We start from the raw sequence: 54,511 nt of genomic DNA on the forward strand, positions 1-54,511 counted from the left end.
TCCAGTTGACCCTCGACTAGAAAATCTTTTGAGCCTAAAGAACACTCCGCTGAAGAGTCTAGCGGAAGAACTCGGCGCAGATTTAGATGGTGTGAATAGACGGAAAAACCCACCTATTAGGCAGGCGATAAGAAATTTTGTAGGGGGAGAGAGAGCGGAGGCGTTGTTAAAAGTAGATGGGAACGTAGACAACGAAGACAACCTAAAGGCGATTTGGACGTCGTTAAAGAAGTTACTTCCCATTTATTCGCTGTTCAAGTCCGATAAATCTTTCGATGACAAAGACGGTGACGTTAAAAGCCCACTGCAAGCTGCCATCGACGAAGCACTTGCACTTGATGAGATTAGGCAGTTATTGGATACCGTCGAAGAGAAAGTCAGAGAGTTCTCAACCGAGGTTGCTGAAAGAACAATCGAGAAGCTAAAGAACTTTGACGAATCAATTGCTGAAAGGCTACGTTCGGAGTTTGGCAAAACACCGAGCTACAGTAAGATTTTCGACCTAACCTTGCTGAATGATGTTGGAATCCCTCTGAATAAGAGAGGTAGCGGCATCAGGAGACTCGTTATATTGAGCTTCTTCCAAGCCCAAGCAGAAAAGAGAAAGGCCGAAACGGGTGCACCGGCAATAATTTACGCAATTGAAGAACCCGAAACATCGCAGCATCCAAACCATCAGCGGATGATCATTGATTCACTTGCTGAATTGGCTAACTCCGATAATGTACAGGTGTTGTTTACAACTCACAGTTCAAACTTGGCTAGGGAGATTCCGACCAAGTCGTTGAGATATATCTCTGAGGACGATAGCAACTGTTTGGCAATTGAATTAGGCGCTAACGATGGGGAAGAAAATCCACAGGTAATTGATAAAATTATCGCCGCACTCGGGATTTTGCCGAACCCCGCTGATAGAGTGAAGGTGCTCTTATTTGTTGAAGGTAACCACGATGTAAATGCTCTGAAGCGCTATAGCGCCATTTTGTCGAGGCAGGATCAAGAAATACTTAATTTGAATGAATCTGATTGTGTTGGGTATGTGATCACAGGCGGGTCAGCGTTAAAACACTACCTTGAACAAAAGCATCTTGATGGATTAGGAAAGCCAGAAGTACATGTTTACGATAATGATGTGAGAGAATATCGAGATGCAGTAGAGCGGATCAATGACGATCCGAGCACGGATAAAGTCGCATTTAACACAGGCAAGAATGAGCTAGAAAACTACCTGCATCCCGATGCAATTGAGGAGGCATACGCGGCCCAAGGCAATGCTGGCGTTGCGATTGGTGCAATTTCGGATGAAATGGATATTCCACTAGCAGTAGCTGAGAAATTTAATGAATTGAACGCCAACAACTGGGAAGAAGTTGCGGACGACAAGAAAAAGGAACTAGCTAGCAATAAGAAGAAATTACTAAACACGATTGCAGTAGAGTGCATGACAGTCGAGCGGCTACAGGAGAATGGTGGGTACGACGATATTCATGAATGGTTGTCAAAGGTGAGTCAGTTCGCCGCTCAGTAGGGCCGCATATAACAGAGCGAAAGGACTTAGACCCCTTTTCCTGCCTTTTCCCGAGGCGTATAAGCGAAGAGGTATCTGGCGGCCCGAAATGGGACGACCTTTCAGCTTGAGTCGAACGCGCCTCGCAGCTAGTCAAATGACGCCCGGTACAAAGGGCTCTGACCCGTTTCCTCGTCACAATGACCGAGTAAGAGGACAGCTGGGTGAAACGCCAGATTGAAACCGCTGACTTCGGCGATGACGGCGAGTACGTTGGCCGGCGGGATCAGCAGGCCAAGGAAAGTCTGGCCGTGCTGAGGGATGCTCTCTCGGAAGGGGAGTTCAGCGGACAATTCAAGGCGTTGGATATGCCGTCAATAAAGGCTGCGGGCCGCAAGCGGATGAAATCGGCTGAGTAGCGTGCAAGCGGCGCGTCACGCCGCGAGCGAAAGCACTCCGCATCCATTTCCACCGGCACAGGCGAATGGCGCGCTTTACGCTGAGGGGTGATTCAGGGGCAGCGATATGAGCGCGCTTGCAGGTATTACCACTCAAGATCAGGAAATCCTGACCGGCATGCCCGTATTTGCCGGAACCCGGGAACCCGTGCGATCGCTGTTCGATTACCTGGAGGCCGGAGATGCGCTGGAGGAATTCCTGCATCAATTTCCGTCGGTACAAAAGCAACAGGCAATAGCGGTCCTGGATGCTGCCTACGAATCCGTGGCCGCCGACGCGGGTACTCATTGACCGAAGAAGGGGCTCGGACCTTTTCCGCTATTGCCGAGTCGCGTAACTGGTCATCAGGTTGCGGTAGTTGGGGATGTGCTCGGAGAACAGGGCGCCGAGCCCCTCGATGTCGTTGCGCCAGTCGCGGTGCAGTTCGCCGGCCATGGCGAACCAGTTCATGAGCTGCACGCCGGCCTGCTGCATGCGCAGCCAGGCGGAATGGCGGGTGACGTCGTTGAAGGTGCCGGACGCGTCGGTGATCACGAACACTTCGTAGCCTTCCTCGATCGCCGATAGCGCCGGGAAGGTCACGCACACCTCGGTGACCACGCCGGCGATGATGAGCTGCTTCTTGCCGGTGGCCTTGACCGCGTTGACGAAGTCCTCGTTGTCCCAGGCGTTGATGTTGCCGGGGCGGGCGATGTAAGGGGCGTCCGGGAAGGTTTCGATCAGTTCCGGCACCAGCGGGCCGTTGGGGCCTTCCTCGAAGCTGGTGGTCAGAATGGTGGGCAGGCCGAAGTATTTTCCGCATGCAGCCGTTGCCAGGACGTTGTTCTTGAACTCGCCGGGCGAGAAATCCTGCACCAGCGAGATCAGCCCGGACTGGTAGTAAAAGGGCTCTGACCCCTTTTTCCCCGGTCCAATAATGACAATCGGGGATATTTGCCACCCAACAAATCGTTGGAGAGGGGTTTTTACTACGCTGGCTGCGCCTGCTCCGCAAAAGCCCGTCGACTCAGGCGTTAGCGAGTTGAGGAGACTCTAATTATGCCGGACCAATCTGACAGCAAAGTTGCGGCGGCGCTTGAGCTTCCTGCGCGCTTAGTGCAGACCGGGGGCATCGTGGCGGTATTGCTCGTCGCATATGGGGACCTGTTTCATACACTGCTGGGCGTAATCGCAGGTTTAATCTGGATAAAAGTGACAAGCGAAGAACTACCCCAGGAGCTAGGCGATCTACGTGTCAAGAGGCAGCTTTTTCAGGCAGTGGCAGAGTGGTTGGGTCGAAGTGACGGAGGCGAGGTTTTCGATAACGCGTACTCCGAACACCTATACATGGATGAAGGGATACAGGCGCCACGGTACGATGCTGTCGCCAAAGCAAAAGGCATTGCCAATATTTGGACTGGCCTGCTCTCGCTTATTCTGCAGTGCTACCTCGTTGTCGTGATCGTTCAGGTCGCGCTTAACTATGTGTATGGTTGATTGCGGCTTTGTACAACCTGTGCGGAACTCGGTAACTAATAAATACAGCCGACCGCTTTCGTCGGCGGCTGATTGACTCGTTATCCGGCGGTCGAGAAGCTCACTGCCGGGCCGCGTAACTGGTCATCAGATTGCGGTAGTTGGGGATGTGCTCGGAGAACAGGGCGCCGAGCCCCTCGATGTCGTTGCGCCAGTCGCGGTGCAGTTCGCCGGCCATGGCGAACCAGTTCATGAGTTGCACCCCGGCCTGCTGCATGCGCAGCCAGGCGGAATGCCGGGTGACTTCGTTGAAGGTGCCGGAGGCGTCGGTGATCACGAACACCTCGTAGCCTTCCTCGATGGCCGACAGCGCCGGGAAGGTCACGCACACCTCGGTGACCACGCCGGCGATGATGAGCTGCTTCTTGCCGGTGGCCTTGACCGCGTTGACGAAGTCCTCGTTGTCCCAGGCGTTGATGTTGCCGGGGCGGGCGATGTAGGGGGCGTCCGGGAAGGTCTCGATCAGTTCCGGCACCAGCGGGCCGTTGGGGCCTTCCTCGAAGCTGGTGGTGAGGATGGTGGGCAGGCCGAAGTACTTGCCGCAGGCGGCGGTGGCCAGCACGTTGTTCTTGAACTCGCCGGGCGAGAAATCCTGTACCAACGAGATCAGCCCGGACTGGTGATCCACCAGCAGCATGGCGGCGTCGTTCTTGTCCAGGCGGCGATATTGGTAGTCGGCAGTCATGGGAATCCCCGTCATCGGTAAATGGCAGGGATGACTGTGCCGGCATTGCGCGGTCGCGGGAAGACGGATGACCGCAACGCCGTGTTCGCGATGGGCGAACGCCGGTGTCAGATCGTCTGCAACGTTCGCTGCAGGTACTCGACCAGCGCCCGCACCTTGCGCGCCGGCTGGCGCTGGTAGGGATAGAGGGCGTGGATGCCGTAAGGCTCAGGTTTTGCGTCCGGCAGCACCGCCACCAGGCGGCCGTCGGCCAGGGCATCGGCGAGGATGAAGCGGGGCAGCAGGGCCAGGCCCAGGCCGGCCAGTACCGCGTCGCGCATGGCCTCGCCGTTGTTGACCACCAGCCGGCAGGTCATGGGCACGTGCCGGGCGGGGCCGTCGTCGCCATGGAATCGCCACAGCTCGGTGGCGGCGACATGGGTGTAGCCGATGGCCGGATGCTGCGGCAGTTCGTCCAGGCTGGCGGGCAGGCCGTGGGTGTCGGCGTAGTCGCGGCTGGCGACGATCACCCGCTCGGCGGTGCCGAGCTTCCGCGCCACCAGATTGGAGTCGCGCAGGTGGCCGATGCGGATGGCCAGGTCGAAGCCGCCCACGGCGATGTCGGCAGCGCGGTCGTCCAGGTCCAGGTCGAGTTGCAGGCCGGGGTGATCGCGCAAAAAGGCGAACAGGGCGGGGCCCAGAATCAGGGTGGAAAAGCTCATCGGCGCGGTGATACGCAGGCTGCCGCGCAGGGCCTGTTCGTCGGTGGCCAGGTCCTCGCCCGCGGCGTCCAGTTCCGCCAGGGCCGCGCGGGCCCGGCGGTAGAAGTCGCGGCCGGCGTCGGTGGCGGTCATCCCGCGGGCGGAGCGGTGCAGCAGGCGCACGCCGAAGGCGGTTTCCAGCGCACTCACCCGCTTGCTGACCACCGACTTGGTGCGCTGCAGGCGCCGGGCAGCGGCGGAGATGCTGCCGGTTTCCACCACCCGCAGGAAGGCTTCGATGTCGTCTAGGGCGTACGCCATCGTTGCATCATAACGAACACTGCGTTCGCGGTGACGGCCCTTGCTCGGCGACGGTTCGCCCCGACTATGATGGCTAGAGCGAACGCAGGAGAACGCCATGACCACAATCGCCGAGATCAACGATGTGAGCACGCCGCGCCCGGTGACCCGGGTGATCACCGGTCAGCCGACCACCGAGGGTGGCGGGGTCAATCTGACCCGCGTGCTCGGCCAGCCGGCCCTGTCCGAGCTGGATCCGTTCCTGTTGCTCGACGAATTCCGCTCGGACGATTCGGCCGACTATCTCGCCGGCTTTCCGGAGCACCCGCACCGCGGCTTCGAGACAGTGACCTACATGCTGGCCGGGCGCATGCGCCACGGCGACAACCACGGGCACAGCGGGGTGATCGGCCCCGGCGGGGTGCAGTGGATGACCGCCGGCCGCGGCATCGTGCATTCGGAAATGCCGGAGCAGGACGAGGGCCTGATGTGGGGCTTCCAGCTCTGGGTGAACCTGCCGGCGGCCGACAAGATGGGCGAACCCGGCTATCAGGAGTACGCCGCGGACGCCATTCCGCAGGTCGATCTGCCGGATGGCGGGCAGGTGCGGGTGATCGCCGGGCATTACGGCGATGCCGTGGGGCCGGTAGCCGCGGCGGCGACCGCGCCGGTGTATCTGGACGTCCGGCTGAATGCGGACGACACGTTCACGACCGCCGTGCCGGCCGGCCACAACGCCATGCTGTATGTCTACGACGGTGCGGTGGACGTGGCCGGGCAATCGCTGACCCGCGGCCAGTTGGGGCAACTGGGCCAGGCCGCCGGCAGCGAGGACGGCGTGGCGTTCACCGCCGGCGACGAAGGCGGCCGGGTCCTGCTGATTGCGGGGGCGCCACTCAACGAGCCGGTGGCTCGGTACGGGCCCTTCGTGATGAACCACGCCCACGAGATCCGTCAGGCGGCGCTGGATTTCCAAGCCGGACGGTTCTAGAGTCGATCGGTCGCTTCTCCCCCGGCAACGGGGGAGAAGTATTTTCACTCAATCGGTCAGGCGGATCACTGCCCATGAGCAACATCGAACCCCAATGCCGTCTGTCCGACTCGCGGGACTGCCCCGCGGCCGCGGATGCGCCGGTCAGCGAAATCATTGCGGCGCGCGAGGCGGTGCTGGGCAAGGACATGGTCATCCGGCGTGCGCTGCCCAGCCGGCACCGGCGCATGATCGGGGCCTGGTGTTTTCTCGACCACGCCGGGCCGGCGGATGTGTCGGCCAATCCGGTCGACGTGGGCTCGCATCCGCACATCGGGTTGCAGACCTTCACCTGGCCGGTGTCGGGCCAGTTGCTGCACAAGGATTCATTGGGCAGCAATCAGGTCATCGATCCGGGGCAGGTCAACCTGATGACCGCCGGGCGCGGGATCACGCATTCGGAGGAATCCCCGGAGGGTGGCCCGGCCTGTTTCGAGGGCGCGCAGTTGTGGATTGCGCTGCCGGATGCCCATCGCCATATCGAGCCGGCGTTCGAGAACTATCCGAAGCAGCCGCAGATCGACCGCGACGGCTTCCGCATCACGGTGCTGGCCGGCGAGGCCTTCGGCGAACGGGCCCCGGCGCGCATCTATTCGCCGCTGGTCAGCGTGGACTTCACCACCGACGGCGACGCCGCCACCGACCTGCCGCTGCGCGCCGATTTCGAGTACGGCCTGCTGGTGCTGCAGGGCGAGCTCACGGTCGCCGGTCAGTCGCTGGTGCCGGGGCAGTTGCTGTATCTCGGCCGCGGCCGGGAATCCCTGCCGGTGCGGGCCGATGGCGCCGTCCGCGTGCTGCTGATCGGCGGCGAACCCTTCGGCGAGGAGATTCTGCTGTGGTGGAATTACGTGGCCCGCACGAAAGCCGAGATCGCCGAGGCGGACGCGGACTGGAAGCGTCATGACCCGCGTTTCGGCGCGGTGCCCGGTTATGCGGGTGAGCCGCTGAATTCGCCGGCGTTGCCCTGGCGGTAGGGCGGTTCTGACGGCGGCTTGAAAGCCGCCCTACCGGCGGAATCGACCGGGTGGCCTATTCGGTTTCGACCAGTACGCTCTGGTCCACGCCCTCGGCATCGCGCCCGGCGCGGGTCCAGATCTCCGTGCGGCCCAGCAGCGAGATGCCGATGTAGCCGCGCAGCTTGAGCTTGTCCGGTTCCGGCGTTTCCATCCAGGCGGAATAGGTCTTGCCGTTGTTGGGGTCGTAGGCCTCGCCATCTTCCCAGCGGCCCTCGCCGTTGTACTCGAAGCCCTTGAGAATGCGGATGCCCAGCAGGGACCGGTCGCGCTTCGCCGGGTCCGGGTTGTGCACGTCCTTCTCGGGGCCGTCGCTCTCGCCGCTGCCGGGCGGCTCGCCCACGGTCTTGCCGAAGTACGCACCGTTTTCCCCGAATATCTGGATGTAGCCGTCCTCGGCGGCGGTCAGCCAGACGCCGGTGATGGCGTCCGCCCCGGGCTGGGCGCTGACGGCCGTGGCCAGGGCGACGAGTAGGGTGGCGACAAGTCGTGTTGGCTGTCGGGAAATCAATGCAGTCATGTCCGGGGTGCGGCGGTTTCAATGTCGATGGCGATATTCTAGCCTGCGGCCAGTACCATGCATCATCAAACGCCCGTCAGCAGGAGTGGCCATGTCCAACATCAGCGTCGAAACCCGGGGGCACGTGCTGTGCATCGGCATCAACCGGCCGGACAAGCGCAATGCGTTCGATCTGGCCATGTACCGTGATATGGCAGCCGCCTACGGCCGGCTCAACCGCGAGCCCGAGTTGCGTTGCGGCCTGCTGTTTGCCCACGGCGATCATTTCACCACCGGGCTGGATCTGTCGGAGTGGGCCTCGGAGTTCGCCGCCGGACGGTTCCCGCCGATTGATGACGACGCCATCGAGCCCTTCGGCCTGGACCCCGACAACCGGCTGACCAAGCCGCTGGTGGTGGCCACCCAGGGGATCTGCTTCACCGCCGGTATCGAGTTCATGCTGGCCGGCGACATCCGCGTGGCCGCCGACAACACCCGCTTCGGCCAGATCGAGATCAAGCGCGGCATCTACCCGGTGGGCGGCGGCACCATCCGCTTCATCCAGAGCATCGGCTGGGGCAACGCCATGCGCTACCTGCTGACCGGCGACGAGATCAGCGCCGATGAGGCCCACCGCATGGGGTTGATCCAGGAGCTCACGCCGGTGGGTCAGCAGTTCGACCGCGCCTTCGAGATCGCCCGGCGGGTGGCGGCCCAGGCACCGCTGGGCGTGCAGGCCACGCTCAGGAGTTCGCGGCTGTCCCTGGACGCCGGTGAGCGCGCCGCCATCGAACGGCTGTTGCCCGACCTGATTCCGATCATGGAAAGCGAGGATGCCCGCGAGGGGGTGCAGTCCTTCGTCGAGCGCCGCGAGGCGCGTTTCCAGGGGCGCTGATCCGGCCGGCGTCCCGGGGCCCGGTGCTAGACTCCGGGCAGTGCCACTGCGCCGGACCACGATCATCTGTTCCGGCCCCGATCAAAAGGAAAAGCCATGGCCGACGAGCCGCTGATCGCCGTCTTCGTCGATTTCGAGAACCTGGCCCTGGGCGTCAAGGACGTGCCCGGCGGCGATTTCCAGATGGAACTGGTCACCAAGCGTCTGCTGGAGAAGGGGCGCATCGTGTTCAAGCGGGCCTACTGCGACTGGACCCGGTACAAGAACACCATGCATGCGTTCCACGCCATGGGGGTGGAGATGATCGACATCCCCCAGTCACGCGTGTCCGGCAAGAACAGCGCCGACATCCGCATGGTCGTGGACGCCATCGACATGTGCTACGCCAAGAGTCATATCGACATCTTCGCGCTGGTATCGGGCGATTCCGATTTCTCGCCGCTGGTTTCCAAGCTCAAGGAAAACGACAAGCGGGTGATCGGTTGCGGGGTCAAGTCGTCCACCTCGGACCTGCTGGTGGCCAACTGCGACGAGTTCATCTACTACGACGACCTGGTCCAGACCGCCCGCAAGAGTGGCACGCGCCGGGCCAAGCGCGGCAACAAGCCGACCGACAAGAGCGCCGAGGCCCGCGAGAAGATTCTCGAGATCGTGCAGTCGCTGGAGTCGGATTACGACCCGGTCTGGGGCTCGCAGATCAAGCAGACGATCAAGCGCGTGTACCCCAGCTTCAACGAGACCCACTACGGCTACAAGGGCTTTTCGGAGCTGCTGCAGGACGCGGAGAAGCAGAAGTTGCTGGCGCTGGAATACGACGCCGATCGTGGCAACTACAAGGTCAGGTCGGTTTGAGTGGAATCGGGAATTTGGTGCGTTTGCGGGCTGGCCGCTTGAAAGCGGCCCTACGCAGGAATCGGGTCCCGACCACCCTGCGGTAGGACGCGATTAATCGCGCCGGCTCACCTGTGCCACGAAAAAGGGCCCGCATCGCGGGCCCTTTTCATTGTCGGTAATGACGGCGTGATTAGTTGATCACCCCGCAGGCAATCCGGCCGCCGGCGGCGCCGACAGGCGGGGAGCTGTGGTCGTTACCCTTCTCGTGCACGACCACGGCCTTGCCGCGGATCACGTCCATCGACAGGCCGCTGAGCGTGATCAGCTCGTTGTCGCTGCCGCTGTCGGCCACGTTGAATTCGCCGAGGTTGCCGTGGATATCGTCGTCCCCGTCGCTCGGGAACTTGAGATGCGGGCCGGCCGCCTGGGCGTTGTCGCCGCAGTCGCCGTTGGCGTGCACATGGAAGGCGTGCTTGCCGGCGGCCAGACCGCTGGCCTCGGCATACACCTGAATGTCCTCGCCCATGGCGGTGAATTCCACCTGACCGGACACGCCGCTACCGTCCACTTCCTCGAGCGTGGCGGTGACCTGGTTGCTGTCGGCCGCCGGCTCCTCGGCCATCGCCTCGTCGGCGGCGTCGTCCATGTCGTCCATGGATTCGCCCGCTTCGGTCATGGCTTCATCGGCGGCATCGCCTGCGTCGTCCATGGCCTGCTCGGCCGTTGTCTGGGCGTCTTCCATGGCCTCTTCGGCCTGCTGCTGATCGCCCTCGCTGCAAGCAGTGATGGTGAAGGCGCCCGCGCAGAGGGCGGCGATCATCCAGAAATTACGCATTGTCCTGGCTCCCGATTGGTTCGAGCTTGGCACGGTGCGCGCTGATGCGCGTCACCAGGTCCCCGTGATTTTCGAGGTCCGAGAATAACACTCCGTAGTTGTCCTGCAGCCAGCTACCGAAGGCCTGCGGGTCGTTTTCCCCCATCAGGCGGGCCAGGGCTGCGGTATGTTCGCCACCACCGGTGGCGGCTTCGCGGCGCACGATATGGAACTGGGAATCCACGAACTCGCGGGCCTCGGCATAACTGGTGTTGGGGCCTTCGGTGGTGGCATCCGAGCTCTGCGATGTGGTGTCGCTGACCTGTTCCAGCGCCTTGGCCGCGGTGTTGGTGGTGCTGGTGACGGCACTGCAGCCGGCCACCACCGGCAGCGTGAACAGCAGGGAAAGAAGTACGCGTTGCATCGGCTTTTCCTCGCGTTGGGGAGAGCCCGAGTCTAGCCCTGTTGGGGCCCCGACGTCGAAGGGATTTGACCGGGCGGGAAGGATGCCCGATTTTCGGGACAGGATTTCACTGCCGCCAAGCCATGGACGCTCTGCGAACCCCCGACGAATGCTTTGCCGGTCTGTCCGGTTATCCGTTCCAACCACGCTACGCCACCATCGACGACCTGCGGCTGCACTACCTGGACGAGGGTGATCCCGATGGCCCGGTGGTCCTGCTGCTGCACGGGGAGCCGAGCTGGTCGTATCTCTACCGCACCATGATTCCGCCGCTGGTGGATGCCGGTTGCCGCGTGCTGGCGCCGGATCTGATCGGCTTCGGGCGGTCGGACAAGCCGGCGGCGGTGGCCGACTACAGCTATCAGCGCCATGTCGACTGGATGCTGGACTGGCTGCGGCAGATCGACCCGGACGGGGTGACGCTGTTCTGCCAGGACTGGGGGTCGCTGATCGGCCTGCGGCTGGTGGCGGCCGAGCCGGACCGGTTCGCCCGGGTGTTCGTGGGCAACGGCGGACTGCCCACCGGCGATGAAAGAGTTCCGGCCGCATTCAGGCTCTGGCGGGCCTTCGCGCTGTACAGTCCCATCTTTCCGGTTGCCGGGATCATGCGGGTGGCCACCCGTGCGCCCATGAGCAAGGCCACGGCGCGCGCCTATGCCGCGCCTTTTCCCGACAAGCGTTATCTGGCCGGTGCCCGCGCCTTCCCCGCGCTGGTGCCGATCACGCCGGACGATCCGGCCAGCGAGCCCAACCGCGAGGCCTGGGCGGTACTGAGAGGGTTCGACAAGCCGTTCCACACCTGCTTTTCCGACGGTGATCCCATCACCCGCGGTCTGGACCGTGGCCTGCGCCGACGGGTGCCGGGTGCCGAAGGGGTGGAGCACACCACCATCGAGGGGGCCGGCCACTTCCTGCAGGAGGACAAGGGACGCGAAATCGCCGCCTTCATGCGGCGGCAGATGGGTTGTTGAGCAGTCGTCTCTCGGCTGGAATGGTTACCGAGTCCCGATCTATGGCAGTGCCCTCCAGAGCGTTCTGAACTGCGTCGTCGCGCGCGACCTTGGCGCGAAACAGGCGACCGGCGCCTGGTATTCACCCATGCGTTCCACATCCGCCGAGTAGCCGATCCATGCAGCCGGCGCGTCACGCATGATGTCCGGCGGATTGTTCAGCATGTCCCGATGCAGCCGTTTGCGGCGGTCGACCATGGAGAAGAACGGCTGCACCCGGCCGGCCTTGCGGCCCTCCTTGCCGGCCAGCGTTTCGATCTGATCCAGTGCCCTGAGCGACAAGGGGCTGGGTACGACCGGTACCACCACGGTATCCGCTGCGCGCAGCACGGCGTTGGCCAGGCTCCCGAGTCCCGGCGGGCAATCGAGTACTACCAGCGTGTAGGTTTCGGAGAAGGGCTCGATCAGTTCGGCCAGCCGCTTCTTGCTGCCGCTGGAGGCCCGCAGCAGCGCATCCATGTGGCGGAAACTGGTGTCGCCGGGAATCGCGTGAAGCCGCTCGTGATGGGCGCTGCGCCGCACGAAGCGGCCCAGCGGCCGGTCGCCGTCCACCACCTTGCGGGCGGCCAGCTTGCGGTCCGTGTCCACCTGCAGGTACCAGCTGGCGGCGGCTTGCGGGTCCAGGTCCCAGAGCAGCACGTGTTCGCCGGCCCGGGCTGCCTCCCAGGCCAGATTGACCGCCGCGGCGGTCTTGCCGACGCCGCCCTTGGCGCTGTGCAGGGCCCAGATGTGCATGACCGCAGCCTCGCGCCGGAATGTGACAAGGAGATGACAACCTGATTTCGGCGCCGGCCGGCCTTACTCGCCGGCGGTCAGCTTCAATCCGATCACTGCGATGATCAGCAACGCCAGACAGAGCAGCCGCGCGGTTTCGCGCGGCTCGTCGAACAGCAGCATGCCCAGGATGGTGGTACCCGCCGTGCCGATGCCCACCCACACCGCGTAGGCAGTGCCCAGCGGCAGGGTGCGCACGGCCAGCGACAGCCCGTACAGGCTGGCCACCATCGCCAGGCCGGTGAGCAGACTGGGCAGGGGGCGGGTGAAGCCGTCGGTGTACTTCAGCCCGATCGCCCAGGCAATCTCGAACGCCGCCGCGATGATGAGAATGAACCAAGCCATGATCCGGCAAGGATGACGCCGCGGCCCGGATTTGCAAGCGCGCGATGGCTGGCCAATGATGCCGCCCATGCGCGTGGTCCTGATCAGCGACACCCACGGCTATCTGGATGACCGGATTGCCGCCTTCCTGCCCGGTTGCGACCGGATCGTGCATGCCGGCGATGTGGGCGCCGGGGTGGCCGAGGCACTGGCTGCGCTCGAGCTGCCGGTGACGGTGGTGACGGGTAACAACGATCCGGCGGACGCCGGCTGGCCGGTCTCGGCGGAGCTCGATCTGCCGGGCGGCCGGCTGGTGGTCATCCACGGTCACCAGTGGCCGGCGGCCCGGCGTCATCGCCGGCTGCGCGCGGCCTATCCCGACGCCCGCGCGGTGGTCTGCGGGCACAGCCATCGCCAAGTCGTGGACCGGGACCAGGCCCCCTGGATTCTCAACCCCGGCGCCGCCGGCCGCACCCGGACCTACGGCGGCCCCGGTTACATTGTTCTCGACGCCGACTCGCAGGGCTGGCGGGTCGACGCCCGGCAATTGTCCCGCCGGCCGTGATCCGAGTGACCGGGCTGGTCGGGCTCGCACTCTGGTGCCTGGCCGGCGCCGCCGAGCCGCCGGCCCTGACGCTGGCCGAGGATTACCAGCGAGGACTGGACGTCGCTGATTACTGGGTGAGCGAGAAGCTCGACGGGGTTCGCGGTTACTGGACTGGCGAGCGGCTGATCACCCGCGGCGGGCATCCAGTGAATCCGCCGGCCTGGTTCGTCGCCGATTTCCCGGACGTGCCCCTGGACGGCGAGCTCTGGCTCGGCCGCGGTCGTTTCGCCGAAACCTCGGGCATCGTGCGCACGGATGAGCCCGTGGATGACGAGTGGCGGCGCATGCGCTTCATGGTGTTCGATCTGCCGGCGCATGGTGGGTCGTTCAGTGCGCGGCTCGAGGCACTGCGGCAGCGGCTGGCAGCACTGGACATCGCCTGGCTGCGCCCGGTTGAACAGTTCCGGGTGGCGGATCATGCCGACCTGCAGCGCCGGCTCGAGGCCGTGGTGGATCGCGGCGGGGAAGGGCTGATGCTGCGCCGGGCCGATTCGCTGCATGAAAGCGGTCGCAGCGGCGATCTGCTCAAGGTCAAGACGCATCAGGACGCCGAAGCCCGGGTGATCCGGCACCTGCCGGGCGACGGCAAATATGCGGACATGATGGGCTCGTTGCTGGTGGAAACCCCGGACGGCCGTCGCTTCCGGCTGGGCACCGGTTTCACCGACGAGCAGCGGGCCGACCCACCGCCGGTGGGAAGTTGGGTAACCTATCGGTTCAACGGATTCACCACCAACGGATTGCCACGATTCGCCCGTTTCCTGCGCGTTCGTCCCGGTTACACACCACCCTGATGCGCCGGCTCGCCGCCGCGGGGCTGATACTGCTGGTTGCCGCCTGCAGCAGCACGCCGGATCACCGCGTGCCGGCGGTGCGGGTGTCCGACGCCGGGGTGGCCCTGGACGACACCGCGGCGGTGCGCGAAACCCTGTATGCGCAGCTGGACGATTGGCGCGGCACGCCGTACCGGGTGGGAGGCATGACTCGTGACGGGGTGGACTGCTCCGCCTTCGTGCTGCGGGTGTTCCGTGACGCCTTCGGCATCCGGCTGCCGCGCACCACCGAGTTGCAGGCCTTCGTCGGCGAACCCGTGGAAGACCGGACCGCCGGGGATCTGGTGTTCTTCAAGACCGGCTGGAAGCAGTGGCACGTGGGCATTTACGTGGAGGAGCAGCGATTCGTCCACGCCTCGACCAGCCAGGGGGTGATTCTCAGCGACTTGCGCAACCCCTACTGGGCCGGCCACTACTGGCATACCCGCCGTCTGCGAATGGATTGACCGCCCCCGGCCACGGGGCCGGGGACGATCGGCCATCAATGCGGATGGCGGATCAGTAGGCGCCGGAATCGTCCTTTTCGGTGTCCTCGACGACGTCCTCCTGGTGTTCGGAGGCCGGCATTTCGTCGGTCGAACGCTCGCCCTCGCTGCGTTCGGCCCCTTCGGCCTTGTCGGTGACGCCTTTGGTGGCTTCTGCCTGGTGCTCGCTGGCCGGCATCTCGGTTTGCTTGTCCCTGTCACCGGCCCAGGCTGGGCTCAGAGTCAGGGCGCCGCCGAACAACAGCGTGGCGATGGTGGTCGTGATGGGGTGTTTGTGCATGGACATGTTGGCGAACCTCTCTTCAGAATCGAATGTCGGTTTGCCCTCGTACACAACACACCCTGCGGACGATGCCGGCGTTTTAAAGGGGCGGCATACCGATAACAAATCCGATATGCCGGAAAGCCGGTCGAAGCGGCGGACATGCGTTCGCCCGGCTACACGACGCTAGACGATAGCCAGCGGCTGCTTGCGGGTGGGCGCCGGGAAGCAGGTTTCCAGTGCCGCCATCGTATCCGCGTCCAGTCGCCTGTCAGAGGCGCCGGCGTTGTCGGCCACATGGTCGAGCGTGCCGGCCTTGGGGATGGCCATCACGTCACCGTTGTGCATCACCCAGGCCAGCATCAGCTGCGCGGGACTCATGCCGGCTTCGGCGGCCAGCCGGTGTAGGCGCGCATCCTGCAGCGGGCCGCGGCCCTGGCCCAGCGGGCAGTAGGCCATGACCGGCAGCGCTCGTTCGCGGCACCAGGGCAGCAGGTCGTATTCGATGCCGCGCGAGCCGAGGTGGTAGAGCACCTGGTCGGTGCTGCAGGCCGCACCGCCGGCCAGGTTGAGCCAGTCGCGCATGCCGGCCACGTCGAAGTTGGACACGCCCCAGCGGCGGATCAGCCCGTCGTTCTGCAACCCCTCGAAACCGGCCAGGGTGTCGGCCAGCGGCACGCCGCCCGGCCAGTGCAGCAGGTACAGGTCGATGCAGTCCGTGCCCAGGCGTTGCAGGCTGGCCTCGCAAGCCGCGCGCATGCGCTTCGGATCGGCATTGTGCGGAAATACCTTGGAGACCAGGAACACCTCGTCACGGCGGCCGGCGATGGCCCTGCCGGTGACACGCTCGGCGCCGCCGCTGCCGTACATTTCGGCGGTGTCGATCAGGGTCAGGCCGTGATCGATGCCGGCCTGCAGGGCGTGGATCTCGGCGTCCCGGGCGGCGGCGTTCTCGCCCATGTGCCAGGTGCCCTGGCCGAGCGCCGGGACGGCGGTTCCGTCCGGCAGGGTGACGGTTGCGGTCATGAATGGCCCTGTTCGGTTGCGCGCGGTTGCTCGGGACGGGTGGCCAGATACAGGCCGACGCCGGTCAGGGTGACAGCTACCACCGGCGGTACCCACCAGACCGGTGCGGTCAGCCAGACGATGACCCAGCTCAGTGCCATCAGGGACAGCGACATCAGCTTGGCGCGACGTGACATCACCCGGTGATCCTGCCACGCCACCAGCGCCGGCCCATAGGTGGGATGTTCGCGCAGACGCCGGCGCAGCTCCGGTGAGCTCTTGCCCGCGGCCCAGGCGGCCACGATCAGGAACGGGGTGGTGGGCAGCACCGGCAGTACCGCGCCGACCGCACCCAGGGCGACGAACAGCATCGCCACGCCCCGCCAGATCCGGCGCGTCAGCGCGGATGACGCGCCGCCGTCATCGCTCACGGCCGGCTCGCCCACGCCGGGACCTGTCCGAATACCACTCCGAACACCAGCGGCAGCAGGCTGTAGACCAGCGCCGTGATCAGCACCAGGAAACCGATGTTCAGCCACAGCCCGGTGCGCGCCATTTGCGGCAGCGAGACGTGCCCGCTGCCGAAAGCGATGGCGTTGGGTGGCGTGGCCACCGGCAGCATGAATGCGCAGGAGGCCGCCAGCGCCGCCGGTACCGCCAGGGTCAGCGGGTTTTCGCCCAGGCCGATGGCCAGTGCCGCCAGCACCGGCAGGAAGGCCGCGGTGGTGGCGGTGTTGCTGGTCAGTTCGGTGAGCAGCAGGATGGTGGCGCACGCCGCCAGCATCACCAGCACCAGCGGCAGTTGATCCAGACCGCCCAGCAGATGGCCGATGTAGTCCGCCAGCCCGGTGTCCTGCACTCCGGCGGCCAGCGACAGGCCGCCGCCGAACAGCAGCAGCACGCCCCAGGGCAGGTCGGCGGCGACTTCCCAGTCCAGTACCGGCTGCCACGGCTGCCGCTGCGCCGGTAGCACGAACAGCAGCAGCGCCCCGGCCATGGCGATGCCGGCATCGGACAGGCCCGGCACGTAGGCCGTCAGCAGCGGCGCCGCAATCCAGGCCGCCGCTACCAGGCCGAACACCACGGCCACGGTGATTTCCGGGCCGCTGACCGGGCCCAGTTCGCGCCGCCGGGCGGCGATGGCGTCGGCGCCGCCGGCCAGCGTCAGGCCGCGCAGCGGGTAGCAGCGGATCAGCACCGCGAACACCAGCGGCAGCCCCAGGCCCACCAGCGGCAGGCCGAAGGCCAGCCACTGGGCGAAGCCGATCTCCACCCCCTGGGTTTCGCGCAGGAACCCGGCGAGCAGGGCGTTGGGCGGGGTGCCGATCAGCGTGCCCAGGCCGCCGACGTTGGCGCCGTAGGCGATCGCCAGCACCAGCGCGGTGGCAAAGGCGCGCCCGCGGGCCTCGCCGGCAGCCGCCAGCCCGGTTACGCTGACCGCAATGGGCAGCATCATCATGGCGGTGGCGGTGTTGCTCACCCACATGGACAGAAAGCCGGTGGCCAGCACGAATCCCAGCACGATGCGCCGCGGTCCGCTGCCCACCGCGGCCACGATGGCCAGTGCCAGCCGCCGGTGCAGGCCGTGGCGCTGCATGGCCAGCGCCAGCAGGAAGCCGCCAAGGAACAGGAAGATGATGGGGTTGGCGTAGGGCCGGGCGGTGGCGTCGATGTCGGCCACGCCCAGCAGCGGGAAGGCGGCCAGCGGCACCAGCGCGGTGGCCGGAATCGGAATCGCCTCGGTGATCCACCAGGTGGCCATCACCAGGCCGACCACCGCGCAGTGCCAGCCGGCGGCCGACAGGCCCGCGGGCGCCGGCAGTGCCAGCAGTACGGCGGCTCCGACCAGACCGCCGACCAGACCGGCGAGGCTCAGGCGACGCGTGGTGGCGGGTTCGGATCGGTCCGGAGGCGACGCCGACATGGCGGTGATCCGGTCGTCAGCGCCCGACCGTGGCCGACTTTCCCACGCGCTGCCGGTTGGCCGCCAGGGTGTCCAGCAGGAAGGCGTAGATCAGGGCGGTCTCGTCCAGCGCCTCGAAGCGGCCGGGCCGGCCGCCATGGCCCGCAGCCATATGTGTCTTGAGCAGCAGGGTGTTGTCGTCGGTCTTGGTGGCGCGCAGTTTCGCCACCCACTTGGCCGGCTCCCAGTAGGTCACGCGCGGGTCGGAGACCCCGGCGATGGCCAGGATCGGCGGATAGGCCTGGGCGGTGACGTTCTGGTAGGGGCAGTAGCCGCGAATGGTGGCGAAGGCGTCCGGGTCCTCGATCGGATTGCCCCATTCCGGCCACTCCGGCGGGGTCAGGGGCAGGCTGGGATCGAGCATGGTATTGAGCACGTCCACGAATGGCACGTCCGCCACCGCCGCGCCCAGCAGGTCGGGCCGGCGGTTGAGCACCGCGCCCACCAGCATGCCGCCGGCGGAGCCGCCCAGCGCGGCGATGCGCCCGGCGCGGGTGTAGTCCTGCGCGATAAGGTATTCGGCGGCGGCGGCGTAGTCGTCGAAGGTGTTGGTCTTGTGGGCCGCCTTGCCCTGCCGGTACCAGGCATAGCCCTTTTCCATGCCGCCGCGGATGTGGGCGGTGGCGTAGACGAAGCCGCGGTCGACCAGCGACAGCCGGTTGCCGGAGAACGCCGCCGATTCGGAGACGCCGTAGGCGCCGTAGCCGTAGAGCAGGCAGGGCGCACTGCCGTCGATGGCGGTGTCGCGGTGATGCAGGATGGTCACCGGCACCGTCTCGCCGTCGGCGGTGGGCGCGGCCAGGCGGCGCACCACGTAGGCCTCGGCATCGTGGCCGCTGGGAATTTCGCGGCGCTTGCGCAGCACGCGCTCGCGGCTGGCCATGTCGTAGTCCCAGGTCTCCGGCGGACGGGCCGGGGAGGTGTAGACGAAGCGCAGGTCGTCGGTGTCGTATTCCAGCCCGGTGGCCATGCCCAGGGCGTAGGCGGCCTCGTCGAAGGCGATGGCGTGTTCGTCGCCGCTGGTCTTGGCGGTGATCACGATGCGCGGCAGCGCGTCCACCCGTTCCAGCCGTACCCGGTGGCGGGCGAACTCCACGTTGTCCAGGATCAGCCGACCCGGCTGGTGCGCGACCAGATCGGTCCAGTTGGCCCGGCCCGGATCGGCCAGCGGCGCGGTGACCAGCTTGAAGTCCTCGGCGTCGTCGGCGTTGGTGACGATCACCAGCCGGCCGGCCTCGCGGTCGTGATCGACGTCGTATTCCACCCCCGGATCGCGCGGCGCGACCACCCGTGGCGCGGCGGTCGGATCGCGGGCGTCGATCAGCCGGACCTCGCTGGTCTCGTGATCGTGGGCGTCGATGAGCAGGAAGTCCCCGCTCTGGGTTTCGCCCAGGCCGACGAAGAACCCGGCATCGGCCTCCTCGTAGACCAGCGTGGCGGATTCGGGCGGCTCGCCCAGGGCCAGCCGCCAGATGCGGCAGGGCCGGTGGTTGTCGTCCAGGGTGGTGTAGAACAGCCAGTTGGAGTCCGCCGACCACAGCACGTTGCCGGCGGTTTCCGGCACCGGCGGCTGGATTTCCTCGCCGGTGGCGAGGTCGCGCACGTGCAGGTTGAACACCTCGGCGCCGGACTCGTCCACGGTAAACGCCAGCTTCGCGTGGTCGTTGCTGTGGGCCACCGTGCCGATGTTGAAATAGTCGCGACCGGCGGCTTCGGCGTCGCCGTCCAGCAGTATCTGTTCGCCGTCGTCGGCGTCGCGCGGGCGGCGGCAGAACACCGCGTGCTCGCCGCCCTCACGGAAACGGCTGTAATAGGCCCAGTCGCCGTCGGGCACCGGCACGCTGGCGTCGTCCTCGAGAATGCGGCCGCGCATCTCGGCCACCAGTGCCTTCTGCAGGTCCTGCAGCTGCCCGGTGGCGGCCTCGGTGTAGGCGTTCTCGGCTTCCAGATAGGCACGGATTTCGGGCGCCAGCTTGCCGGGATCGCGCATGGCCTCGCGCCAGTTGTCGTCGCGCAGCCAGGCGTAGGGGTCTTCCAGCGTGACGCCGTGCAGCGTGCGTTGCGTGGGACGGGGCTCGGCCAGCGTCGGCTGCGGATGATTGGCGGAATCCGGGGTCATGCGCGGTGGGGCGGCAATGGAATGCGGCCGGCAGTCTTGCCGAATCCCGGGGTGAGGTCAAAGCGGCGGCGGCCTGCAGATGGCGTCCGGCCGGGTGCCGCGCTAGTCTCGGCGGCCACGACCACACGCGACCAGGCAAGCGATGACCAAGACCCGCAATCCCATTGGCTGGGGCTATCTCGAGGACCGGCTGGAGGACAAGCAGCGCGAGCGGATACTGCCGGCGATCCAGATGTTTCTCGGCGGCGAGCTGGCCGAACACCGCCCGCCGCCGGATGACGCGGATGTCGCCATTCTTCGGGCAAAGCTCACCCCGCCCGACTCGTTGCGGGAAGTGATGGCCACCGACCACGCGTCGGCACTGCTCCATGCCGCCGGGCGCAGTTTTCGCGATCTGGCCACACTGCGGTCCGGTGAACCGGTGCCGGCTCCGGATCTGGTGGCGACCCCGCGTGACGAAAACGAACTGGCGGATGTGCTGGCCTGGGCCTCGGACCAGAGCATCGCGGTGATTCCCTTCGGCGGCGGCTCCAGCGTGGTCGGCGGGGTGAACCCGGAAGGGCTGGAGGATCGCAACGGCGTGGTCAGCCTGGATCTGCAGCAGTTGCACCAGGTGCTCGAGGTCAGCGAACGCGACCGAGTGGTCCATGCCCAGGCCGGCATTCTGGGGCCCGACCTGGATGCCGCGCTCAAGCCCCACGGGCTGGCTGTTCGGCATTATCCGCAGTCCTATTTTCACTCCACTCTCGGTGGTTGGGTGGCCACCCGCGGGGCCGGGCATTTCTCCACCCTGCGGGCCAAGATCGAGGACCGCGTCCAGGCCCTGTCGGTGATGCTGCCCGACGGCCGCGTGATGGAAACCCGGCCCCTGCCGGCCTCCAGCATCGGTCCCGACCCGAACCGTTTGTGGTGCGGCAGCGAGGGCGCGCTGGGGGTGATCGTGGATGCCCGGCTGCGGGTGGTGGCGGACCCCGAGCACAAGCTGTCGCGGTCGGTGGCGTTCGAGGATTTCCCCTCGGCACTGGAGGCCACTCGGGCGATTGTCCAGGCCGACCTGTGGCCGTCCCAGATGCGGGTGCTGGACCCGTATGAGCATCTCGTCTCCGGGGCCCTGTCGGGCCGGCCGGGGCAGGGGGCGCTGATGATCCTGGGCTTCGAGGGCGAGCGCGATCGCACGCATGACCTGGACGATGCCCTGGCCATCGCGCGTGATCACGGCGGCACCCCCAACCCGCCCGCGGACAATGCCGGCAGCGGCGGCTGGCGTGACACCTTCTTCCGGCAGCCCTATCTGCGCGATGCGCTGCTCGACTACGCCCTGATCATGGACACGTTCGAAACCGCCGTGCCCTGGTCGGCACTGCCGACCTTCTACCACGAGGTGCGCCAGGCCACGCTGAATGCCGTCAACGAGGTGGGCGGTACCGGCGGGGTGACCTGTCGGGTCACCCACGCCTACCCGGACGGGGTCTGTCTGTACTTTTCCTTCTACGCGCCCGGCCGGCACGACTCGCTGGTCCAGCAGTGGCGTGAAATCCGCGATGCCGGTGCCGAGGCGGTGAACGCCGGCGGCGGTACCCAGAGCCATCATCACGCCATGGGCCGCGATCACCAGCGCTGGGCCCGCGAGGAGATTCCTGCCGCCTTCCGCAGCGCCGTGCGGGCCGCCCGCCAGGAGCTGGATCCCCGTGGCATCATGAATCCGGGACTCTGGTTCGACACCTGAAGGGGAGATCGCCATGCGGACGACGGCGGGCAACCTGACGATCGAATGCGAGGTGGGCGACATCGCCGCCCAACCCGACATGGACGCGGTGGTCAACGCGGCCAATGCGCAGCTGATGATCGGCGGCGGGGTGGCCGGGGCCATCCATCGCGCCGCGGGCAAGGGGCTGGCCGAGGAGTGTGCGCCGCTGGCGCCGATTGCGCCGGGCGAGGCGGTGATCACCGGTGGCCATGGTCTGCCCAACCCTTACGTCATCCACTGCCTCGGTCCGGTGTACGGCATGGATGAGCCGGCCGATCGGCTACTGGCCGACTGTTACCGCAACGCCCTGCGGCTGGCGGAGGAAAATGGCCTGAAATCCATCGTGTTTCCGGCCATTTCCACCGGCGCCTTCGGCTATCCGCTGCGCCCGGCCACCGAGATTGCCTTTGCCACCGTGCTGGACGCGGCGCCGCGATTGAACAGCCTCCGCCAAGTCCGTTTCTGTCTGTACAGCGACGGCGACTACGACGTCCACGCCGAGGTATTGCGAACGCTCGCCGGCTAGCTGGAATCGACCCGAAGCGCCCTGGCTACTGACTCCGCCACTGCGGCACCGCGAGCAGGATCAGCCGCAACTGCCGGGTGGTGGTGTTGATGATCTCGGCATCGGCGTCAGGATCGTCCTCCGGCGCATTCAGGATCAGATCGGTGGCTTCGGTGACTGCGGCCACGATCAACCCGGCAATCATGCGCAGGTCCGGCGCCGACCAACGATCCAGTACCGGGAAACGCCCCAGATCGGTGGCCAGTTCGCTGACGAACAGCTGGATGCCGTTATGGATGCCGTGCCGCAGCGTGGCCACCCCGCCGAAGCGCTCGCGCATGATGAAGTGGAAGTGCAGACGGTTGGCCTGCACGTAGCGCACGTAGGTGCTCACCGAACTGCGGATGACCTGTTCGTGGGGCACCGGCTGTTCCCGGGCCTCGCGCATCATCCGCCGCAGGGTGCGCAGACTTTCGTCCACCAGTGCCAGGCCCAGCGCTTCCATGCTCTCGAAATGCCGATAGAACGCAGTCGGCACGATGCCCACTGATTGCGTGAGCTTGCGCAGTGACAGGGCGTCGAAGCTGCGCCCACGGGCGATCTGGCGTAGCGCCGCATCCATGAGTGCCTTGCGGGTGGTCTCGCCGCGGCCGGCCCGGCGCGCGGTCATCGGTATCGCCTTGTAACGTGAATGGTTGTTGACACCGCTGGGTGCTGTCATTGCCGAGGAAGGAGTCTGCATTATAAAGCCATCGCCGTGGTTGGTGAATGACAAAGTGAACAGTCGTTTACATCACGCAGGCCGCTCGGTATTGTGGATGCCTGTTCAAACGCGAACGCGACCGCTGATGTTGATCACTACAGTCCCTGCGGCCTACACCGCTGCGGTGACGCACTGGTGCGGCTTGACGCGGTTTGCGCGATCGTTTCGTGCACCTCGTGACGGCTGCGGTGTTATAGCGCTACCCTTTGCTAATGAAACCGTACTCGGCTGACGCCATGCCCGGAAAAATCGAGATTGCCAAGGATGTGATGGAGGTCGCCGTGCAATCCGGCGCGGAGCGGGTCGGGCGCATCGCCGGCGCGGTGACCCGCACGGTGGGCGAGATCACCGGCGAGGTGGGCGGCTGGTTCACCGACATCTTCGAGATCATGGATGCCGCCGACCGGGCCGAGGCCGATCGCGAGGCGGACGAGACCGATCACGATCGGTAGACTGCCGGCATGGCAGGTGCCGATACGATTTTCCGCTTTTCCCATCCCCTGCGCGTGCGGTGGGCCGAATGCGATCTGCAGGGGATCGTGTTCTTCGGTCGCTACTACGAATACTTCGATATCGGCATGACCGAATATCTGCGGGCGCTGGGCGTGGCCTACCCGCGGGATTTCCTGGCTGCCGGCGGGGATCTGTTCATCAAGCACAGTGAGTGCGACCACCAGGGTTCCGCCCGCTTTGATGAAATCATCGACATTGACACCCGCATCGCCCGGCTCGGGCGTTCCTCCATCGTGTTCGAATTCCGCGTGGCCCGCGCTGGCGAAGCTCTGGCCAACGGGCAGATCGTCTACGTGTTCGCTGATCCCGAGGCACGCACGACGCTGGCGCTGCCGGCGGATTTCCGGGCGGCGGTGGAATCCTTCGAGACGTTCGACGACAAGGAGTGACTCGTGTCTGACCGCGTACTACTCATCACCGGCGCCTCCAGCGGCATCGGCGCCGCCACCGCGCGGGCGGCCGTGGCGGCCGGATTCCGGGTGGCGCTGGCCGCCCGGCGCCGGGACAAGCTTGCCGATCTGGCCGCGGAACTGGGTGGTGACGAGCAAGCGCTGGCCATCGACTGCGACGTGACCGACTACCACGCGCAGGAAGCAATGGTGGCGGAGACCGTTGCCCACTTCGGCCGGCTGGATGCAGTGTTCGCCAATGCCGGTCGCGGCGGTGAACCGGGTGGTTTCTCCGGCGCCGATCCCGACGTCTGGCGCGACATGACCCTGATCAACGTGCTCGGCGTGGCCTACACCCTGCGGGCGGCCATGGCCGAACTGAAAAAGACCAAGGGCCATATCCTGCTGACCGGTTCCGCGGCCGGGCGGACGACCATTCCGGGTTCCATGTATTCCGCCACCAAGTGGGCGGTTACCGGCATGGGCTACAACGTGCGCGAGGAGGTCAAGGACGAGGGCATCCGCACCACGCTGATCGAGCCCGGCATGGTGGACACACCGTTCTTCGACGAGCCCAAGCCGGGCGTGCTGCAGGCCGAGGACATCGCCGATGCCGTGGTCTGGGCCCTGACCCGGCCGCGCCGGGTGGACGTGAACGAGATATTCCTGCGGCCGGCGCCGGCCTCGTGACCGTCGCCGAGCGCGGGTCGCGCCGGTTCGATTTCATCCTGTTCGGGGCCACCGGGTTTGCCGGCGGCCTGACTGCCGAGTACCTGGCCACGCAGCCCGAATGCGCCGGGCTGAACTGGGCGCTGGCCGGACGCAATGTCGCCAGACTGGAAGCGGTTCGCCCCCGGCTGGCAACGCTGAACCCGGATCTCGCCGAACTGCCATTGATCGAAATCGATCTGGCCGATGCCGATCGGCTGCAGGCGGTGGTGGCCGATGCCCGGGCCGTGGCCACGACCGTCGGGCCCTACATCCATTACGGCGAGCCCCTGGTGCGGGCAGCAGCCCACTGCGGCACGGATTATCTCGACCTGACCGGCGAGCCGGAATTCGTCGATCGCATGCTGGCCCGCTACGATCGGCCGGCCCGCGACAGCGGCGCCCGCATCGTGCATTGCTGCGGGTTCGATTCCATTCCCCATGACCTGGGCGCGCAGTTCACCGTCGAGCAGTTGCCGACAGACCAGCCGCTTACCGTGGAAGGTTTCGTGCGGGCCGGCGGCCGGCCCTCTGGCGGCACCTGGCATTCCGCCATCCACGCCTTCAGCCGGGCGCGGGACTATGCCGCCCAGCGCCGGCGTCAGCGCGGCGATTCGCCGGGGAGCAACGGTGCCCGGCGCGTGCGGGGTACTCCGCCGGGCGTTCGCTGGGAGTCGCGCCTCAAGGCCTGGGTCTGTCCCTTTCCCAGCATCGATCCGCAGATCGTCAAGCGGTCTGCCCGGGCCCTGGACGAATACGGGCCGGACTTCCGCTACGGCCATTACGTGGCGGTGCGGCGATTGCCGGTGCTGGCCGCGGGCGTGGCCGGCGTGGCGGGCCTGTTCGTGGGCGCCCAGGTACCGCCGGTGCGCAAGGCGCTGCTGGCGATGCGGTCCCCCGGCGAGGGTCCGGACGAGGCCGAGCGCGCCCGGGGCTGGTTCGAGGTACATTTCCTGGGCCGCGCGGCGGATGGTCAATCCGTGCACACCCGGGTCAGCGGCGGCGACCCGGGTTACGACGAAACCGCCCGCATGCTGGGCGAATCGCTCCTTTGCCTGGCCCATGAAGAAGCGGCGGTGCGCCCCGGCATCGGGACCCCGGCAACGGTACTGGGACCGCCACTGCGGCAACGGCTGCAGCGTGCCGGCATGGGGTTTGATGTGGTCGCGACCTGGCGCGATCTGAGCTGACCGGGCGTCACACCCCGACTGAAGAATAAATAAAACATATGCAATAACTAATGAACTTTAATTTTTATTTATACAGATGCTGCGCTAATTTCGCCGTCCACTAGCGGAGGCTCACCTCCCCGGATTCCACAGCGCTGGAGGACGCTCATGAATCAAGCAGCACTGGAAACGATTGCACAGGACCTGGTCGGCGGCGGCCGGGGTATCCTCGCCATCGACGAAAGCACGCCTACCTGCGGCAAGCGTCTGGCGGACGTTGGCGTCGACAACACCGACGACAACCGGCGCGACTACCGCGCCCTGCTGCTCGGCGCCGCGGGCCTGTCGGAGTCCGTCAGCGGCGCGATTCTTTACGACGAGACCATCCGTACTGCGGATGCCGGCGGCACGCCGTTCCCGCAGGTCATGACCGACAACGGCATGATTCCGGGGATCAAGGTGGATACCGGGGCCAAGGATCTGGCCGGCCATCCCGGCGAGAAGGTTACCGAGGGACTTGATGGTCTCCGGGATCGCCTGGCCGAGTATTACGAGATGGGCGCGCGGTTCGCCAAATGGCGGGCCGTGATCACCATTGGCGAGGGCATTCCCAGCGACGGCTGCTATGAGGGTAATGCCCACGCGCTGGCTCGCTATGCCGCGCTGTGCCAGGAAGCCGGCATCGTGCCGATCGTGGAGCCGGAAGTGCTCTATGACGGCGAGCACGACATCGACCGTTGCTATGAGGTCACCTGCGAGACACTGGTCCGGCTGTTCGCCCATCTGCGCAGCCAGCGGGTGCATCTGCCGGGGCTGATCCTCAAGGCCAGCATGGTGCTGGATGCCAAGGACTGCCCCCAGACCTCGGACGTGGCCACGGTGGCCGAGTACACCCTGCGCTGTCTCAAGAACACGGTGCCGGCCACGGTCAGCGGGATCGCGTTCCTGTCCGGCGGCCAGTCGGACGTGCTGGCCACCGAGCACCTCAACGAGATCAACCGGCAGGCCGACGACCACACGCCCTGGCCGATCACCTTCTCCTATGCCCGCGCCCTGCAGGGCCCGGCGCTCAAGCACTGGGCGGGCAAGCCAGAGAACGTGGCCGAGGCCCAGCGGCTGCTGGTGCACCGCGCGGCCATGAACAGTGCGGCCGCCCGCGGCGAATACCGCGCCGACCAGGATCAGGCGGCCTGATCCCCCGGCCATGACGCACGCTGTCCACCAACACGCATCCGTGTCAGCCGCCTGCGGCGACGGCAGGCCAGACATTGCCGGCCTCGGCGATCACGAACTGGCGGAAGGCCTGGGCGATCGGCGACAGCCGCTTGCCCTGGCGATGTACCACGAACCACTGGCGCACGATCGGGAAATGGGCGACGTCCAGCACCACCAGCTGACCGGCCTGCAGTTCCGGCTGCAGGGTGTGGCGGGAGGTCACGCCCAGCCCGAGGCCGGCGGCCACTGCCTGCTTGAGGGCTTCGTTGCTGGTCATCTCCATGCCGATGGTGATTTCCAGCCCGTGTTCGGTGAGGAAGCGCTGCATGGCGGCGCGTGTGCCGGAACCGGTCTCGCGCATGACGAAGCGTTCATCGGTGATCGCATTCAGTCGCAGGCGCCGGTCGCCGGTGGCCAGCGGATGACCCGGGGCGGCAATGACCACCAGCGGGTTGTCCATGAACGGCTCGCCGACCAGCTCGAGTTCAGCCGGCGGCTTGCCCATGATGACCATGTCGGTTTCGTTGTTGCGCAGCTGGCGGATCAGGCTGGTGCGGTTGGTGACGTCGAGGCTGAGCACGGCATTCGGATAGAGACGGCTGAAGGCAGCCAGCAGATGGCTGGCGAAGGAATTGGCGGTGGTGGCTACGGCCACCCGCAAGTGGCCGCGGCTGGCGTCCTTGAGCTGGGCGAACACCTCGCGGGCGTCGTCAAGCTGCTGGGCAATACTCTGGCTGTAGTAACGCAGTTCGGAGCCGGCCTCGGTCAGGAAAAGCTTCTTGCCGATGCGCTCGAACAGCGGCAGGCCGATGGACTCCTCGAGATGCTTGACCTGGATGGAGACCGCCGGCTGGGTCAGGTGCAGTTCGGCCGCGGCCTTGCTGAAACTGGCATGTTCGGCCACGGCGGCGAAGACCTGGAGTTGACGCAGGGTCAGGTGCACAGGCTTGCTCCCTGTTTATTGAGTAAAACTTATCAGATTAAATTTTTGCATTAGGTACATTTATGTCTGATCCGGTTACTCCCGGCAAGTCGCCCCGGCGACGGTCCCGGCGGCAACCAGCAGACCGACACTGGCACGAGAAACAGCATCGGAGGCGACATGTCCGAGACAATACGCGGTAAGGAACGCTACGAATCCGGCGTTATCCCCTACAAGAAGATGGGCTACTGGGAGCCCGACTACGAACCCAAGGATACGGACGTGATCTGCCTGTTCCGGATTACTCCGCAGCCCGGCGTGGATCCGGAGGAGGCCGCTGCGGCAGTGGCCGGCGAGTCTTCCACCGCCACCTGGACGGTGGTGTGGACCGACCGGCTCACGGCCTGCGAGCTGTATCGCGCCAAGGCCTACCGGGTGGACCCGGTGCCCAACAGCGAGGACCAGTTCTTCGCCTACATCGCCTATGACCTGGACCTGTTCGAGGAAGGCTCGATTGCCAACCTCACCGCCTCCATCATCGGCAACGTGTTCGGGTTCAAGGCGGTCAAGGCCCTGCGTCTGGAAGACATGCGCATGCCCGTGGCCTACCTGAAGACCTTTCAGGGCCCGCCCACCGGGATCGTGGTCGAGCGCGAGCGCCTGGACAAGTTCGGCCGCCCGCTGCTGGGCGCCACCACCAAGCCCAAGCTGGGCCTGTCCGGCCGCAACTACGGCCGCGTGGTCTACGAGGCGCTCAAGGGCGGGTTGGACTTCGTCAAGGATGACGAGAACATCAACTCCCAGCCCTTCATGCACTGGCGTGATCGTTTCCTGTACGTGATGGAAGCGGTGAACAAGGCCAGCGCCGCCACCGGTGAGGTCAAGGGCCACTACCTGAACGTCACCGCCGCGACCATGGAGGACATGTATGAGCGGGCCGAATTCGCCAAGGAACTCGGCTCCTGCATCATCATGATCGACCTGGTCATCGGTTACACCGCGATCCAGTCGATGGCCAACTGGGCCCGCAAGAACGACATGATCCTGCATCTGCACCGGGCCGGTCATTCCACCTACACCCGGCAGAAGAACCACGGCGTGAGCTTCCGCGTGATCTCCAAGTGGATGCGCATGGCCGGCGTGGACCACATCCATGCAGGCACCGTGGTCGGCAAGCTGGAGGGCGATCCCAACACCGTGGCCGGCTTCTACGACATCCTGCGCGAGCCCTACAACGAGCAGAATCTGCCGCACGGCATCTTCTTTGATCAGGACTGGGCCTCGCTCAAGAAGGTGATGCCGGTGGCCTCGGGCGGCATCCACGCTGGCCAGATGCACCAGCTGCTGCATTATCTGGGCGAGGATGTGGTCCTGCAGTTCGGCGGCGGCACCATCGGTCATCCGGACGGCATCGCTGCCGGCGCCACCGCCAACCGGGTGGCGCTGGAAGCCATGATCATGGCCCGCAACGAGGGCCGCGATTACATGGAAGAGGGGCCGGACATCCTGCAGAAGGCGGCCAAGGACTGCTCGCCGCTGCGCGCCGCGCTGGACACCTGGAAGGACATCACCTTCGAGTACACGTCCACCGATACGCCGGACTTTGTTCCCACCGCCACCGCCAGCTCCTGAGGAGACGCCGCCATGCGCATTACCCAAGGCACCTTTTCGTTCCTGCCCGAACTGACTGACGAGCAGATCAGCAAGCAGGTGAAGTACTGCATCGACAACGGCTGGTCGGTGGGCATCGAGTACACCGACGACCCGCATCCCCGCAACACCTACTGGGAGCTCTGGGGCCAGCCGATGTTCGACCTCAGCGACCCGGCCGGCGTGATGATGGATCTGGAGGAGTGTCGCAAGACCTACCCCGAGACCTACATCCGTATCGTCGGCTTCGACTCCACCCGCGGGTGGGAGACGCCGCGCCTGTCGTTCATCGTCAACCGCCCCTCGACCGAGCCCGGCTTTGGCGTGGTGCGCCAGGAATGCGAGGGCCGCCAGGTGCGGTACACCGTGCACAGCTACGCCACGGACAAGCCGCACGGTCAGCGCTACACTGGCTGACGATGGTTGATTCCGGTGTTGGCCCGCTGCCCGACGATCGGGTGGCGGGCCCGCCGGGACCAGTCATGCCCGTTTCACACCTGTTGAACGCCGGACCATGAGCGACACCGATACTGCCAACGACACGGAAGAGCCGGCCGAGGCCCCGCAGGTTCTGCCGGATGACGCCGAGATCAACCTGCAGGAAATATACGAGCAGTCCCGGGTACAGGAGGTCTTCGAGGACCTCGACCGGACGCTGGTGGGCCTCAAGCCGGTCAAGACCCGCATCCGCGAGATTGCGGCGCTGCTGGTGGTGGACCGCGTGCGGCGCGATTTCAATCTGGAATCCGGTGCGCCCACCCTGCACATGTCGTTCACCGGCAACCCCGGCACCGGCAAGACCACGGTGGCCGAGCGCATGGCCGAAATCCTGCACCGGCTGGGCTACGTGCGCGAGGGACACCTCGTCTCGGTAACCCGCGATGATCTGGTGGGCCAGTACATCGGCCACACCGCGCCCAAGACCAAGGAAGTGATCAAGAAGGCCATGGGCGGGGTGCTGTTCATCGACGAGGCCTATTACCTGTACCGCCCGGAGAACGAGCGCGATTACGGCCAGGAGGCGATCGAGATCCTGTTGCAGGTGATGGAGAACCGCCGCGACGATCTGGTGGTGATCCTGGCCGGTTACGGCGATCGCATGCAGAAGTTCTTCACCAGCAATCCGGGCTTTCGCTCGCGCATCGCCCACCACATCGACTTTCCGGACTACGAACCGGAAGAGCTGCTGGCCATCGGCGACATCATGCTCGCCGAGCAGAGTTACCACCTCAGCGAGGAGGCGCGCACCGCCTTCAGCGAGTATGTCGAGCGGCGCATGCAGCAGCCGCATTTCTCCAATGCCCGGTCCATTCGCAACGCGCTGGACCGTGCCCGCCTGCGCCAGGCCAACCGGCTGTTCCAGAGCGGCGGTACCATCACCAAGCGTGATCTGGTGACGCTTACCGCTGACGACATCCGCGCCAGCCGGGTATTCGACGAACCTGCCGATTCGCCCTGACCGCCGCGGGGTCGCACTACCCGTTCGGGCGACTTGCGGGTCGCCGCGCTTCGTCACACTCTGTTCGCATGGGCGGCGAAAACGCCCGGCAAGATAACAGCAGGAGGAGACGACAATGGCGGCAGGTGACTACCGCAGAACCTACGAGCATGCCCGAACCGATCCGGAAGGCTTCTGGGCCGAGGCGGCGCAGGCGCTGCACTGGGACCAGCCGTGGGACCGGGTGCTGGATGACAGCAATCCGCCGTTCTACCGCTGGTTCGCCGGCGGCCGGCTCAATACCTGCTACAACTGCGTCGACCGCCATGTCGACGCCGGCCGGGGTGATCAGGCCGCGCTGATCTACGACAGCCCGGCCACCGGCAACCAGCAGACCTTCACCTTCACCCAGCTGCGCGACGAGGTGGCGCGGTTTGCGGGCGTGCTCGCCGATCTGGGCGTGACCGCCGGCGACCGGGTGATCATCTACATGCCGATGATTCCGCAGACCGTGATCGGCATGCTGGCCTGCGCCCGGCTGGGGGCGGTGCATTCCGTGGTGTTCGGGGGTTTCGCCGCCAACGAACTGGCCACCCGCATCGACGACGCCAAACCCAAGGTAGTACTGGCTGCCTCCTGCGGCATCGAGCCCGGCCGGGTGGTGGAATACAAGCCGCTGCTGGACAAGGCGATCGATCTGTCCACCCACAAGCCCGAGTCCTGCGTGATCTACCAGCGGCCGCAGGCCGAAGCCGGACTGGTGGACGGGCGGGACCACGACTGGGCCGCCAGCCTGGGCCGCGCAACCCCGGCCGATTGCGTGCCGGTCGCGGCCACCGATCCGCTCTATATCCTCTATACCTCCGGCACCACCGGTCAGCCCAAGGGCGTGGTGCGCGACAACGGCGGCCACGCCGTGGCCTTGCACTGGTCGATGGCAAACATCTACAACGTGCAGCCGGGCGAGGTGTTCTGGGCCGCCTCTGACGTCGGCTGGGTGGTCGGCCACAGCTACATCGTCTACGCCCCGCTGCTGGCCGGTAACACCACCATCCTCTACGAAGGCAAGCCCGTGGGTACGCCGGACGCCGGCGCCTTCTGGCGGGTGATCGCCGATCACGACGTGAAGGTCCTGTTCACCGCCCCGACCGCCTTTCGCGCGATCAAGAAGGAAGACCCGAAGGGCGAGCACGTCAGCCGCTACGACCTGTCCGGTTTCAGGCATCTATTCCTGGCCGGCGAGCGCTGCGATCCGGACACGCTTTACTGGGCCCGTGACATGCTCGGCGTGCCGGTGATTGACCACTGGTGGCAGACCGAAACCGCCTGGTCGGTGGCCGCCAACTGCATGGGTATCGAGCCGCTGGACATCCCGGCCGGTTCCGCCGGCATGCCGGTGCCCGGCTACGACGTGCAGGTACTCGACCCGCAGGGCAACGAACAACCGCGCGAGGAAATGGGCGACATTGCGGTGAAGCTGCCGCTGCCGCCCGGCTGTCTGCCCACCCTCTGGGGCAATGACGATCGCTTCAAGTCCGCCTATCTGGAACGCTTCCCCGGCTACTACCGCACCGGCGATGCCGGCTACTTCGATGCTGAGGGCCGGGTGTGGGTGATGGCCCGCACCGACGACGTGATCAACGTGGCCGGCCATCGTCTTTCCACCGGCGCGATGGAGGAAGTCCTGGCCGCCCATCCCGACGTGGCCGAGTGCGCCGTGATCGGCGTGGCCGACGCCATGAAGGGTCAGCTGCCGCTGGGCCTGGTGGTGCTAAAGAGCGGGGTGGACCGCAGCAAGGACGAACTGGTGGCGGAACTGGTGGCCAAGATCCGCGAGGAAATCGGCCCGGTGGCCGCATTCCGCCAGTGCGTCATTGTCGACCGTCTGCCGAAAACCCGGTCCGGCAAGGTGGTGCGTGCCACCATGCGCCAGCTCGCCGACGGCGACGAGGTGAAGATCCCCGCGACCATCGATGATCCGGCAATCCTGGACGAGATCGGCCGGGCGCTGAACACGGTGGGGTATCCGGCCGGAAACTGAAACCGGGCCGGCCGGTCCAAGCGTGCAGCGAGTGGTTCAATCCGAGGGGGTACGAATGAAATTAGGCGCAATGGCAGCCACGCTGGCTGCGGCATGGTGCATGACCGGCTGCGCGGGAACGCCGACGGCCGACGATGGCTACCAGCCGACCACGGCGGCAGGGAAACAGCTGGCCCGGGTTGCCAGGGGCGATCACCGGTCCGACGCCAACATCGCCCGCAATCAGTACCGGCATCCGGTGCAGACGTTGCAGTTCTTCGGCGTGGCCCCGGACATGACCGTAGTCGAGATCTGGCCCGGCACCGGCTGGTACACGGAAATCCTCGCCCCCTATCTGCGCGACAGCGGCACCTTCTACGCGGCCGGCTTTTCCCTGCGCTCGGTCACCGTCCCCGAATACCGGGAACGCATCCAGCGCGAGTACGTGGCCAAGCTGCGCGACAACCCCGGAGTCTATGACCGGGTCAAGCCCACCGCCATGGGGCCGCCGGAAGACTGGCGGGTCGCCCCCGAGAACAGCGCCGACCGGGTGCTGACCTTCCGCAACGTGCACAACTGGATTAAGGACGGCTACGCGTCGCTGGTATTCGACGGCATGTATGAAGCGCTCAAGCCCGGCGGCATCCTCGGTGTGGTCGAGCACCGGGCCAAGCCCGGCACCTCGCTGGACGCCATGAAAGCCAGCGGCTACGTCACCGAACAGCACGTCAAGCTGCTGGCTGCCCGCAGCGGCTTCGAGTTCGTGGAGTCCAGCGAGATCAACGCCAACCCGAAGGACACCGCGGATCATCCGGAAGGCGTCTGGACGTTGCCGCCGACATTGCGCCTGGGCGACAAGGACCGCCAGAAATACCTGGAAATCGGCGAGTCCGACCGGATGACGCTGAAGTTCCGCAAGCCGGCGGGTTGAGCGGCCACACGATTGCAGACTTTAGCCGGCGAGTGTTTCTAGTAGGTGCCGGCTGGCCGCATCCGCGGGGAAGAAGGTTTCCACCCGCACTTCCTCCGCCGTGACATCCAGCGGCGTGCCAAAGCTCGACAGCATGGAAAACAGGCTCAGACGGACTTCGCCGATGCCGTATTCCACCGGCAGGATCGGTGCAGGCAGACCGTCCGGATGGTCCAGCGCCTGCCACTCGGTGGGGATGCCGTCGTATTCCAGAATTTCGTCGATCACGGCGTGCAGTTCGGCGTTGGCGGTGGCGTCGGCTTCCCGGCGGCTGCGCCACAGCAGCAGGTGGGCCACTTCCTCCCAGTTGCGAATGAAGGGGCGGGCCCCCTCGGGATGGAAGGTCAGCTTGAGCAGGTTGCGGGGGCCGTTGCCGCAGACCCGGGTCCAGCGGACATCCGGATCGCCGAGCAGCCCCAGCATGCGGGTCATCGCGTGGTTGCTGCGCAGCATGTTCCAGGTCCGGTCTAGCACCAGCGCGGGATTGGGTTCGTGGTGGGTCAGGATCAGGTCCAGCGCCTGATTGACCGCCGCCATGTCGGGATCGCCGAGATCGCGCTGGGCATAGGTCGGGGCGAAACCCGCCGCCACCATCAACTGGTTGCGCTGCCGCAGGGGTAGATCCATGGCCTCGGCCAGTTGCAGCACCATGTCGCGGCTGGGGCGGGACCGGCCGGATTCGACGAAGCTGACGTGTCGCTGGGACACGCCCGCGGCCAGGGCCAGTTCCAGCTGCGACAGTCGCCGCTCGCCGCGCCAGCGTCGCAGGGCCGGCCCGAAGCCACTGTCGCAGCCGGTATCGTGACGAAGGTTCGGATTGGTGCTCGACATGATCGCGCGGCGTCCCGGCAGGTTGGTGGTCTCGGCAAAGATTGCGCTCGCCACGGGATCGAAACAACTACCTCGCAGGTAATTGCGGCGATGATGCGGCCGGTCGATGCTCGGTCCTGCCCATTCACTTGCGGAGAACATCATGGACTGGAAGAAATGGCTTGTGCTGCTGGTACTCGTGGACTTTCTGGCCGTCACCGGCTACGCCCTGCTGCAGGTGGGCTATCTCGGCATCTGGCAGGCCGGGCTGTCGGACTGGGGCAGCATGCAGATACTGGCCGACCTGGTCATCGCCGGCGGGCTGATCTGTGTCTGGATGGTTGCGGATGCCCGGGCGCGGGGTGCCAATCCCTGGCCCTATGTGGCGGTGACGCTGGCCGGCGGCATGATCGGACCGTTGCTTTACCTGCTGCTGCGCCCCGCCCCTGACGATCAGGCCGTCGCAAGGCAGATGGCTGCCGATCGGGTCTGAAGTGGTCGATGCCTCAATGAAAGTCCGCGTCGGGCGATAACTGGCCAGGGGCCGGCGATGGACGCCGGCCCCTTGATCGTGGGGATTGGCGAGGGCACTGCGGATGACGGTATCGGCGCAACTGGCGTCACGGTTGGGGGCACTGGGGAATCTGCCATCGCCCAGTGCGGTGGCGGCCCGCCTCATCGAGCAGGCAGCGGACCCGGATATCGACCTGGCCCGGCTGGCCGAGCTGGTCTCGCGTGACCCGGTGCTCACGGCCCGGTTGTTCCGCACCGCCAATTCGGCGCTGTACCGTCGCAGTGAACCCGTTACCGGCCTGCGACAGGCCCTGGTGTTGCTGGGTACGGATGCCGCGGTCAGTCTGGCGCTGTCGTTCACGCTGGTCGATCAGCTGCGGCGACTGGCCACCGATGCCTTCGATTACGAACGTTTCTGGCGGCGGGCGTTTCTGGCGGCCACCGCCGCGCGGACGCTGGGAGAGGCCGCCGGGCAGCCCCAGGGCGAGTCATTGTTTCTGGTTGGCCTGATCCAGGACATCGGCATGCTGGCGCTGGCCCGCAGCACCCCGGGATTCTATGGCGACCTGCCGTCGCTGGCCGACCACGATCTGGTCTGCGTCTACGAGCTGGATGATCTCGGCTGCGACCATGCGGCGGTGGGTGCCTGGTTGCTCGGCCGTTGGCGCATGCCCGGCCCGTGGACTCAGGCGGTGGCCCATAGCCATCACGTGGCGGTGGGGCGCAGTGACGACCCGGCTGCCGTGTTCAATCGCTGCGTGGCCCTGTCCGGCGGGATCGCCGATGTATGGCTCGGGGGCATGGAGGCGGCGACGCTGCAGCAGGTCATCGCGGATTGCCGGCGATCGCTCGGTTTGTCCCTGGGCGCGGTTGCCGGCGTGATGCAAGAGGTGCATGCGCGGATGGGCGAAGTCGCCAGTCTTTATGATGCGGCCACGCTTCCCTCCGACCAGGCGGATGCCTTGCTTGCGCGCGCCGACGTGCTGCTGGCGGACCGCGGCGAGACGGGGGCAGACGAGCCGATATCGCAAGCCGCTCGAGGGTAACCGCCGGGCGGCGACCCCGACTTCCGGGTGGGCGTCCGACCAAGTGCCCCTGCTATGCTTCCGGCGATAACTTCTGCCGGAGACCGCCATGCACGCCGCAGCCGAAAGCGCCAACCCCGAACTCGACCTGTTCCGGGATACCGTCCGCCGTTACGCCGAGAACGAACTCGCGCCGCAATACGCAGCCTGGGAAGAGGCGGAACACATTCCGCGCGAGATCTGGAACCAGCTGGGCGAGTCCGGCCTGCTGTGTGTGGACATGCCTGAGGAATACGGCGGTGGTGGCGGCGATTTCGCCATGTCCGCGGTAATCGTCGAGGAGCTTTCGCGCCAGGGTCTGACCGGCCTGGCCACCGGCGTGACCGTTCACTCCGATATCGTCGCCCCCTACGTGCTGCACATGGGCACGGAGGAGCAGAAGCAGGCATGGCTGCCGCGACTGGCCAGCGGCGACGCCATCGGGGCGATCGCCATGACCGAGCCCGGCGCCGGCTCCGATCTGCAGGGCATGCGCTCGCAGGCGGTGGCGGACGGCGACGACTGGATCCTGAGCGGTGCCAAGACCTTCATCACCAACGGCGGGCAGGCCGATCTGGTGATCGTGGCGGCGCGTACTGAACCCGGCGGCGGTGCCCGCGGCACCAGCCTGTTCCTGGTGGATACCTCGCTCGACGGCTTCCGGCGCGGCCGCAACCTGGAAAAGATCGGCCAGCACGCGGGCGATACCGCCGAGCTGTTCTTCGATGATCTGCGTCTGTCCGGGAATGCGTTGCTGGGTTCCCGTAACGGCGGCTTCGGTCATCTCATCGACGAGCTGCCGCGCGAGCGCTTGGCCTTGGCGATCGGCGCCATCGGCGCCGCCGAGGGAGCGCTGGCCATCACCATCGATTACGTCAACGAGCGCAAGGCCTTCGGTCAGCCTATCGGCAGCTTCCAGAACACCCGCTTTTCCCTGGCGGAGATGCAGACCGACATCCAGCTCAACCGGGCATTCATGGAAAAGTGCCTGGCGAAGTTCGAGGCCGGCACCATGGATGTCACCGACGCCGCCATGGTCAAGTACGCCGCCACCGAAATGCAGTGCCGGGTGGCCGATGGCTGCCTGCAGCTGTTCGGCGGTTACGGCTACATGCGCGAGTATCCGATTGCCCGCGCCTTCGTGGACGCCCGGGTGCAGCGCATCTATGGCGGCACTTCGGAGATCATGAAGGAGCTGATTGCCCGGTCGCTGGTCGGCAAGTAACCAGCCCGCGGGGCAGACGCGTGGTGGCGCTGTACTCCATTGGCCATTCCGATCGGGATATGGCAACCCTGCTCGCCCTCCTGCGAGAGCACGGCATCCGGCGTCTGGTTGATGTTCGCCGCATCCCGCGTTCCAGGCGACACCCGCATGTAAACCGCGAGGATCTGGCCGACAGCCTCGCCGATGCCGGCATCGGCTACCGGCACGCCCCGGCCTTGGGCGGCATGCGGGAACGCGCGCCGGATTCGGTCAACCAGGGCTGGTCCTCGCCGGGTTTCGCGGCCTACGCCGATCACATGCAGACCGCCGACTTCGACACCGCCCTGCAGGCGCTGCTGGCTGACGCCGCCGATACCGCCACGGTGATGATGTGCGCCGAGGCCGACCCGGGTCAGTGCCATCGCTGGCTGATCGCGGACGCGGCCGACGCCCGCGGCTGTACTGTCCGGCACATTCTGGATGGGGGGCGTACCGACACGCATCGGCCCACCTCGTTCGCCCGGGTGGACGACGGACGGGTGAGCTATCCCTTTGCGCTGACCGGCTGAGCCATCAGGTAATCGTCCATGACGAAGCCGCCGCCGATGTCCTGCACGTGGCAGGCTTCAACGACGAAGCCCAGCCGGCGGTAACTGGCCACCGCCAGATGATTGTCGCGGTTCACCCGCAGCCAGAGCTTTTCGCAGTCCCGCTTTTGGGCATCGAGCAGCGCCGTATTCACCAGTTGCCGGGCCAGACCCCGGCCGCGCTGCGCCCGGTCCACGTACAGCTTGTGCAGCCAGAAGCGGCTGGCGTCGGTTTCGTCCGGCCCGTGGGCCGCGAACGCCACCGCCGGCCCGGCCGGGTGCGTTTGCGCCAGCAGATAGCGCACGCCCGCCGTGATGTCGGCCCGCAGCCGGTCGCGGCCGTAGCCGTGCGCCAGCATGTAGTTGATCTGCTCGCGGGTGATGATGTCGGGGTAGTAGTCGTGCCAGATGCGGTGGGCCAGGGCGGCGATGGTGTCGAGGTCGGCATCGTCGTCAGCGGTACGCAGGGTGATGCCGTTAGTCACGGCGGCCCAGGCGTCGATGCAGCTCGCTTTCGTAGGCCGCGCCGGCGCCGCGCAGACCGCGACCGAGACGGGATTCCCCCAGCCGGGCTTGCAGCAGAACCAGCCGCTTGCGGGCCCGGTCGCGTTCGGCATTTGCCAGGTCGGCCTGGGCCAGCAGGCTTTCCACACTGTGCAGTTCGCGGCGGATTTCCAGTTCCGGCGGCAGAAAGCCGCTGTTCTTCAGCAGGCGGTAGCCGGCCCGCAGGGCCGGGGGTACGTCCCGGTCGTCATCGAGGGCCAGCGGCTGCCCGGCCCCGGGCAGGTCATCGAACATGCCGTCGCGTTCCGCCTGGTTGATGCGCTCCTCGGCGAGGCGGTCGAGTACATCCATGGCCGGTCACGGTATCCTGAGACAAAACCGATGGGGGAACATTGCCCGATGAGCGAAAACGCGTCGAGCCCGGCCGCGACCGGCATCCGCAGCGGCCATGTTGAAGCCAATGGCTGGCAGCTGGCCTGGGAGGAACGCGGCCCGCGGTCCGGCGAGCCGGTGCTGCTGATCATGGGGCTGGGCACCCAGCTGCTGGGCTGGCCGGAGCCGTTCTGCGACGCCCTGGCGGCGGCCGGGTATCGGGTAATCCGCTTCGACAACCGCGATATCGGCCTGTCCGACAAGTGGACGCGGCGGGGTAACCAGACCGATGTGCGCATGGCCTTCCTGCGCTCGAGCTTCGGCTTGCCGGTGCAGGCGCCCTACACCCTGGCCGACATGGCCGCCGACACGGCGGGGCTGATCGACGCGCTGGATCTGGCACCGGCCCATCTGGTGGGTGCCTCCATGGGCGGCATGATCGCCCAGATGGTGGCCGCCGATTATCCGGATCGGGTTCGCAGCCTGACCTCGATCATGTCCACTTCAGGCGCCCGCAGTCTCCCCCGGGGGCGGCTCAGGGTGATGATGCGCATGGGCTCGCGACCGGTCTCGAACGACCGCGCTGTGATCATCGAGCATCTGACCACCACCATGCGCATGATCGGCAGTCCCGGCATGCAGAACAGCCGCGAGCAGTGGGCCGAGCTGATTGGCCGCGGGCTGGACCGCAGCTACCACCCGGCCGGCACCGCGCGTCAGCTGCTCGCGATTCTGGCCTCCGGCAGTCGTGAATCCCTGCTGCGCCGCATCCGCGTGCCCAGTCTGGTGATTCACGGCGATGCCGATCCGCTGGTGCCGCTGGCCCACGGCCGGCACACGGCCGCCTGCATTCCGGATGCCCGCCTGTGGGTGGTGCCGGGGATGGGCCACGACCTGCCGCCGCCCCTGCACGAGGAACTGGCCACGGGCATTGCCGACCATGCCTCCGGCGCCGGCCTCGCTGCTGCCTGACCCAGTGCCATGCTGTTCGAGGTCGTCTGCATCAGCGTCGCCTTTCTGCTGGGTCTGCTGGTCCGCCTGATCGGGTTGCCGCCGCTGGTCGGGTTTCTCGCCGCCGGCTTTGCCATCAACGCCCTGAGCGACACCCTGCACCTGCCCGAGGAGGCCGGGGCGGTGCTGTCGCATCTCAGCCATCTGGGCGTGTTGCTGCTGCTGTTCACACTCGGGCTCAAGCTGCACATGCGCAGTTTGTTGCAGCCGCCGGTGGTGGGCGGGGCCCTGCTGCATTTCGCGGTGTCCTGTCTGCTGTTCGCCCCGGGGCTTTACCTGGTGCTGGACCTGGATGCCCGCACGGCGATGCTGCTGGGCATGGCGCTGGCGTTCTCCAGCACCGTGCTGGCCGCCAAGTTCCTGGAGGCCAAGCACGAACTGCGTGCCTTCCACGGCCGGGTGGCCATCGGCATTCTGATCGTGCAGGACCTGATTGCCCTCGGCGTGCTCAGCGTGTTCGGCGATCACAGCCCATCGGTCTGGGCCCCGGTGGTGCTGTTGCTGCCGCTGCTGCGGCCGGCACTGATGCGCCTGCTGGACTGGATGGGCCACGACGAACTGCTGGTGCTGATGGGTCTGCTGCTGGCGCTGGTGGTGGGAGGCGTGGGTTTCGAACAGCTGGGCCTGAGCCCCGAACTGGGGGCGCTGGTGATGGGTATGCTGCTGGCCGGCCATCCCCGGGCGCAGGAACTGTCCAGGGCGCTGTGGAGCCTCAAGGAAGTCTTTCTGGTGGGCTTCTTCCTGCAGATCGGCATGTCCGGCCTGCCGGACTGGTCGGAGGTGGCCTTCGCCACCACGCTGGTGCTGCTGCTGCCGGTGAAGGCGGGGCTGTTCTTTGCGGTGCTGCTGCTGTTCCGGCTGCGGGCGCGCAACGCGTTTCTCGCCGGGGCGACGCTGACCTGCTACAGCGAGTTCGGCCTGATTGTCGCCGCCGGGCTGATTCCCGAATGGCTGGTGCCGCTGGCCCTGGCGGTGGCGCTGTCCTTCGTGGTGGCGGCGCCTTTCAACCGAATGGCGCATCCGCTGTTCGAGCGGCTGGAAACCCGGCTCAATCGGCTGGAAGGCAGCGCCCGGCATCATCCCGACGAACAGCCCACCACCCTGGGTCATGCCAGTGCCATGGTGCTGGGCATGGGACGGACGGGCACCTCGGCGTACGACGCGCTGACCGAACGCGGTGCCCGGGTCATCGGAATCGACGCCGACCCCGGCAAGGTCGCCGCCCACCGGGGCACCGGCCGCCGGGTGGTATACGCGGATGTCGAGGACTCCACCTTCTGGCACGGGGCGGACCTGTCGCACATCCGCGCGGTGATCCTGGCCACCGGCTCGCGCGAGGCCAGTCTGTTCGCCACCCGCCAGCTGCGGCTGGCCGGGTTCGGCGGTCTGATCATTGCCCACGCCTTCTATCCCGACGAGGCGGAGGCCATTCGCGCGGCCGGGGCTGATCAGGCCTACCAGACCATGGCCGAGGCCGGGGTGGGGCTGGCCGGCCATGCCTGGATGGCGCTCGAGGCTGACAAGCTGGCCTGAAGGCGGGATCAGGCGCCGGTTTCCAGAATCTCGCGGGCCCGTTCGAACATGCCCGGCACGCACAGGGCCATCTGTTCCCACAGCGGGTCCACCCGCTGGCCCTTGCGGTGCAGCCGAACGTTCAGACAGGCGATGGACGCGAACCGGTAGGCCGCCAGCGCCTCGAACCAGGGGGCATCGGGTACTGGTTCGCCGCGGGCGGTCTCGTAGGCCTCGCGGATGTCCTCGGCCGGGGGCGGGCAGACCGCACCGAAATCGGGATGCCACATGGCCGGGTCGGCAATCATCAGCATCCAGCCCAGGTCCAGCGGCTGGGCGCCGATGTGGGCCAGTTCCCAGTCGATCACGCCGCTGACGCGGCCTTGGTCGAACAGGATGTTGCCGGGCTGGTAGTCCCCGTGAACCAGCCCGACCGGGACGGTTGCCGGCACGCTGTCGGCAAGCAGATGCTGCACGCGGGCCGCGGCCTGCGCCCAGGCCGCTTCCGGCGCCTTCTGATAGATCGGTTCCCAGAAGGCGATTTCCGTGGCCAGCGAGCGCGACGCATCCCAGTCCGGCAGGTGACGCTGGCAGTCGAAGGCATGCAGCCGGGCGAGGGTGGCGGCGGCCTCACGGTAGAGGGGGCGCATGGCGTCGACGCTACGATCGAAGGTCGGATCCGGGTCCCAGACCAGGAGGTTGTTCCCTGGCAGTCTTTCCATGATCAGGAAGGGCAGGCCGAACCAGTCCTCGTCGGCCTGCGCCCACGGCACGGCCGGCACGGGCAGGCCCTCCGCATGCAATGCGCGCAGCAAAGAGGCCTGGCGATAGACGTCGGTATTGCCCCGGCGTTTGACGCCAGGCGGCGGCAGGCGCAGCACGTAGCCCTGCCGGTCGCTGTCCTGTTCGACGTCGAACAGGAAGGTCAGGCCGGCATGGCCGTCCGCGGCGCGCAGGTCACGTATCTGCGCGTGCTTGTCCAGTTGCTGCCGGATGAAGCCGGCCAGTTCCTGCTGCAGCCAGTCGAGGTCCATCATCGGGGTGGTCAGGTGGCGGAATGACGAGCGTCATCCTGCCCGAGTCCGCCGGCCTTGACAGCCCGACGGCCGGCGGGAATGCTCGCGGGCCTTTGTGGCGCGTCGGAAAGGAGAACAACATGGGCCCACTCGAGGGGACCACGGTGATCGAACTGGCCGGACTGGGGCCGGCGCCGATGGCTTGCATGATGCTGGCCGACATGGGTGCCCGGGTGATCCGGGTGGAGCGCGGCACACGGCAGGCACCCGGGCAGAGTCACGACGCCAGCCTGCGCGGCAAGCAGTCAATCGCCCTGAATCTCAAGACCGACGCCGGGCTGGCCGCCCTGCTGCGGCTGATTGATGACGCCGACGCGCTGATCGAAGGCTTCCGGCCCGGGGTGGCGGAGCGTCTGGGCGTGGGGCCGGAGGTTTGCCGTGACCGCAACCCCCGGCTGGTCTACGGCCGCATGACCGGCTGGGGCCAGGATGGCCCGTTGGCCCATGCCGCCGGCCACGACATCAACTACATCGCTCTGTCCGGCGCCCTGCATGCGATCGGCGAGCCCGGGGGAAAGCCGGTCATTCCGCTGAATCTGGTCGGCGACATGGGCGGCGGCGGCATGCTGCTGGCCTTCGGCGTGGTCTGCGCCCTGTTCGAGGCGGCCCGTTCCGGCGAGGGCCAGGTGGTGGACGCCGCCATGGTGGATGGAACCGCGCAACAGCTCTGGATGCAGATGGGCATGATGGCGGCCAGCCTGTGGAACCCCCGCAAGCGGGGCGCCAACCTGTTGGACGGCGGGGCGCCGTTCTACCAGGTCTACGAGACCGCCGACGGCGGCTATGTGGCACTCGGTGCACTCGAGCCGCAGTTCTACGCCGAGCTGGTCGAGCGCGCCGAGCTTGATCCCGAGCGTTTCGGCAAACAGATGGACACGGCCGCCTGGCCGGACATGCGGGCCGCGCTGGCCGAGGTCTTCCTGACCCGCACGCGCGATGAGTGGTGCACCATCCTGGAGGGTACCGACGCCTGCTTCGCGCCGGTGCTGGCCATGGACGAAGCGGCCCGGCATCCTCACAACGCCGCCCGCGGCACGTTCATGGAGGTCGACGGCTGGACCCAGCCGGCGCCCGCGCCACGCTTGTCGCGGACCCCGGGCGAGGTTCGCCACGGGCAGCACCGGCCGGGCGCGGACGGCGTCGCGGTGCTGCGCGCGGCCGGCTTCGAGGATGCCGAGATCGACCGTCTGCGGGCCGTGGATGCGCTGCTCGAGGCGGCGCAGGCATCATGACCGCAACTCGGAGGCAGCAGCGATGAGTCAGTCACTACAGGATCAGCTTCTGAAGGCCGGCGCGGTCAAGCCTAAGCAGGCAAAGAAGGCGCGCCGTGAGAAGGCGCAGGAGCAGGCGGCTGCCCGCAAGGGCAATTCGTCGGCGGGCAATGCCTCGCTGCAGACCGAGATTGCCGCGGCGGAGGCCGCCAAACGCGAGCGCGACCGGCAGCTCAACGCCGAACGGAAGGCGCGCCACGAGGCGCAGGAGCAGGACCATGCCATCGGGCAGATCATCGAGCGCAATCGAATCGAAGCCGACGGCGACGTCGCATACAACTACAATCTGGGCAATCGCATTCGGCGCATGGCGGTGAATCAGTCACAGCAGCGCGATCTGGCGGCTGGCAGGCTGGCGATTGTTCGCCATCGGGAGCAGTCTGCCATCGTGCCCGCCGCCGTGGGTCGGCGGTTGATGGAGAAAATCCCGGAGCAGGTCTGGCTGGTGACGGCGGCTGACGAGACGCCCGATCCCGACGATCCCTATGCCGACTACCCGGTGCCGGATGATCTGATGTGGTGAGGCCGGTTCAGGCTGGCTTGTTCCGCCCGTTGGGCAAGCGCACCAACGCCAGCTGGCGCGAGCGGGCCACCAGCTGGTCCTCGGCATCCCAGATTTCCCCGTCTTCCTCGGCATAGCCGCCTGAAATGAAGCGGGTGACGAAGCGGCAGCGCAGCGGGCCGGGGGCCGGCCGTTGCCGGATGTGGGTGGTCATCTCGATGGTCGGCACCCAGCCGACCGGCCCGATCTGCCGGAGCACCGGCGGCGGGAACGCGTCGGCGAATAGCGTCAGCGACAGCACGTCGGGTTCGCGGTAGTCGGCGAACGAGACCCAGCCGGTCAGTTCGCAGGTGTCGTCGTACTGACCATGTAGCCAGGCGGCCGTCTCCGGGGCCAGCCGGATATCCAGATTCTTGAAGATGCGGAAGCCGATATCGGCGTGCACGCAGTCCTCCAGCCGGGGTACGCGCGGCGGACTGCCGGCGATGTGGTCGAGACCGTCGCGGCGGTCCAGGTCGCCGAAGGCGGCGGTCACCCGCAGGCAGTCCTGGCCGTCCTGATGCAGGGTAGCGTCGGCATAGGTCAGTTTCTTGCCCGACTTCAGCGGGGTGACGCGTATGTCTACCTCGCGGCAGGCCACCGGCCGGAAGAAATGCGCCGTGATCGAGAACGGGTCGGGGTGGGGCAGGGCCTGACTCAGCGCCTGCGCGGCTACGGCCATCAGGTAACCGCCGTTGGGGATGTCGCCAATGTTCCAGTTTTGGCTGATGCTGGCGCGAAAGGCATGCGCGTCGAGGCGTTCGAGCGCAAGGTCGTCATCGAATCGAAAGGTCATGATGGCCGGAGTTGATGGGGTCGGGGCGCCGCGGTAGGCCCGAGAAATCTACCATGCCTGCCGGGATCACAGCAGCGAAAGCTGATCCCCCGTGCGTGGCGGCAGGCGAAAGTGCTTGGTCGACAGGGCCGGGCGCGCACCGCGGTTGAGGCCGTGCTTCCGACAGGCGAGGGTGAAACGCTGGGCGATCAGTTCGGCGAACTTGCCGGTACCGGTCAAGCGCTGACCCCAGGCGGCGTCGTAGTCTCGGCCGCCGCGCGACTGCTGGATCAGGCTCATGACATGGGCCGCACGGTCGGGGAAATGGGCGGCCAGCCAGTCCCGGAATATCTGCTTGACCTCCCAGGGCAGCCGCAACAGCACGTAGCCGGCGCCGTGGGCACCATGCTCGGCGGCGGCGCGCAGCACCGCCTCCATCTCGTGGTCGGTGATGGCCGGGATCACTGGGGCGGCCATCACCGCGGTAGGCACTCGAGCGGTACTGAGCTGCCGGATCGTATCCAGCCGCGCCGCCGGGGACGCGGTGCGTGGCTCGAGAATGCGCTTGAGCCCGGAGTCGAGCGTGGTCAGCGTGATGGCCACGGATACCAGGTTCTCGGCCCCCATTGCCTCGAGAATATCCAGATCCCGCAGAATGAGCCGGCTCTTGGTGATCAGGCTCACCGGATGCCGATAGGCCTGCAGCACCTCCAGGATGTCCCGGGTCACCCGCAGCCGGCGTTCCACCGGCTGGTAAGCGTCGGTGTTGATGCCCAGGGAAATCGGCGTGGGCCGGTAACCCGGCTTGCGCAACTCGGCTTCTAGAATGGCCGCAGCATTGTCCTTGTAGAAAATCCGGGTCTCGAAATCCAGGCCCGGCGACAGATCGAGATAGCTGTGGCTGGGGCGGGCAAAACAGAATGGACACCCATGCTCGCAGCCACGATACGGATTGATTGATGCATCGAACGGGATGTCCGGTGACTGGTTGCGGCTGATCAGGCGGCGAGCCGGGTCGGGTCGAACCACCGTGGCGGGGGCTGATGCCTCGGTATCCTCGTCGTCACCCGGCCAGCCGTCGTCGATCGCCTCGCGTTCGTCACGGGCGAAGCGGCCGGCCTGGTTGCCGACCGCCCCGCGGCCCTTCACGGCGCCTGATTTACCCGGCTTGCTCACCCAATAACTGTAAATTAATACAGTTATCAGCGCCAGTTTTCCTGGCGGCCGATCAGCGGTTTCAGCTCACGCGCGGTCGAAGAACCGCAGGATGGCCGCCGCGCCGGTCTGCGGGACTTCGGTCTGCCAGAAGTGGCCGGCGAAGGGCAGCATTTCCGGGTTGTTGTCCGCACCGGGGATGGCCTGCGCCAGTTCCACCGCCCAGGAGGCCAGCAGGAAACGGTCCTCGGCCGCCCAGATCACGTGGGCGGGCTTATCCCAGGCTTTCAGCGTAGCCACGGCATCCTGGGTCCAGTGGTTGGTCTGGGCGGTGGTGTACGCAATCCAGTGGTCGAGCCGCTCGCCACCCTCGTTCAGTGCCGCGTGCCAGTCCCGCAGGAAGACCTCGGGGATACGCCGCCGGAAGGTGGTCTGGGGCCAGGGGAACAACCGCATCAGCACCTGCGGGATGCGGGCGGCAGCCAGCGGCTTGATCGCCCGGCCCATCGCCATCAGTCCGTCGATGATCGGCACCGGCCAGTTGTCGAAGCAGACCACATCGGTGAGCACCACGGCGTCGATGCGTTCGCCGTGGCGCTTGAGCATCTGGCCGCCGTGGGCGCCGCCCTGGTCGTGGAAGACCGCGCGGCAGGTGTCGATGCCGAGTTCGTCCAGCAGAGCTGCCAGCATGTCGGCCTGGCCGGGGCTGGACAGGTCCGCCCCGGCAGACGGCGTCGACTCGCCCAGCCCGAGCAGGTCCGGGACGATGCAGTCGAATTGTTCCCCCAGCGCGCCGAGCAGCGGTTCCCACAAACGGCAGGAGGTGGGAATGCCGTGGACCAGCAGCAGTGGCGGCGCCTTGCCATCGGCCGGGCCGTACCGCAGGTAGGCCACGCGGCCCATGTCGAGGTCGGCAAACTGCCGCTCGAGGGTGCCCGGCGTCGTCGTGTCAGCTTCGGCGCGGAAGCGGCGGGTCGGTTTCTTGGGGTAGGTCAGCATGCGGTGATGCTACGCCGGCATCCGGGTCGGCTCAATACGGGATGCGTTCCCCGTCCCAGGCAAACAGGCCGCCCGAGTCCTCGGGGGTAAGGTTGTTGATGACCTCCAGCAGGCGTGTGGCGGCGAAGGCCGGTGTGAACAACTTGTGGTCCGGCACGTTGCGCTGGAATGGGCGGGAGAGGTCGGTGTCGGTGGTACCCGGATGCAGGCCGACGACGATGGATTCACGGTTGCGGCGGCGCATCTCGATCGCCGCGGTGCGGGTGAACTGGTTCTGGGCGGCCTTGGCGGCGCGGTAGGTGTACCAGCCGCCAAGATGGTTGTCGGCAATCGAACCGACACGGGCGGACAGGCTGGCGAACACCGCTCGCCGCCCGTGGTTGAGCAGTAGCTGGGCATGCTTGAGCAGCAGGATGGGTCCGAAAGCGTTGACCGCGAAGCCGGCGGCCAGCCGCTCGGGCGTGATGTCGGCGAGCCGCTTTTCCGGATGCATGCCGATGTTCCGGTCATGCAGCAGACCGGCGCAGACGATCACCAGATCCAGTGCCGGCACCTGTTCGGCAACGCGTCCCATTGCCTGGCGGATGCCGGCTTCGCCGGTGATGTCCAGCGCCAGCGGCAATACGCGTTTCCCGCCGGTGCGGGCCAGTTCGGCCAGCCCGGGGCTATCGGCATCCCGACTGGTGGCGATCAGCGTCGCCACCCGTGATTCCCGCAGCAATTGCTCGGCCAGCGCCCGGCCGAGCCCGCGGGCGGCGCCCTGCACCAGAACCTGCGCATTGTCGGGGAGCTGATCAAGCGCCATCATGCATCGTCCTGTGGCTGGTGTCGGTGACCTTGGGCTGGCGTAGAGTGTGATCCGGCGTCACGTCGACGTCCTTCTGCGGTCTGTGTCGTTGCAAGTTCATCGTCATCAATCCCTGCTGCGCGTGTTGCGTGTCATCTGGCGGCATGCCCTGCGTTACCGGCGTTTGCTGCCGGTGGCCAGCTTTGCTGCGGGTCTGGCCAGCTTCTTTCTGGTGGAACGCCAGGCCCAGTTGGCCCAGTGGCTGACGGCCTTTCTGCTGCTGGGCTGGATCTGGCTGATCGGCGAGGGGTTGTTCGGCCGGCTGCTGTCGCGCTGGTTGCGGCCGAACTGGTCGGAGGCCGCCACTCGCCTGGCGGCCCAGTCGCTGCATCAGGAAACGCTGTTCTTCACTCTGCCGTTCTTCCTCGCGACCACCACCTGGGCCAGTGGTCAGGTGCTGTTCACCGGCACGCTGATGCTGGCGGCGGTAGCCTCGATCGTGGACCCGATCTACCTGGGCGTGATCGCCTCCCGGCGCTGGCTGTTCCTCGGCTTTCATGCCTTCACCCTGTTCGTGGCCCTGCTCACGGCGCTGCCCATCATGCTGCAGTTGACCACCGGCGAAAGCCTGAGCCTGGCCACGGTGGCGATGATGGTTTTCGCCCTGCCGGGGGTGGCCGGCGTGCTCGACGTACGCCGCACGCGGCGCTGGCTGACCATGGGATTACTCACGCTGGCCCTGGGCGGATTCGCCTGGTCCACCCGCAACTGGATACCGCCAGCCACTCTGCGGGTCACCGACGCGGCCATTACCTTCCGGGTGACCGAACATGAGCGGATACACGGGGAACACCGGCCGCTGATCAACGTCGACCGGTTGAGCGAGGGGCTGTACGCGTTCACCGCCATTCGCGCGCCGCGCGGGCTGCATCAGCCGGTGATCCACGAATGGCAGCACGAGGGGCGGGTGGTCGACCGCATCGAGATCGAGATCGTCGGCGGACGCCAACAGGGTTACCGGGCCTGGAGCCACAAGACCGAGTTCCCGCCTCACCCGTGCGGTGACTGGCGGGTGGTGGTACGCACCGACGATGGTCAGCTTATCGGCGTGATCCGGTTCCGAGTGGTCTGAGGCCTCGGGTCAGCCCAGTTCCATCGCCCGGTGGTAGACCACCTGGAAGCTGAAGGTCTTGGACTTGGTGCGCTTTTCCAGCAGTTCCGCCAGCTTGTCCAGCCGGGCCGGCAGGGCCATCAGCTTGTCCTGGGCTTCGCGCCCGGCGCCGTCGTCGGGCTCGAGCTCGGCAATACCCCAGGCTTCGAGACATTCCTCCACCAGCCTGCGGTAATCGCCCGGGCCGTAGATGCCGGCACGCCGCACCACATCCGCCATCTCGGCATAGCCGTCGATGGTGTGGCCGGGCATGGACAGCCGCGGCAGCACCTTGAGCGCGGCTTCCAGGGCGCGGGTGGAGTCGATTTCCAGCAGGCCGCGGAACACATCGCGGTAGAAGCGGAAATGCCGCGCCTCGTCGCTGGCCACGTGCGCCAGCAGGCGCTGGATCACCGGTTCGTACTGCCCGGCGATGCGGGCGGTATTGGCGTGGGCGGCCTGGGTGGCGCGTTCCTGCAGGCTGGTATAGGCCAGCAGCTGGTAGGGGTCGCCATTCCATTCTGGATCGAAACCGGCCTCAATGTACTGGTACTGCAGCTTCTCGAAGGGGCGCATGTCCAGGATGCGGGCGTCACGCACGTAGTCGTGCAGCACGCAGCCGTGGCGGTCTTCTTCCGCCGTCCACAGGTAGTTCCAGCGTGACCAGGCGTTGTCCTCGCCCAGGTACACAGCTACCAGCCGATGGAAATGCGGCAGGCCTTCCTCGGTGAGCAGGTTCAGGGCCAGCGCCACCCGCACTTCGTCGGGAATCCCGCGGGCGCGATCGGGCAGGGCGGCCATGTCACGGGCCTGCTCGTCGGTCATCTGTTCGCTGGCGGGCAGGAAATCGCTGGGCCACCACAGGCGGCGTTCGCTGATGTGACGCTCCATGAGCTCACCCACCAGCGGCTCGATGGCGGCCAGTGCCTCGGACTTGGCATTGATCGAATTCATATTGGCAGCGGACGTGGCGATGGGTATCTCCTTCCAGGCGCACAGGTCTGGTTGGTTGTCACAACTCGCGGTAGCCGGCGTCGGGCGCCGTCATTCCGCAGAATCTGACGGATACCCGCAAGATTACCATTCCGGGCGTTCGCTGTCGTGACAGTGCCTTGACTGCTCCCTACGCCATCCGGGAGGACGACAGGATCTCGATCCAGTAGCCGTCCGGGTCCCGAATGAAGGCGATGTGATTCATCCGCCCGTCCTCGGGTCGCTTCTGGAAGGTCACGTTGTTGGCGTCGAACCAGGCTACCGCGGCATCCAGGTCGGGCACGTCGAAGGCGATGTGGCCGTACCCCTGGGGTTCGCTGTTGCCGTCGTGGTAGGCCACGTCCGGGTCTGCCTCGGTGCCCCAGTTGTGGGTCAGTTCCAGCACGCCGCGCTGAGCGAAGGTCCAGCGGGCCCGCTCGGTTGCATCTTCCGGGGGCGTTTCGCCGGGTTGCAGCCTGGCTAGGAAGTACAGGCTGAATGCGGCGCCCTCAAAGTCCGCCTGGTGCAGCAGCGTCATGCCCAGCACATCCCGGTAGAAGGCTAGCGATTTTGCCGGGTCCTTGATGCGCAGCATGGTGTGATTGAAGGTGAAGCCGTCGGTTTGGGCCATCGGGTGTCTCCTGTCAGGGGCCGGTGATCCGGTCGCGATCGATCTCGGCGATGCTGCGGCATCCGGCCAGGGCCATGGTGAGCTGGAAGTCGGCGTGAAAGTTGGCCAGCACCTCGCGCACGCCAGCCTCTCCCGCGATGGCCAGACCATAACAGTAGGGTCGGCCGATGCCCACGGCCGTGGCGCCCAGCGCCAGTGCCTTGAAGGCGTCCGCGCCGCCGCGGATGCCGGAGTCCATGATTACCGGCATGCGGCCGTCCACCGCGGTCACGATGCCGGGCAGTTGCTCGATGGTGGCTACCGAGCCGTCCACCTGACGGCCCCCATGGTTGGATACCAGCAGACCGTCAACGCCATAGTCCAGCGACTTGCGGGCGTCCTCCGGATCGAGAATGCCCTTCAGCAGAATAGGCAGCTTGGTGCGTTCGCGCAGGAATGCGAGGTCGTCCCAGGTTAGCGTCGGCCGCGAGTAGGTGGCAATGAAGCGCCGTACCGCAGCCAGGGCCTGGCCGGAGCGCAGGCCGTCGAGCATACCGTCGGGCCACTTTCGCAGCACCTGCATCAGCACCCGCAGGGTGTGCCGGTTGAGCGGCTGTTTGGCGTCGGGGCCGGGCAACGGTTCCGCCAGCTGGCGCCGGAACACCGGGTCTGAGGTGTACTGGGCAATGCCCTTGCCGTGCAGGAAGGGCAGATGGGCCAGTTCGAGATCGCGGGTGCGCCAGCCCAGCAGCGTCGTGTCCAGGGTGACCACGATCGCCTCGCAGCCGCAGGCCTCGGCGCGGGATACGAAGCTTTCTACCATCTCGTCCGACTTGCTCCAGTAGAGCTGGAACCAGCGCGGCGCGTCGCCCATGGCGGCGGCGCAGTCTTCCATCGTGCGGCTGGCCTGGCTGGAAAAGATGTAGGGCATGCCGGTATCCGCCGCCGCGCGGGCCACTGCCACGTCGGCCTCCGGATGTGCCATTTCCAGCACCCCGATCGGGCACAGCAGGAACGGTGTGGGCAGCCGCCGCCCGAACAGTTCCACCGAGGTGTCCTGTTCCGCCACGTCGAACAGCATGCGCGGCTTGATCTGCCAGTGGCCGAACGCCGACAGGTTGCGGGCCATGGTGTCCTCGCGCCCCGCGCCACCGGCGATGTAGGCATAGCCTTCCGCGCTCATGCAGCGGGCGGCTGCGGCTTCCAGGTCGGCCATGCCCACCGGCACGGTCGGCCGGCGTCCTGCCAGACCACCCATGTAGATCGCGCGCTGGCGTTCGACCGGGCCGGTGAGTCGACTGGTTCGGTCCATAATGCTTCGCCGTTCAGCTGGTTATTTGATCGAGATCCCAGGGGTCATGGGCGCAGAACACGCGCACCCCGGCGTTTTCGTCCAGGGCCAGGCCACGCAGCCGCTCGATATTGTCCCGGCAGCGGGGACGGTCCTCGCAGACCATCCGCTGAAAGGCGCGCAACGCCACCGGACAGCTGGCGTGATCGGCCATCTGACCGTGATTGAAGAAGGCATCGCCGGCATGCAGCAGCCAGCCGTCGTCACCCTGCACCGCAATGCCGGCGTGCCCCCGGGTGTGGCCGGCCAGTGGGATCATCAGGATCTCCGGCGGCAGACCGGGCAGGTCGCGCACCGCCGCGAAGCCCTGCCAGGGTTCGCCGTCGGGTTGGTGCAAGGCCCAGTCGGGGCCGTGCGCCCATTGCGCGTCGCGGTAGCGCGTCTTCTCCAGCAGGCTCTTGCCGGCCAGGGTGGCTTCGTACTCGTCGGCCAGTACGTGCACGCGGGCCTCGGGGAAATCGGAAATGCCGCCGGCGTGGTCGATATCCAGATGGGTCAGCAGGATGTGGCGTACATCGGCGGGATCGAAGCCCAGCGCCCGGATCTGCTCATGGGCCGTTTCCGTGCGTTGCAGTGCCGGGCCGGTCATGGTCATGAAGGGCCGGCCCAGTCGCTTGCCGGGCTGCGCGATATCGGCCAGGCCGAAACCGCTTTCTACCAGCACCAGGCCGGCCTCGGCTTCCACCAGCAGGATGTGGCACACCAGTGGGGCCATTGCCGTCGGGGCGCCGGGGCTGCGAAACAGGTTGCCGAGCGGCGGATGCATGGAGCCGCAATTCAGATGATGAATTTTCATGCCGGCATCATCGTCATCGCGCCGGGTTTGCGCAAGCGCCGCGGCCTCGGTGGAGGATGGTGGTAGTTGACGTAATATGACGATCGTGGCGCGAGTGTTGCGCAAAACACGGTGTCGCCACGGAACTGATGCGGCAAGGTTCAGGGTGGATTTTACGATATGAGTGAATGGCTGCAGCCGATCGCGATCTTCCTGACCGCTGCGGTGGTTGCGGTGCCGTTGGCGCAGCGGCTGAAGCTGGGCTCGATCCTCGGTTACCTGATCGCCGGCGCGGTGATCGGCCCTTGGGGGCTGGGGGCGATCGCGGAAGTCGAGGATGTGCTGCACATCGCCGAGTTCGGCGTGGTGCTGTTGCTGTTCGTGATCGGACTGGAAATGCAGCCGCGCCGGCTCTGGGCATTGCGCAAGACGATTGTCGGTCTGGGCGGGATGCAGGTGCTGATCAGCGGTCTGCTGCTGGGGGCCGCGGCGCTGGCGCTGGGCATGCCGCCGGCCGCGGCGGTGGTCGCCGGGGCAGCGCTTGCCCTGTCTTCCACCGCCTTCGGGCTGCAGTTGCTGGCCGAGCGCGGCGAACTCACCGCCCGCCACGGGCGATCCGCCTTCGGCATCCTGCTGTTCCAGGATCTGGCGGTGATCCCCATCCTGGCGCTGCTGCCCCTGCTGGCAGTCGGCGGCGAGGCCATGAGTCTGGGCGGTGCTCTGCTGGACACGGCGAAAGTGGCGGCGGTGCTGGGCGGCATGGTGATCGGCGGTCACTATCTGCTGCGGCCGGTCTTCCGCATCGTGGCGGCCACGCGCATGCCGGAAATCTTCACCGCCTGGGCGCTGCTGGTGGTCATCGGCACCGCGGTGATCATGGAGCAGGTGGACGTGTCGGTGGCACTCGGCGCATTCGTGGCGGGCGTGCTGCTGGCGGATTCGGAATACCGGCCGGAACTGGAAACCAACATCGACCCGTTCAAGGACCTGCTCCTGGGTCTGTTCTTCATTGCGGTGGGGATGTCACTGAATCTGGGCCTGCTGCTGTCCGAACCGTTGCGGCTGGTGTTGCTGACGCTGGCCCTGCTGACCATCAAGGGCCTGGTGCTCTATATCCTGGGTCGGCGTCACGGGCTGGATGCCGCGGCCGCCCGCAATCTTGCGGCGGTGCTGCCGCAGGGAGGGGAATTCGCGTTCGTGATCCTGGCTGCGGCGGTGGCCGCCGGCGTGTTCGAACAGACCGACAGCGATATGGTTGTGGCGGTGGTCACGTTGTCGATGGCGGCCACTCCGCTGCTGGCAGGTGGCGCGGCCTGGCTCAATCGTCGTCTGCAGCCGGCCGGTGGCGACACGCGATCCTTCGACACGCCGGATGAATACGAGCATC

61 protein-coding genes (1 of these 61 cut by a window edge) are annotated in these 54,511 nt (G+C 66.4%); 34 read left to right on the top strand and 27 right to left on the bottom strand.

The genetic code is table 11. The features are described 5' to 3' along the window. The 3 genes from RM532_RS01750 to RM532_RS01760 form a co-directional block, all read left to right on the top strand. Positions 1–1,528: ATP-dependent nuclease (locus tag RM532_RS01750; RefSeq protein ID WP_311651393.1), on the top strand; the 1,528-nt coding region annotated here is incomplete at its 5' end. 203 nt (positions 1,529–1,731) lie between these two features. After that, positions 1,732–1,926, top strand: coding sequence for a type II toxin-antitoxin system ParD family antitoxin (locus RM532_RS01755; protein WP_311651394.1), 195 nt, complete (start codon positions 1,732–1,734; stop codon positions 1,924–1,926). 106 nt (positions 1,927–2,032) lie between these two features. Then, on the top strand, positions 2,033–2,257 hold the full coding sequence (locus RM532_RS01760) for a DUF433 domain-containing protein (RefSeq protein WP_311651395.1): 225 nt from the start codon (positions 2,033–2,035) through the stop codon (positions 2,255–2,257). A 27-nt stretch (positions 2,258–2,284) separates the two neighbouring features. Here RM532_RS01760 and ycaC (RM532_RS01765) read toward each other — a convergent pair whose 3' ends face one another. Further along, positions 2,285–2,899 carry an isochorismate family cysteine hydrolase YcaC gene (gene ycaC / locus RM532_RS01765; RefSeq protein ID WP_311651675.1) on the bottom strand — a complete coding sequence of 205 codons (615 nt, stop codon included), beginning with the start codon at positions 2,897–2,899 and terminating at the stop codon, positions 2,285–2,287. 105 nt (positions 2,900–3,004) lie between these two features. Between ycaC (RM532_RS01765) and RM532_RS01770 the strand changes: the two genes are divergently transcribed. Then, on the top strand, positions 3,005–3,442 hold the full coding sequence (locus RM532_RS01770) for a hypothetical protein (RefSeq protein WP_311651396.1): 438 nt from the start codon (positions 3,005–3,007) through the stop codon (positions 3,440–3,442). Between the two features lie 100 nt (positions 3,443–3,542). Here the strand turns inward: RM532_RS01770 and ycaC (RM532_RS01775) are convergent, their stop codons facing one another. Continuing rightward, the gene (gene ycaC, locus RM532_RS01775; protein WP_311651397.1) at positions 3,543–4,166 is read right to left on the bottom strand and encodes an isochorismate family cysteine hydrolase YcaC; all 624 of its coding nucleotides are present in this window, start codon (positions 4,164–4,166) and stop codon (positions 3,543–3,545) included. 107 nt (positions 4,167–4,273) lie between these two features. Next, entirely contained in the window at positions 4,274–5,167 is an 894-nt protein-coding gene (locus RM532_RS01780) for a LysR family transcriptional regulator (protein WP_311651398.1), read from the bottom strand. A 97-nt stretch (positions 5,168–5,264) separates the two neighbouring features. Here RM532_RS01780 and RM532_RS01785 point away from each other — a divergent pair, with 97 nt between their 5' ends. Continuing rightward, the gene (locus tag RM532_RS01785; protein WP_311651399.1) at positions 5,265–6,137 is read left to right on the top strand and encodes a pirin family protein; all 873 of its coding nucleotides are present in this window, start codon (positions 5,265–5,267) and stop codon (positions 6,135–6,137) included. A gap of 74 nt (positions 6,138–6,211) precedes the next feature. Next, positions 6,212–7,150: a pirin family protein gene (locus RM532_RS01790; protein ID WP_311651400.1), complete on the top strand. Its 939-nt coding sequence runs from the start codon at positions 6,212–6,214 to the stop codon at positions 7,148–7,150. 55 nt (positions 7,151–7,205) lie between these two features. Here the strand turns inward: RM532_RS01790 and RM532_RS01795 are convergent, their stop codons facing one another. Beyond that, positions 7,206–7,709, bottom strand: a complete 504-nt coding sequence (locus RM532_RS01795) for a DUF2147 domain-containing protein (protein ID WP_311651401.1) — start codon at positions 7,707–7,709, stop codon at positions 7,206–7,208. Between the two features lie 91 nt (positions 7,710–7,800). Here RM532_RS01795 and RM532_RS01800 point away from each other — a divergent pair, with 91 nt between their 5' ends. Together RM532_RS01800 and RM532_RS01805 are read left to right on the top strand one after the other, a co-directional pair. After that, a complete protein-coding gene (locus tag RM532_RS01800) occupies positions 7,801–8,583 on the top strand; it encodes a crotonase/enoyl-CoA hydratase family protein (RefSeq protein WP_311651402.1) in 783 nt (260 codons plus the stop codon). Positions 8,584–8,679: 96 nt separating this feature from the next. Then, positions 8,680–9,435 carry an NYN domain-containing protein gene (locus tag RM532_RS01805; RefSeq protein ID WP_311651403.1) on the top strand — a complete coding sequence of 252 codons (756 nt, stop codon included), beginning with the start codon at positions 8,680–8,682 and terminating at the stop codon, positions 9,433–9,435. Between the two features lie 172 nt (positions 9,436–9,607). Here RM532_RS01805 and RM532_RS01810 read toward each other — a convergent pair whose 3' ends face one another. Both RM532_RS01810 and RM532_RS01815 read right to left on the bottom strand, forming a co-directional pair. Next, the gene (locus RM532_RS01810; RefSeq protein WP_311651404.1) at positions 9,608–10,252 is read right to left on the bottom strand and encodes a superoxide dismutase family protein; all 645 of its coding nucleotides are present in this window, start codon (positions 10,250–10,252) and stop codon (positions 9,608–9,610) included. After that, the gene (locus RM532_RS01815) at positions 10,245–10,655 is read right to left on the bottom strand and encodes a DUF3015 family protein (protein WP_311651405.1); all 411 of its coding nucleotides are present in this window, start codon (positions 10,653–10,655) and stop codon (positions 10,245–10,247) included. Before RM532_RS01815 ends, RM532_RS01810 begins: the two co-directional genes overlap by 8 nt. 122 nt (positions 10,656–10,777) lie before the next feature. Between RM532_RS01815 and RM532_RS01820 the strand changes: the two genes are divergently transcribed. Further along, a complete protein-coding gene (locus RM532_RS01820; protein ID WP_311651406.1) occupies positions 10,778–11,665 on the top strand; it encodes a haloalkane dehalogenase in 888 nt (295 codons plus the stop codon). Positions 11,666–11,704: 39 nt separating this feature from the next. Here RM532_RS01820 and RM532_RS01825 read toward each other — a convergent pair whose 3' ends face one another. Continuing rightward, positions 11,705–12,439 (bottom strand): ParA family protein, encoded by a 735-nt coding sequence (locus RM532_RS01825; RefSeq protein WP_311651407.1) that lies wholly within the window; start codon positions 12,437–12,439, stop codon positions 11,705–11,707. A gap of 63 nt (positions 12,440–12,502) precedes the next feature. Continuing rightward, a complete protein-coding gene (locus RM532_RS01830; protein ID WP_311651408.1) occupies positions 12,503–12,823 on the bottom strand; it encodes a DMT family transporter in 321 nt (106 codons plus the stop codon). A 67-nt stretch (positions 12,824–12,890) separates the two neighbouring features. On the opposite strand from RM532_RS01830, the gene RM532_RS01835 reads away from it, so the two are divergent. From RM532_RS01835 to RM532_RS01845, 3 genes are read left to right on the top strand one after another with little or no spacing between them, the layout of a single operon-like run. Then, a complete protein-coding gene (locus RM532_RS01835; protein WP_311651410.1) occupies positions 12,891–13,367 on the top strand; it encodes a metallophosphoesterase family protein in 477 nt (158 codons plus the stop codon). 5 nt (positions 13,368–13,372) lie between these two features. Then, positions 13,373–14,203, top strand: coding sequence for a DNA ligase (locus RM532_RS01840; RefSeq protein ID WP_311651411.1), 831 nt, complete (start codon positions 13,373–13,375; stop codon positions 14,201–14,203). Beyond that, entirely contained in the window at positions 14,203–14,688 is a 486-nt protein-coding gene (locus tag RM532_RS01845; protein ID WP_311651412.1) for an NlpC/P60 family protein, read from the top strand. Before RM532_RS01840 ends, RM532_RS01845 begins: the two co-directional genes overlap by 1 nt. A gap of 52 nt (positions 14,689–14,740) precedes the next feature. Here the strand turns inward: RM532_RS01845 and RM532_RS01850 are convergent, their stop codons facing one another. The 5 genes from RM532_RS01850 to RM532_RS01870 all read right to left on the bottom strand — a co-directional run bounded on the left by RM532_RS01850 (position 14,741) and on the right by RM532_RS01870 (position 20,076). Then, positions 14,741–15,013 carry a hypothetical protein gene (locus RM532_RS01850; protein WP_311651413.1) on the bottom strand — a complete coding sequence of 91 codons (273 nt, stop codon included), beginning with the start codon at positions 15,011–15,013 and terminating at the stop codon, positions 14,741–14,743. A 162-nt stretch (positions 15,014–15,175) separates the two neighbouring features. Next, on the bottom strand, positions 15,176–16,015 hold the full coding sequence (locus RM532_RS01855) for an aldo/keto reductase (RefSeq protein WP_311651414.1): 840 nt from the start codon (positions 16,013–16,015) through the stop codon (positions 15,176–15,178). Continuing rightward, positions 16,012–16,425 carry a YbaN family protein gene (locus RM532_RS01860; protein WP_311651415.1) on the bottom strand — a complete coding sequence of 138 codons (414 nt, stop codon included), beginning with the start codon at positions 16,423–16,425 and terminating at the stop codon, positions 16,012–16,014. Before RM532_RS01860 ends, RM532_RS01855 begins: the two co-directional genes overlap by 4 nt. After that, on the bottom strand, positions 16,422–17,918 hold the full coding sequence (locus RM532_RS01865; RefSeq protein WP_311651416.1) for an SLC13 family permease: 1,497 nt from the start codon (positions 17,916–17,918) through the stop codon (positions 16,422–16,424). The genes RM532_RS01860 and RM532_RS01865 overlap by 4 nt, the downstream gene beginning before the upstream one ends. A gap of 16 nt (positions 17,919–17,934) precedes the next feature. Continuing rightward, the gene (locus tag RM532_RS01870) at positions 17,935–20,076 is read right to left on the bottom strand and encodes a S9 family peptidase (protein ID WP_311651417.1); all 2,142 of its coding nucleotides are present in this window, start codon (positions 20,074–20,076) and stop codon (positions 17,935–17,937) included. A 142-nt stretch (positions 20,077–20,218) separates the two neighbouring features. Here RM532_RS01870 and RM532_RS01875 point away from each other — a divergent pair, with 142 nt between their 5' ends. Continuing rightward, positions 20,219–21,802 (top strand): FAD-binding oxidoreductase, encoded by a 1,584-nt coding sequence (locus tag RM532_RS01875; protein WP_311651418.1) that lies wholly within the window; start codon positions 20,219–20,221, stop codon positions 21,800–21,802. A 13-nt stretch (positions 21,803–21,815) separates the two neighbouring features. Beyond that, on the top strand, positions 21,816–22,349 hold the full coding sequence (locus RM532_RS01880; RefSeq protein ID WP_311651419.1) for a macro domain-containing protein: 534 nt from the start codon (positions 21,816–21,818) through the stop codon (positions 22,347–22,349). Between the two features lie 25 nt (positions 22,350–22,374). On the opposite strand, the gene RM532_RS01885 is transcribed toward RM532_RS01880, so the two are convergent. After that, positions 22,375–22,998 (bottom strand): TetR family transcriptional regulator, encoded by a 624-nt coding sequence (locus RM532_RS01885; protein WP_311651420.1) that lies wholly within the window; start codon positions 22,996–22,998, stop codon positions 22,375–22,377. Between the two features lie 329 nt (positions 22,999–23,327). On the opposite strand from RM532_RS01885, the gene RM532_RS01890 reads away from it, so the two are divergent. The 5 genes from RM532_RS01890 to RM532_RS01910 all read left to right on the top strand — a co-directional run bounded on the left by RM532_RS01890 (position 23,328) and on the right by RM532_RS01910 (position 27,064). Then, positions 23,328–23,543: a hypothetical protein gene (locus tag RM532_RS01890; RefSeq protein WP_311651421.1), complete on the top strand. Its 216-nt coding sequence runs from the start codon at positions 23,328–23,330 to the stop codon at positions 23,541–23,543. Between the two features lie 9 nt (positions 23,544–23,552). Further along, on the top strand, positions 23,553–23,993 hold the full coding sequence (locus RM532_RS01895; protein WP_311651422.1) for an acyl-CoA thioesterase: 441 nt from the start codon (positions 23,553–23,555) through the stop codon (positions 23,991–23,993). 3 nt (positions 23,994–23,996) lie between these two features. Further along, a complete protein-coding gene (locus tag RM532_RS01900) occupies positions 23,997–24,683 on the top strand; it encodes an SDR family oxidoreductase (RefSeq protein ID WP_311651423.1) in 687 nt (228 codons plus the stop codon). After that, positions 24,680–25,891 carry a saccharopine dehydrogenase family protein gene (locus RM532_RS01905; protein WP_311651424.1) on the top strand — a complete coding sequence of 404 codons (1,212 nt, stop codon included), beginning with the start codon at positions 24,680–24,682 and terminating at the stop codon, positions 25,889–25,891. Before RM532_RS01900 ends, RM532_RS01905 begins: the two co-directional genes overlap by 4 nt. 147 nt (positions 25,892–26,038) lie before the next feature. Continuing rightward, entirely contained in the window at positions 26,039–27,064 is a 1,026-nt protein-coding gene (locus RM532_RS01910) for a class I fructose-bisphosphate aldolase (protein ID WP_311651425.1), read from the top strand. A gap of 43 nt (positions 27,065–27,107) precedes the next feature. Here RM532_RS01910 and RM532_RS01915 read toward each other — a convergent pair whose 3' ends face one another. After that, on the bottom strand, positions 27,108–28,028 hold the full coding sequence (locus tag RM532_RS01915; RefSeq protein WP_311651426.1) for a LysR family transcriptional regulator: 921 nt from the start codon (positions 28,026–28,028) through the stop codon (positions 27,108–27,110). A gap of 159 nt (positions 28,029–28,187) precedes the next feature. Here RM532_RS01915 and RM532_RS01920 point away from each other — a divergent pair, with 159 nt between their 5' ends. The 5 genes from RM532_RS01920 (at position 28,188) to RM532_RS01940 (ending at position 34,046) form a co-directional block, all read left to right on the top strand. Continuing rightward, positions 28,188–29,639 (top strand): ribulose-bisphosphate carboxylase large subunit, encoded by a 1,452-nt coding sequence (locus RM532_RS01920; RefSeq protein ID WP_311651428.1) that lies wholly within the window; start codon positions 28,188–28,190, stop codon positions 29,637–29,639. A 12-nt stretch (positions 29,640–29,651) separates the two neighbouring features. Beyond that, on the top strand, positions 29,652–30,074 hold the full coding sequence (locus RM532_RS01925; RefSeq protein ID WP_311651429.1) for a ribulose bisphosphate carboxylase small subunit: 423 nt from the start codon (positions 29,652–29,654) through the stop codon (positions 30,072–30,074). Between the two features lie 97 nt (positions 30,075–30,171). Continuing rightward, positions 30,172–31,116, top strand: a complete 945-nt coding sequence (gene cbbX, locus RM532_RS01930; protein WP_311651430.1) for a CbbX protein — start codon at positions 30,172–30,174, stop codon at positions 31,114–31,116. A 115-nt stretch (positions 31,117–31,231) separates the two neighbouring features. After that, entirely contained in the window at positions 31,232–33,136 is a 1,905-nt protein-coding gene (locus tag RM532_RS01935; RefSeq protein ID WP_311651431.1) for a propionyl-CoA synthetase, read from the top strand. A 55-nt stretch (positions 33,137–33,191) separates the two neighbouring features. Further along, on the top strand, positions 33,192–34,046 hold the full coding sequence (locus tag RM532_RS01940; RefSeq protein ID WP_311651432.1) for a class I SAM-dependent methyltransferase: 855 nt from the start codon (positions 33,192–33,194) through the stop codon (positions 34,044–34,046). 21 nt (positions 34,047–34,067) lie between these two features. On the opposite strand, the gene RM532_RS01945 is transcribed toward RM532_RS01940, so the two are convergent. Next, complete coding sequence (locus RM532_RS01945) at positions 34,068–34,970, bottom strand: helix-turn-helix domain-containing protein (protein WP_311651433.1); 903 nt, start codon at positions 34,968–34,970, stop codon at positions 34,068–34,070. 88 nt (positions 34,971–35,058) lie between these two features. Between RM532_RS01945 and RM532_RS01950 the strand changes: the two genes are divergently transcribed. The 4 genes from RM532_RS01950 (at position 35,059) to RM532_RS01965 (ending at position 38,245) form a co-directional block, all read left to right on the top strand. Continuing rightward, a complete protein-coding gene (locus RM532_RS01950) occupies positions 35,059–35,388 on the top strand; it encodes a hypothetical protein (RefSeq protein WP_311651434.1) in 330 nt (109 codons plus the stop codon). Positions 35,389–35,491: 103 nt separating this feature from the next. Then, positions 35,492–36,454: an HDOD domain-containing protein gene (locus RM532_RS01955; RefSeq protein ID WP_311651435.1), complete on the top strand. Its 963-nt coding sequence runs from the start codon at positions 35,492–35,494 to the stop codon at positions 36,452–36,454. A gap of 88 nt (positions 36,455–36,542) precedes the next feature. Beyond that, positions 36,543–37,697 (top strand): acyl-CoA dehydrogenase family protein, encoded by a 1,155-nt coding sequence (locus RM532_RS01960; RefSeq protein WP_311651436.1) that lies wholly within the window; start codon positions 36,543–36,545, stop codon positions 37,695–37,697. Between the two features lie 59 nt (positions 37,698–37,756). Continuing rightward, complete coding sequence (locus RM532_RS01965; RefSeq protein ID WP_311651437.1) at positions 37,757–38,245, top strand: DUF488 domain-containing protein; 489 nt, start codon at positions 37,757–37,759, stop codon at positions 38,243–38,245. Here RM532_RS01965 and RM532_RS01970 read toward each other — a convergent pair. Both RM532_RS01970 and RM532_RS01975 read right to left on the bottom strand, forming a co-directional pair. Next, on the bottom strand, positions 38,221–38,748 hold the full coding sequence (locus RM532_RS01970; RefSeq protein WP_311651438.1) for a GNAT family N-acetyltransferase: 528 nt from the start codon (positions 38,746–38,748) through the stop codon (positions 38,221–38,223). The genes RM532_RS01965 and RM532_RS01970 overlap by 25 nt on opposite strands. Beyond that, positions 38,741–39,118 (bottom strand): DnaJ family domain-containing protein, encoded by a 378-nt coding sequence (locus tag RM532_RS01975; RefSeq protein ID WP_311651439.1) that lies wholly within the window; start codon positions 39,116–39,118, stop codon positions 38,741–38,743. Before RM532_RS01975 ends, RM532_RS01970 begins: the two co-directional genes overlap by 8 nt. Before the next feature lie 48 nt (positions 39,119–39,166). Between RM532_RS01975 and RM532_RS01980 the strand changes: the two genes are divergently transcribed. Then, positions 39,167–40,111, top strand: a complete 945-nt coding sequence (locus RM532_RS01980; protein WP_311651440.1) for an alpha/beta fold hydrolase — start codon at positions 39,167–39,169, stop codon at positions 40,109–40,111. A gap of 12 nt (positions 40,112–40,123) precedes the next feature. After that, positions 40,124–41,683 carry a cation:proton antiporter domain-containing protein gene (locus RM532_RS01985; protein ID WP_349255250.1) on the top strand — a complete coding sequence of 520 codons (1,560 nt, stop codon included), beginning with the start codon at positions 40,124–40,126 and terminating at the stop codon, positions 41,681–41,683. 8 nt (positions 41,684–41,691) lie between these two features. Here RM532_RS01985 and RM532_RS01990 read toward each other — a convergent pair whose 3' ends face one another. After that, positions 41,692–42,699, bottom strand: coding sequence for a phosphotransferase family protein (locus RM532_RS01990; protein ID WP_311651442.1), 1,008 nt, complete (start codon positions 42,697–42,699; stop codon positions 41,692–41,694). 119 nt (positions 42,700–42,818) lie between these two features. On the opposite strand from RM532_RS01990, the gene RM532_RS01995 reads away from it, so the two are divergent. Both RM532_RS01995 and RM532_RS02000 read left to right on the top strand, forming a co-directional pair. Next, complete coding sequence (locus tag RM532_RS01995; RefSeq protein ID WP_311651443.1) at positions 42,819–43,970, top strand: CaiB/BaiF CoA transferase family protein; 1,152 nt, start codon at positions 42,819–42,821, stop codon at positions 43,968–43,970. Positions 43,971–43,992: 22 nt separating this feature from the next. After that, the gene (locus RM532_RS02000) at positions 43,993–44,532 is read left to right on the top strand and encodes a DUF2058 domain-containing protein (RefSeq protein ID WP_311651444.1); all 540 of its coding nucleotides are present in this window, start codon (positions 43,993–43,995) and stop codon (positions 44,530–44,532) included. Between the two features lie 7 nt (positions 44,533–44,539). Here the strand turns inward: RM532_RS02000 and RM532_RS02005 are convergent, their stop codons facing one another. From RM532_RS02005 to RM532_RS02020, 4 genes are all read right to left on the bottom strand, one after another. Next, positions 44,540–45,346, bottom strand: coding sequence for an acyl-CoA thioesterase (locus RM532_RS02005; protein ID WP_311651445.1), 807 nt, complete (start codon positions 45,344–45,346; stop codon positions 44,540–44,542). 66 nt (positions 45,347–45,412) lie between these two features. Continuing rightward, a complete protein-coding gene (locus RM532_RS02010) occupies positions 45,413–46,501 on the bottom strand; it encodes a PA0069 family radical SAM protein (RefSeq protein ID WP_311651446.1) in 1,089 nt (362 codons plus the stop codon). Positions 46,502–46,567: 66 nt separating this feature from the next. Further along, positions 46,568–47,479 (bottom strand): alpha/beta fold hydrolase, encoded by a 912-nt coding sequence (locus RM532_RS02015; protein ID WP_311651447.1) that lies wholly within the window; start codon positions 47,477–47,479, stop codon positions 46,568–46,570. A gap of 31 nt (positions 47,480–47,510) precedes the next feature. Beyond that, entirely contained in the window at positions 47,511–48,287 is a 777-nt protein-coding gene (locus tag RM532_RS02020) for an SDR family NAD(P)-dependent oxidoreductase (protein WP_311651448.1), read from the bottom strand. Between the two features lie 88 nt (positions 48,288–48,375). Here RM532_RS02020 and RM532_RS02025 point away from each other — a divergent pair, with 88 nt between their 5' ends. Further along, entirely contained in the window at positions 48,376–49,398 is a 1,023-nt protein-coding gene (locus RM532_RS02025; protein WP_311651449.1) for a DUF5924 family protein, read from the top strand. Positions 49,399–49,407: 9 nt separating this feature from the next. Here RM532_RS02025 and RM532_RS02030 read toward each other — a convergent pair whose 3' ends face one another. The 4 genes from RM532_RS02030 to RM532_RS02045 form a co-directional block, all read right to left on the bottom strand. Beyond that, positions 49,408–50,370, bottom strand: coding sequence for an acyl-ACP desaturase (locus RM532_RS02030; protein WP_311651450.1), 963 nt, complete (start codon positions 50,368–50,370; stop codon positions 49,408–49,410). Between the two features lie 169 nt (positions 50,371–50,539). Beyond that, complete coding sequence (gloA, locus tag RM532_RS02035) at positions 50,540–51,019, bottom strand: lactoylglutathione lyase (protein ID WP_311651451.1); 480 nt, start codon at positions 51,017–51,019, stop codon at positions 50,540–50,542. Positions 51,020–51,032: 13 nt separating this feature from the next. Then, on the bottom strand, positions 51,033–52,310 hold the full coding sequence (locus RM532_RS02040) for a lactate 2-monooxygenase (protein WP_311651452.1): 1,278 nt from the start codon (positions 52,308–52,310) through the stop codon (positions 51,033–51,035). 13 nt (positions 52,311–52,323) lie between these two features. After that, positions 52,324–53,145 (bottom strand): MBL fold metallo-hydrolase, encoded by an 822-nt coding sequence (locus RM532_RS02045; protein ID WP_311651453.1) that lies wholly within the window; start codon positions 53,143–53,145, stop codon positions 52,324–52,326. A gap of 159 nt (positions 53,146–53,304) precedes the next feature. On the opposite strand from RM532_RS02045, the gene RM532_RS02050 reads away from it, so the two are divergent. Next, positions 53,305–54,511 carry the 5' portion of a monovalent cation:proton antiporter-2 (CPA2) family protein gene (locus RM532_RS02050; RefSeq protein WP_311651455.1) on the top strand. It continues 599 nt past the right edge of the window, so only the first 1,207 of its 1,806 coding nucleotides appear in the window; it begins with the start codon at positions 53,305–53,307; the stop codon falls past the right edge of the window.

It is taken from the genome of Spectribacter hydrogenoxidans (genome assembly GCF_031846275.1).
GTDB lineage: Bacteria > Pseudomonadota > Gammaproteobacteria > Nevskiales > Salinisphaeraceae > Spectribacter > Spectribacter hydrogenoxidans.

Excerpts from the sequence above, each read along its gene's own strand:
- RM532_RS01760 (WP_311651395.1), top strand. The coding sequence starts at position 2,033 with ATGAGCGCGCTTGCAGGTATTACCACTCAAGATCAGGAAATCCTGACC.
- RM532_RS01770 (WP_311651396.1), top strand. The coding sequence starts at position 3,005 with ATGCCGGACCAATCTGACAGCAAAGTTGCGGCGGCGCTTGAGCTTCCT.
- ycaC (WP_311651397.1), bottom strand. The coding sequence starts at position 4,166 with ATGACTGCCGACTACCAATATCGCCGCCTGGACAAGAACGACGCCGCC.
- RM532_RS01780 (WP_311651398.1), bottom strand. The coding sequence starts at position 5,167 with ATGGCGTACGCCCTAGACGACATCGAAGCCTTCCTGCGGGTGGTGGAA.
- RM532_RS01785 (WP_311651399.1), top strand. The coding sequence starts at position 5,265 with ATGACCACAATCGCCGAGATCAACGATGTGAGCACGCCGCGCCCGGTG.
- RM532_RS01790 (WP_311651400.1), top strand. The coding sequence starts at position 6,212 with ATGAGCAACATCGAACCCCAATGCCGTCTGTCCGACTCGCGGGACTGC.
- RM532_RS01795 (WP_311651401.1), bottom strand. The coding sequence starts at position 7,709 with ATGACTGCATTGATTTCCCGACAGCCAACACGACTTGTCGCCACCCTA.
- RM532_RS01800 (WP_311651402.1), top strand. The coding sequence starts at position 7,801 with ATGTCCAACATCAGCGTCGAAACCCGGGGGCACGTGCTGTGCATCGGC.
- RM532_RS01805 (WP_311651403.1), top strand. The coding sequence starts at position 8,680 with ATGGCCGACGAGCCGCTGATCGCCGTCTTCGTCGATTTCGAGAACCTG.
- RM532_RS01810 (WP_311651404.1), bottom strand. The coding sequence starts at position 10,252 with ATGCGTAATTTCTGGATGATCGCCGCCCTCTGCGCGGGCGCCTTCACC.
- RM532_RS01815 (WP_311651405.1), bottom strand. The coding sequence starts at position 10,655 with ATGCAACGCGTACTTCTTTCCCTGCTGTTCACGCTGCCGGTGGTGGCC.
- RM532_RS01820 (WP_311651406.1), top strand. The coding sequence starts at position 10,778 with ATGGACGCTCTGCGAACCCCCGACGAATGCTTTGCCGGTCTGTCCGGT.
- RM532_RS01825 (WP_311651407.1), bottom strand. The coding sequence starts at position 12,439 with ATGCACATCTGGGCCCTGCACAGCGCCAAGGGCGGCGTCGGCAAGACC.
- RM532_RS01830 (WP_311651408.1), bottom strand. The coding sequence starts at position 12,823 with ATGGCTTGGTTCATTCTCATCATCGCGGCGGCGTTCGAGATTGCCTGG.
- RM532_RS01835 (WP_311651410.1), top strand. The coding sequence starts at position 12,891 with ATGCGCGTGGTCCTGATCAGCGACACCCACGGCTATCTGGATGACCGG.
- RM532_RS01845 (WP_311651412.1), top strand. The coding sequence starts at position 14,203 with ATGCGCCGGCTCGCCGCCGCGGGGCTGATACTGCTGGTTGCCGCCTGC.
- RM532_RS01850 (WP_311651413.1), bottom strand. The coding sequence starts at position 15,013 with ATGTCCATGCACAAACACCCCATCACGACCACCATCGCCACGCTGTTG.
- RM532_RS01855 (WP_311651414.1), bottom strand. The coding sequence starts at position 16,015 with ATGACCGCAACCGTCACCCTGCCGGACGGAACCGCCGTCCCGGCGCTC.
- RM532_RS01865 (WP_311651416.1), bottom strand. The coding sequence starts at position 17,918 with ATGTCGGCGTCGCCTCCGGACCGATCCGAACCCGCCACCACGCGTCGC.
- RM532_RS01870 (WP_311651417.1), bottom strand. The coding sequence starts at position 20,076 with ATGACCCCGGATTCCGCCAATCATCCGCAGCCGACGCTGGCCGAGCCC.
- RM532_RS01875 (WP_311651418.1), top strand. The coding sequence starts at position 20,219 with ATGACCAAGACCCGCAATCCCATTGGCTGGGGCTATCTCGAGGACCGG.
- RM532_RS01880 (WP_311651419.1), top strand. The coding sequence starts at position 21,816 with ATGCGGACGACGGCGGGCAACCTGACGATCGAATGCGAGGTGGGCGAC.
- RM532_RS01885 (WP_311651420.1), bottom strand. The coding sequence starts at position 22,998 with ATGACCGCGCGCCGGGCCGGCCGCGGCGAGACCACCCGCAAGGCACTC.
- RM532_RS01890 (WP_311651421.1), top strand. The coding sequence starts at position 23,328 with ATGCCCGGAAAAATCGAGATTGCCAAGGATGTGATGGAGGTCGCCGTG.
- RM532_RS01895 (WP_311651422.1), top strand. The coding sequence starts at position 23,553 with ATGGCAGGTGCCGATACGATTTTCCGCTTTTCCCATCCCCTGCGCGTG.
- RM532_RS01910 (WP_311651425.1), top strand. The coding sequence starts at position 26,039 with ATGAATCAAGCAGCACTGGAAACGATTGCACAGGACCTGGTCGGCGGC.
- RM532_RS01920 (WP_311651428.1), top strand. The coding sequence starts at position 28,188 with ATGTCCGAGACAATACGCGGTAAGGAACGCTACGAATCCGGCGTTATC.
- RM532_RS01925 (WP_311651429.1), top strand. The coding sequence starts at position 29,652 with ATGCGCATTACCCAAGGCACCTTTTCGTTCCTGCCCGAACTGACTGAC.
- cbbX (WP_311651430.1), top strand. The coding sequence starts at position 30,172 with ATGAGCGACACCGATACTGCCAACGACACGGAAGAGCCGGCCGAGGCC.
- RM532_RS01935 (WP_311651431.1), top strand. The coding sequence starts at position 31,232 with ATGGCGGCAGGTGACTACCGCAGAACCTACGAGCATGCCCGAACCGAT.
- RM532_RS01940 (WP_311651432.1), top strand. The coding sequence starts at position 33,192 with ATGAAATTAGGCGCAATGGCAGCCACGCTGGCTGCGGCATGGTGCATG.
- RM532_RS01950 (WP_311651434.1), top strand. The coding sequence starts at position 35,059 with ATGGACTGGAAGAAATGGCTTGTGCTGCTGGTACTCGTGGACTTTCTG.
- RM532_RS01955 (WP_311651435.1), top strand. The coding sequence starts at position 35,492 with ATGACGGTATCGGCGCAACTGGCGTCACGGTTGGGGGCACTGGGGAAT.
- RM532_RS01960 (WP_311651436.1), top strand. The coding sequence starts at position 36,543 with ATGCACGCCGCAGCCGAAAGCGCCAACCCCGAACTCGACCTGTTCCGG.
- RM532_RS01965 (WP_311651437.1), top strand. The coding sequence starts at position 37,757 with ATGGCAACCCTGCTCGCCCTCCTGCGAGAGCACGGCATCCGGCGTCTG.
- RM532_RS01975 (WP_311651439.1), bottom strand. The coding sequence starts at position 39,118 with ATGGATGTACTCGACCGCCTCGCCGAGGAGCGCATCAACCAGGCGGAA.
- RM532_RS01980 (WP_311651440.1), top strand. The coding sequence starts at position 39,167 with ATGAGCGAAAACGCGTCGAGCCCGGCCGCGACCGGCATCCGCAGCGGC.
- RM532_RS01990 (WP_311651442.1), bottom strand. The coding sequence starts at position 42,699 with ATGATGGACCTCGACTGGCTGCAGCAGGAACTGGCCGGCTTCATCCGG.
- RM532_RS01995 (WP_311651443.1), top strand. The coding sequence starts at position 42,819 with ATGGGCCCACTCGAGGGGACCACGGTGATCGAACTGGCCGGACTGGGG.
- RM532_RS02000 (WP_311651444.1), top strand. The coding sequence starts at position 43,993 with ATGAGTCAGTCACTACAGGATCAGCTTCTGAAGGCCGGCGCGGTCAAG.
- RM532_RS02005 (WP_311651445.1), bottom strand. The coding sequence starts at position 45,346 with ATGACCTTTCGATTCGATGACGACCTTGCGCTCGAACGCCTCGACGCG.
- RM532_RS02015 (WP_311651447.1), bottom strand. The coding sequence starts at position 47,479 with ATGCTGACCTACCCCAAGAAACCGACCCGCCGCTTCCGCGCCGAAGCT.
- RM532_RS02020 (WP_311651448.1), bottom strand. The coding sequence starts at position 48,287 with ATGATGGCGCTTGATCAGCTCCCCGACAATGCGCAGGTTCTGGTGCAG.
- RM532_RS02030 (WP_311651450.1), bottom strand. The coding sequence starts at position 50,370 with ATGAATTCGATCAATGCCAAGTCCGAGGCACTGGCCGCCATCGAGCCG.
- gloA (WP_311651451.1), bottom strand. The coding sequence starts at position 51,019 with ATGGCCCAAACCGACGGCTTCACCTTCAATCACACCATGCTGCGCATC.
- RM532_RS02040 (WP_311651452.1), bottom strand. The coding sequence starts at position 52,310 with ATGGACCGAACCAGTCGACTCACCGGCCCGGTCGAACGCCAGCGCGCG.
- RM532_RS02045 (WP_311651453.1), bottom strand. The coding sequence starts at position 53,145 with ATGAAAATTCATCATCTGAATTGCGGCTCCATGCATCCGCCGCTCGGC.